At 66.3% G+C, this 53,776-nt stretch carries 63 protein-coding genes (2 of these 63 running past the window's edge); 32 read left to right on the top strand and 31 right to left on the bottom strand.

All coding sequences use genetic code 11. The features are described from left to right. Positions 1–92, top strand: the final stretch of a protein-coding gene (locus tag KYN89_RS09825; protein ID WP_222824859.1) for an FMN-dependent NADH-azoreductase. It extends 502 nt beyond the left edge of the window; 92 of the gene's 594 nt are visible here — the last part of the coding sequence; its start codon lies beyond the left edge, outside the window; its stop codon occupies positions 90–92. A gap of 58 nt (positions 93–150) precedes the next feature. Here the strand turns inward: KYN89_RS09825 and KYN89_RS09820 are convergent, their stop codons facing one another. From KYN89_RS09820 to KYN89_RS09800, 5 genes are all read right to left on the bottom strand, one after another. Next, the gene (locus tag KYN89_RS09820) at positions 151–840 is read right to left on the bottom strand and encodes a retropepsin-like aspartic protease family protein (RefSeq protein ID WP_222824937.1); all 690 of its coding nucleotides are present in this window, start codon (positions 838–840) and stop codon (positions 151–153) included. Positions 841–927: 87 nt separating this feature from the next. After that, positions 928–1,914 carry an L-histidine N(alpha)-methyltransferase gene (gene egtD, locus KYN89_RS09815; protein WP_222824858.1) on the bottom strand — a complete coding sequence of 329 codons (987 nt, stop codon included), beginning with the start codon at positions 1,912–1,914 and terminating at the stop codon, positions 928–930. Further along, positions 1,914–3,179, bottom strand: coding sequence for an ergothioneine biosynthesis protein EgtB (gene egtB / locus KYN89_RS09810; protein WP_222824857.1), 1,266 nt, complete (start codon positions 3,177–3,179; stop codon positions 1,914–1,916). The genes egtD and egtB overlap by 1 nt, the downstream gene beginning before the upstream one ends. A gap of 134 nt (positions 3,180–3,313) precedes the next feature. Next, positions 3,314–4,684: a class II 3-deoxy-7-phosphoheptulonate synthase gene (locus KYN89_RS09805; RefSeq protein WP_222824856.1), complete on the bottom strand. Its 1,371-nt coding sequence runs from the start codon at positions 4,682–4,684 to the stop codon at positions 3,314–3,316. Positions 4,685–4,801: 117 nt separating this feature from the next. Beyond that, positions 4,802–7,852 carry a M16 family metallopeptidase gene (locus tag KYN89_RS09800; RefSeq protein ID WP_248285103.1) on the bottom strand — a complete coding sequence of 1,017 codons (3,051 nt, stop codon included), beginning with the start codon at positions 7,850–7,852 and terminating at the stop codon, positions 4,802–4,804. 139 nt (positions 7,853–7,991) lie between these two features. On the opposite strand from KYN89_RS09800, the gene KYN89_RS09795 reads away from it, so the two are divergent. From KYN89_RS09795 to miaB, 10 genes are all read left to right on the top strand, one after another. Next, the gene (locus KYN89_RS09795; RefSeq protein WP_222824855.1) at positions 7,992–8,570 is read left to right on the top strand and encodes a NifU family protein; all 579 of its coding nucleotides are present in this window, start codon (positions 7,992–7,994) and stop codon (positions 8,568–8,570) included. Between the two features lie 44 nt (positions 8,571–8,614). Further along, complete coding sequence (locus KYN89_RS09790; protein WP_222824854.1) at positions 8,615–9,223, top strand: malonic semialdehyde reductase; 609 nt, start codon at positions 8,615–8,617, stop codon at positions 9,221–9,223. A gap of 87 nt (positions 9,224–9,310) precedes the next feature. Then, positions 9,311–9,910, top strand: a complete 600-nt coding sequence (gene tsaB / locus KYN89_RS09785; protein WP_222824853.1) for a tRNA (adenosine(37)-N6)-threonylcarbamoyltransferase complex dimerization subunit type 1 TsaB — start codon at positions 9,311–9,313, stop codon at positions 9,908–9,910. Next, complete coding sequence (locus KYN89_RS09780) at positions 9,907–10,389, top strand: GNAT family N-acetyltransferase (RefSeq protein ID WP_222824852.1); 483 nt, start codon at positions 9,907–9,909, stop codon at positions 10,387–10,389. Before tsaB ends, KYN89_RS09780 begins: the two co-directional genes overlap by 4 nt. 131 nt (positions 10,390–10,520) lie before the next feature. Then, positions 10,521–10,964, top strand: a complete 444-nt coding sequence (locus KYN89_RS09775) for a Ros/MucR family transcriptional regulator (RefSeq protein WP_222824851.1) — start codon at positions 10,521–10,523, stop codon at positions 10,962–10,964. 114 nt (positions 10,965–11,078) lie between these two features. Next, positions 11,079–11,501 carry a Fur family transcriptional regulator gene (locus KYN89_RS09770; protein WP_010234482.1) on the top strand — a complete coding sequence of 141 codons (423 nt, stop codon included), beginning with the start codon at positions 11,079–11,081 and terminating at the stop codon, positions 11,499–11,501. Next, on the top strand, positions 11,473–12,411 hold the full coding sequence (locus KYN89_RS09765; protein ID WP_222824850.1) for a lysophospholipid acyltransferase family protein: 939 nt from the start codon (positions 11,473–11,475) through the stop codon (positions 12,409–12,411). The genes KYN89_RS09770 and KYN89_RS09765 overlap by 29 nt, the downstream gene beginning before the upstream one ends. Before the next feature lie 40 nt (positions 12,412–12,451). Next, positions 12,452–13,162: a guanitoxin biosynthesis heme-dependent pre-guanitoxin N-hydroxylase GntA gene (gntA, locus tag KYN89_RS09760; RefSeq protein ID WP_283248526.1), complete on the top strand. Its 711-nt coding sequence runs from the start codon at positions 12,452–12,454 to the stop codon at positions 13,160–13,162. Then, entirely contained in the window at positions 13,159–13,767 is a 609-nt protein-coding gene (locus KYN89_RS09755) for a DUF1989 domain-containing protein (RefSeq protein ID WP_222824848.1), read from the top strand. The genes gntA and KYN89_RS09755 overlap by 4 nt, the downstream gene beginning before the upstream one ends. Positions 13,768–13,802: 35 nt before the next feature. Then, positions 13,803–15,140: a tRNA (N6-isopentenyl adenosine(37)-C2)-methylthiotransferase MiaB gene (gene miaB / locus KYN89_RS09750; RefSeq protein WP_222824847.1), complete on the top strand. Its 1,338-nt coding sequence runs from the start codon at positions 13,803–13,805 to the stop codon at positions 15,138–15,140. On the opposite strand, the gene KYN89_RS09745 is transcribed toward miaB, so the two are convergent. The 3 genes from KYN89_RS09745 to KYN89_RS09735 all read right to left on the bottom strand — a co-directional run bounded on the left by KYN89_RS09745 (position 15,141) and on the right by KYN89_RS09735 (position 17,427). After that, on the bottom strand, positions 15,141–15,653 hold the full coding sequence (locus KYN89_RS09745; RefSeq protein WP_222824846.1) for a hypothetical protein: 513 nt from the start codon (positions 15,651–15,653) through the stop codon (positions 15,141–15,143). Between the two features lie 97 nt (positions 15,654–15,750). Beyond that, positions 15,751–16,665: a hypothetical protein gene (locus KYN89_RS09740; protein WP_222824845.1), complete on the bottom strand. Its 915-nt coding sequence runs from the start codon at positions 16,663–16,665 to the stop codon at positions 15,751–15,753. Positions 16,666–16,800: 135 nt separating this feature from the next. After that, on the bottom strand, positions 16,801–17,427 hold the full coding sequence (locus KYN89_RS09735) for an RcnB family protein (RefSeq protein WP_222824844.1): 627 nt from the start codon (positions 17,425–17,427) through the stop codon (positions 16,801–16,803). 238 nt (positions 17,428–17,665) lie between these two features. Here KYN89_RS09735 and KYN89_RS09730 point away from each other — a divergent pair, with 238 nt between their 5' ends. Both KYN89_RS09730 and KYN89_RS09725 read left to right on the top strand, forming a co-directional pair. Continuing rightward, entirely contained in the window at positions 17,666–18,709 is a 1,044-nt protein-coding gene (locus KYN89_RS09730) for a PhoH family protein (protein ID WP_222824843.1), read from the top strand. A 47-nt stretch (positions 18,710–18,756) separates the two neighbouring features. Continuing rightward, positions 18,757–19,044 carry a GIY-YIG nuclease family protein gene (locus tag KYN89_RS09725; protein ID WP_222824842.1) on the top strand — a complete coding sequence of 96 codons (288 nt, stop codon included), beginning with the start codon at positions 18,757–18,759 and terminating at the stop codon, positions 19,042–19,044. Positions 19,045–19,139: 95 nt separating this feature from the next. Here KYN89_RS09725 and KYN89_RS09720 read toward each other — a convergent pair whose 3' ends face one another. The 6 genes from KYN89_RS09720 to KYN89_RS09695 form a co-directional block, all read right to left on the bottom strand. Further along, on the bottom strand, positions 19,140–20,057 hold the full coding sequence (locus KYN89_RS09720; protein WP_222824841.1) for an OmpA family protein: 918 nt from the start codon (positions 20,055–20,057) through the stop codon (positions 19,140–19,142). Positions 20,058–20,301: 244 nt separating this feature from the next. Further along, positions 20,302–21,369, bottom strand: coding sequence for a serine hydrolase domain-containing protein (locus tag KYN89_RS09715; RefSeq protein ID WP_346727224.1), 1,068 nt, complete (start codon positions 21,367–21,369; stop codon positions 20,302–20,304). Between the two features lie 84 nt (positions 21,370–21,453). Then, positions 21,454–22,236: a helix-turn-helix domain-containing protein gene (locus KYN89_RS09710; protein ID WP_222824840.1), complete on the bottom strand. Its 783-nt coding sequence runs from the start codon at positions 22,234–22,236 to the stop codon at positions 21,454–21,456. A gap of 98 nt (positions 22,237–22,334) precedes the next feature. Next, positions 22,335–23,525, bottom strand: a complete 1,191-nt coding sequence (locus KYN89_RS09705; protein ID WP_222824839.1) for a GGDEF domain-containing protein — start codon at positions 23,523–23,525, stop codon at positions 22,335–22,337. Positions 23,526–23,700: 175 nt separating this feature from the next. Next, positions 23,701–25,191, bottom strand: coding sequence for a sensor histidine kinase (locus KYN89_RS09700; RefSeq protein WP_222824838.1), 1,491 nt, complete (start codon positions 25,189–25,191; stop codon positions 23,701–23,703). A gap of 76 nt (positions 25,192–25,267) precedes the next feature. Continuing rightward, positions 25,268–25,924 carry a DUF2239 family protein gene (locus KYN89_RS09695; RefSeq protein ID WP_222824837.1) on the bottom strand — a complete coding sequence of 219 codons (657 nt, stop codon included), beginning with the start codon at positions 25,922–25,924 and terminating at the stop codon, positions 25,268–25,270. Between the two features lie 77 nt (positions 25,925–26,001). Between KYN89_RS09695 and KYN89_RS09690 the strand changes: the two genes are divergently transcribed. The 4 genes from KYN89_RS09690 to KYN89_RS09675 all read left to right on the top strand — a co-directional run bounded on the left by KYN89_RS09690 (position 26,002) and on the right by KYN89_RS09675 (position 28,925). After that, the gene (locus tag KYN89_RS09690) at positions 26,002–26,343 is read left to right on the top strand and encodes a GIY-YIG nuclease family protein (RefSeq protein WP_222824836.1); all 342 of its coding nucleotides are present in this window, start codon (positions 26,002–26,004) and stop codon (positions 26,341–26,343) included. A 172-nt stretch (positions 26,344–26,515) separates the two neighbouring features. Continuing rightward, complete coding sequence (ybeY, locus tag KYN89_RS09685) at positions 26,516–26,998, top strand: rRNA maturation RNase YbeY (protein WP_222824835.1); 483 nt, start codon at positions 26,516–26,518, stop codon at positions 26,996–26,998. 24 nt (positions 26,999–27,022) lie between these two features. Next, on the top strand, positions 27,023–27,961 hold the full coding sequence (locus tag KYN89_RS09680; protein ID WP_222824834.1) for a hemolysin family protein: 939 nt from the start codon (positions 27,023–27,025) through the stop codon (positions 27,959–27,961). Between the two features lie 79 nt (positions 27,962–28,040). Then, the gene (locus KYN89_RS09675; protein WP_010234435.1) at positions 28,041–28,925 is read left to right on the top strand and encodes a LysR substrate-binding domain-containing protein; all 885 of its coding nucleotides are present in this window, start codon (positions 28,041–28,043) and stop codon (positions 28,923–28,925) included. 76 nt (positions 28,926–29,001) lie between these two features. Here the strand turns inward: KYN89_RS09675 and KYN89_RS09670 are convergent, their stop codons facing one another. Then, a complete protein-coding gene (locus KYN89_RS09670; protein WP_054526160.1) occupies positions 29,002–29,463 on the bottom strand; it encodes a peptidylprolyl isomerase in 462 nt (153 codons plus the stop codon). Between the two features lie 117 nt (positions 29,464–29,580). Between KYN89_RS09670 and mgtE the strand changes: the two genes are divergently transcribed. The 4 genes from mgtE (at position 29,581) to KYN89_RS09650 (ending at position 32,913) form a co-directional block, all read left to right on the top strand. Further along, the gene (mgtE, locus tag KYN89_RS09665; protein WP_222824833.1) at positions 29,581–31,041 is read left to right on the top strand and encodes a magnesium transporter; all 1,461 of its coding nucleotides are present in this window, start codon (positions 29,581–29,583) and stop codon (positions 31,039–31,041) included. 676 nt (positions 31,042–31,717) lie between these two features. Then, complete coding sequence (locus tag KYN89_RS09660) at positions 31,718–32,107, top strand: DUF1489 family protein (RefSeq protein WP_222824832.1); 390 nt, start codon at positions 31,718–31,720, stop codon at positions 32,105–32,107. 66 nt (positions 32,108–32,173) lie between these two features. Next, positions 32,174–32,419: a hypothetical protein gene (locus KYN89_RS09655; RefSeq protein WP_222824831.1), complete on the top strand. Its 246-nt coding sequence runs from the start codon at positions 32,174–32,176 to the stop codon at positions 32,417–32,419. 149 nt (positions 32,420–32,568) lie between these two features. Further along, entirely contained in the window at positions 32,569–32,913 is a 345-nt protein-coding gene (locus tag KYN89_RS09650; protein ID WP_054523685.1) for a DUF4168 domain-containing protein, read from the top strand. Here the strand turns inward: KYN89_RS09650 and KYN89_RS09645 are convergent, their stop codons facing one another. The 4 genes from KYN89_RS09645 to KYN89_RS09630 are packed head-to-tail and all read right to left on the bottom strand — an operon-like array spanning position 32,914 to position 36,802. Next, a complete protein-coding gene (locus KYN89_RS09645) occupies positions 32,914–33,921 on the bottom strand; it encodes a hypothetical protein (protein WP_248285102.1) in 1,008 nt (335 codons plus the stop codon). Further along, positions 33,911–34,594, bottom strand: a complete 684-nt coding sequence (locus KYN89_RS09640) for a DsbA family oxidoreductase (protein ID WP_222824830.1) — start codon at positions 34,592–34,594, stop codon at positions 33,911–33,913. The genes KYN89_RS09645 and KYN89_RS09640 overlap by 11 nt, the downstream gene beginning before the upstream one ends. Further along, the gene (nudC, locus tag KYN89_RS09635; RefSeq protein WP_222824829.1) at positions 34,591–35,496 is read right to left on the bottom strand and encodes an NAD(+) diphosphatase; all 906 of its coding nucleotides are present in this window, start codon (positions 35,494–35,496) and stop codon (positions 34,591–34,593) included. Before nudC ends, KYN89_RS09640 begins: the two co-directional genes overlap by 4 nt. Next, on the bottom strand, positions 35,489–36,802 hold the full coding sequence (locus tag KYN89_RS09630) for a serine hydrolase domain-containing protein (RefSeq protein ID WP_222824828.1): 1,314 nt from the start codon (positions 36,800–36,802) through the stop codon (positions 35,489–35,491). The genes nudC and KYN89_RS09630 overlap by 8 nt, the downstream gene beginning before the upstream one ends. Before the next feature lie 110 nt (positions 36,803–36,912). On the opposite strand from KYN89_RS09630, the gene KYN89_RS09625 reads away from it, so the two are divergent. Beyond that, on the top strand, positions 36,913–37,134 hold the full coding sequence (locus tag KYN89_RS09625) for a hypothetical protein (protein WP_222824827.1): 222 nt from the start codon (positions 36,913–36,915) through the stop codon (positions 37,132–37,134). Positions 37,135–37,141: 7 nt separating this feature from the next. On the opposite strand, the gene KYN89_RS09620 is transcribed toward KYN89_RS09625, so the two are convergent. Then, positions 37,142–38,194 (bottom strand): A/G-specific adenine glycosylase, encoded by a 1,053-nt coding sequence (locus KYN89_RS09620; protein ID WP_222824826.1) that lies wholly within the window; start codon positions 38,192–38,194, stop codon positions 37,142–37,144. Between the two features lie 29 nt (positions 38,195–38,223). Between KYN89_RS09620 and KYN89_RS09615 the strand changes: the two genes are divergently transcribed. From KYN89_RS09615 to KYN89_RS09600, 4 genes are all read left to right on the top strand, one after another. Then, the gene (locus tag KYN89_RS09615) at positions 38,224–38,802 is read left to right on the top strand and encodes a DUF721 domain-containing protein (RefSeq protein ID WP_222824825.1); all 579 of its coding nucleotides are present in this window, start codon (positions 38,224–38,226) and stop codon (positions 38,800–38,802) included. Beyond that, on the top strand, positions 38,802–39,503 hold the full coding sequence (locus KYN89_RS09610) for a thioredoxin domain-containing protein (protein ID WP_222824933.1): 702 nt from the start codon (positions 38,802–38,804) through the stop codon (positions 39,501–39,503). The genes KYN89_RS09615 and KYN89_RS09610 overlap by 1 nt, the downstream gene beginning before the upstream one ends. Positions 39,504–39,605: 102 nt before the next feature. After that, positions 39,606–40,379 (top strand): thioredoxin domain-containing protein, encoded by a 774-nt coding sequence (locus KYN89_RS09605; protein ID WP_222824824.1) that lies wholly within the window; start codon positions 39,606–39,608, stop codon positions 40,377–40,379. A gap of 22 nt (positions 40,380–40,401) precedes the next feature. Beyond that, entirely contained in the window at positions 40,402–43,824 is a 3,423-nt protein-coding gene (locus tag KYN89_RS09600) for a chromosome segregation SMC family protein (protein WP_222824823.1), read from the top strand. 30 nt (positions 43,825–43,854) lie between these two features. Here the strand turns inward: KYN89_RS09600 and KYN89_RS09595 are convergent, their stop codons facing one another. Genes KYN89_RS09595 through rpmF form a run of 5 tightly spaced genes read right to left on the bottom strand, consistent with a single transcriptional unit; the run spans position 43,855 to position 47,052 of the window. Continuing rightward, positions 43,855–44,325: a MerR family transcriptional regulator gene (locus KYN89_RS09595; RefSeq protein WP_197635501.1), complete on the bottom strand. Its 471-nt coding sequence runs from the start codon at positions 44,323–44,325 to the stop codon at positions 43,855–43,857. A gap of 1 nt (position 44,326) precedes the next feature. Beyond that, positions 44,327–44,731 carry an integration host factor subunit alpha gene (locus KYN89_RS09590; RefSeq protein WP_255351380.1) on the bottom strand — a complete coding sequence of 135 codons (405 nt, stop codon included), beginning with the start codon at positions 44,729–44,731 and terminating at the stop codon, positions 44,327–44,329. Positions 44,732–44,783: 52 nt separating this feature from the next. Beyond that, entirely contained in the window at positions 44,784–45,764 is a 981-nt protein-coding gene (locus tag KYN89_RS09585; protein WP_346727223.1) for a beta-ketoacyl-ACP synthase III, read from the bottom strand. Further along, positions 45,761–46,843 (bottom strand): phosphate acyltransferase PlsX, encoded by a 1,083-nt coding sequence (plsX, locus tag KYN89_RS09580; RefSeq protein ID WP_197635500.1) that lies wholly within the window; start codon positions 46,841–46,843, stop codon positions 45,761–45,763. Before plsX ends, KYN89_RS09585 begins: the two co-directional genes overlap by 4 nt. Positions 46,844–46,869: 26 nt before the next feature. Then, on the bottom strand, positions 46,870–47,052 hold the full coding sequence (gene rpmF, locus KYN89_RS09575; protein ID WP_010234375.1) for a 50S ribosomal protein L32: 183 nt from the start codon (positions 47,050–47,052) through the stop codon (positions 46,870–46,872). A 231-nt stretch (positions 47,053–47,283) separates the two neighbouring features. Here rpmF and KYN89_RS09570 point away from each other — a divergent pair, with 231 nt between their 5' ends. Continuing rightward, the gene (locus tag KYN89_RS09570; RefSeq protein WP_222824822.1) at positions 47,284–47,682 is read left to right on the top strand and encodes an MAPEG family protein; all 399 of its coding nucleotides are present in this window, start codon (positions 47,284–47,286) and stop codon (positions 47,680–47,682) included. A 34-nt stretch (positions 47,683–47,716) separates the two neighbouring features. On the opposite strand, the gene KYN89_RS09565 is transcribed toward KYN89_RS09570, so the two are convergent. Further along, on the bottom strand, positions 47,717–48,358 hold the full coding sequence (locus KYN89_RS09565) for an MBL fold metallo-hydrolase (protein ID WP_222824930.1): 642 nt from the start codon (positions 48,356–48,358) through the stop codon (positions 47,717–47,719). A gap of 45 nt (positions 48,359–48,403) precedes the next feature. Between KYN89_RS09565 and KYN89_RS09560 the strand changes: the two genes are divergently transcribed. Further along, on the top strand, positions 48,404–48,877 hold the full coding sequence (locus KYN89_RS09560) for a cytochrome c (protein ID WP_248285100.1): 474 nt from the start codon (positions 48,404–48,406) through the stop codon (positions 48,875–48,877). A 29-nt stretch (positions 48,878–48,906) separates the two neighbouring features. On the opposite strand, the gene KYN89_RS09555 is transcribed toward KYN89_RS09560, so the two are convergent. Both KYN89_RS09555 and KYN89_RS09550 read right to left on the bottom strand, forming a co-directional pair. Continuing rightward, the gene (locus tag KYN89_RS09555; protein ID WP_248285099.1) at positions 48,907–49,152 is read right to left on the bottom strand and encodes a Flp family type IVb pilin; all 246 of its coding nucleotides are present in this window, start codon (positions 49,150–49,152) and stop codon (positions 48,907–48,909) included. A gap of 105 nt (positions 49,153–49,257) precedes the next feature. After that, complete coding sequence (locus KYN89_RS09550; protein ID WP_222824820.1) at positions 49,258–49,473, bottom strand: hypothetical protein; 216 nt, start codon at positions 49,471–49,473, stop codon at positions 49,258–49,260. On the opposite strand from KYN89_RS09550, the gene KYN89_RS09545 reads away from it, so the two are divergent. After that, positions 49,472–49,951: a hypothetical protein gene (locus tag KYN89_RS09545; protein ID WP_222824819.1), complete on the top strand. Its 480-nt coding sequence runs from the start codon at positions 49,472–49,474 to the stop codon at positions 49,949–49,951. The two genes, KYN89_RS09550 and KYN89_RS09545, sit on opposite strands and share 2 nt — an antisense overlap. A 3-nt stretch (positions 49,952–49,954) precedes the next feature. On the opposite strand, the gene KYN89_RS09540 is transcribed toward KYN89_RS09545, so the two are convergent. Further along, complete coding sequence (locus KYN89_RS09540) at positions 49,955–50,650, bottom strand: LexA family transcriptional regulator (protein ID WP_222824818.1); 696 nt, start codon at positions 50,648–50,650, stop codon at positions 49,955–49,957. Between the two features lie 112 nt (positions 50,651–50,762). Here KYN89_RS09540 and KYN89_RS09535 point away from each other — a divergent pair, with 112 nt between their 5' ends. From KYN89_RS09535 to KYN89_RS09525, 3 genes are all read left to right on the top strand, one after another. Then, the gene (locus tag KYN89_RS09535) at positions 50,763–50,963 is read left to right on the top strand and encodes a hypothetical protein (RefSeq protein WP_029140243.1); all 201 of its coding nucleotides are present in this window, start codon (positions 50,763–50,765) and stop codon (positions 50,961–50,963) included. Then, positions 50,953–51,300 (top strand): hypothetical protein, encoded by a 348-nt coding sequence (locus KYN89_RS09530; RefSeq protein WP_222824817.1) that lies wholly within the window; start codon positions 50,953–50,955, stop codon positions 51,298–51,300. The genes KYN89_RS09535 and KYN89_RS09530 overlap by 11 nt, the downstream gene beginning before the upstream one ends. Positions 51,301–51,437: 137 nt before the next feature. Continuing rightward, positions 51,438–52,160, top strand: coding sequence for a TonB-dependent receptor (locus KYN89_RS09525; protein ID WP_248285098.1), 723 nt, complete (start codon positions 51,438–51,440; stop codon positions 52,158–52,160). A 15-nt stretch (positions 52,161–52,175) separates the two neighbouring features. On the opposite strand, the gene KYN89_RS09520 is transcribed toward KYN89_RS09525, so the two are convergent. After that, positions 52,176–53,606 carry an aldehyde dehydrogenase family protein gene (locus tag KYN89_RS09520; protein WP_222824816.1) on the bottom strand — a complete coding sequence of 477 codons (1,431 nt, stop codon included), beginning with the start codon at positions 53,604–53,606 and terminating at the stop codon, positions 52,176–52,178. A gap of 28 nt (positions 53,607–53,634) precedes the next feature. Continuing rightward, positions 53,635–53,776 carry the 3' portion of an acetolactate synthase large subunit gene (locus KYN89_RS09515; protein WP_222824815.1) on the bottom strand. It continues 1,520 nt past the right edge of the window, so the window shows 142 of its 1,662 coding nt (coding positions 1,521–1,662); its start codon lies beyond the right edge, outside the window — the gene reads right to left on this strand; the stop codon is at positions 53,635–53,637.

The following is a 53,776-nucleotide window of genomic DNA, read 5'->3' as shown; positions in this document are numbered from 1 at the left end:
TCGAGATCATCGCCGCCGACGGCATCATGGGGATCGATGGCGAGCAGAAGATCGAAGCCGCCGCACAGACCATCGAGACGCTCGCCGCCTGACGGCAAGTGCCTCAACGCCAACCTCCGCCGGGGTGCAGCAATGCGCTCCGGCGGAGGATTATGTCCGATCTGCCTGCGTGGTGCCGACTTGCTGTTCCTGAGGGACATTCGGCACAAGGATCAGCACGCCCTGCTCCACCCGCCACTGTGCCAGCCGGCTGAGCAGGTTCATCCCGATCACGTTGGTCTCGCCGATATTGGGCGCGAGCACCGCGTCGAGCCCGAAGGCGGCGACATTGCCGAAGCGCAATTCCTCGATCGTGGTCGTACCGACCGAGATCGTGCCATTGGCGGTGGTCATCATCACCGGCAGCCGATCGCGCCGCTCCTCCAACCCCGCCGCGCGTGCGGTCGGCTCCGAAATCGCGGTCAGCGTTGCGCCGGTATCCACCAGGAAACGCGCGGGCACGCCGTTGACCTCTGCATTGAGCCAGTAATGCCCGTCGGGCGACAGCTCCACGCGGGTTTCCCCGCCGACCACGCTCTGTTCGGGCAGGCCGACTTCCGACATCGCGACGTCGAACCGCGGGTCGAGCCGGGCGAGCTGGAGCACGATCAGCACCAGCACTCCGCACAGCACCAGCGTACTGCCGGTGCTGACGATCCGCCCGATCAGGAGATCGCGCCGGGCGAGCGCAGCGCCCAGCCAGCCGATCAGCATCGCGGCAACCGCGATGATCAGCAGGCCGCTTTGCGGAATGCTGCCGATACTGGCGGCCAGCCGGTCGAACACAGGGGCGAAGTCCATCATCGCAATATAGGCCACACTCGCGTGCTAATCCATGAACAGGATGGCGATTGCCGATTGCTTTCCCCCGCTGGCGAGGACTAGCGCTCAGGGCGCGCTGCGCGGGATGCTGGCTTCGGCGAGGACCACGCTGAAGCGCTCCTCGCGGTCGAGCCAGCGGCCCACCGGGGTCCACTCGCCCGCCAGCAGCTGTTTGTCCGCGCTGCGGCGGTCGAACTTGTGGCTGTTCTCGGTGTGGATCGTCTCGCCCGCCTTCATCGCAAACTCCTCGCCCGCGATCTCGAAGGCGATGTCGTCCTGCGCCACCAGATGCATCTCGATCCGCGCGAACTGGTCGTTCCAGCGTGCAGCATGTTCCAGCTTGTCGACCGGAATGGTCCCGTCCAGCTCGCGGTTGATCCGCCGCGCGAGGTTGAGGTTAAACTCCGCCGTCACCCGCCCCGCGTCGTCGTAAGCGGCTTCGAGCACGCGCGTGTCCTTGATCAGGTCCATCCCGACCAGCAGCATTGAGCCTTCTCCCAGCGTTTCGCGCATGGTGCGCAGCAGATCGGTCGCGGTGCGCGCAACCATGTTGCCGATGGTGCCTCCGGGGAAGAAGCCGAGCTTGGGCATCTCCGCCACTTCCTCGGGCAGTTCGACCCGGCGCATGAAATCGGCCTCCACCGGGAAGACCGGCAGGCCGGGGAACTTGGCCGACAGATCGGCGGCGGCGGCACGCAGGAAATCGCCGGCAATATCCAGCGGCACATAGGCCGCAGGGTCGATCGCGCTGAGCAGCGCAGGCGTCTTCACCGAAGACCCGCTGCCGAATTCGACCACGGCGCGCCCCGGCCCGATCGCCTCGGCGAAGTCCGCCCCGCGCTCCTGCAAGATCTGCGTCTCGGCACGGGCCGGGTAATATTCCGGCACTTGGGTGATGTCTTCGTAAAGCTGCGACCCCGCATCGTCGTAGAGCCAGCGTGCGGGGATCGCTTTCTGCTCCTCGCGCATGCCGGAGAGCACGTCTGCGCGGAAGGCACGGTCTACCCCCGCCTCGTCGAGATCGACGAGCTTGAGGCCGGTTTGATCGGTCATCAGATGTCCTTCGCGAGCCGGAGGCCGGTGAACTGCCAGCGCTGGTGCGGATAGAAGAAATTGCGGTAGGAGGCGCGAGAATGGCCGCGAGCGGTCGCGCAGCTCGCGCCCTTGAGCACGAACTGCCCGCTCATGAACTTGCCGTTATATTCGCCCACTGCCCCCTCTGCGGGCTGAAAGCGCGGGTATGGCAGATAGGCGCTGCGGGTGAACTGCCAGCAATCGCCGAACAGTCCCGGCGAGCCGACCGGGTGCACCGGGCCTGCGGTGTCGAGCTGGTTGCCCGCCGCAGGGTCGTGCGCGGGCGCTTGCTCTGCATGCTGGCCGCGCGCGACCGCTTCCCATTCGAACTCGGTCGGCAGGCGGTGCCCCGCCCACGAAGCGAAGGCATCGGCCTCGTAATAGGAGATGTGCGTGACCGGCGCATGCGGGTCGCGCGGCTGCCACCCGGCGAGCGTGAAGTGCTCCGCCCCGTTATCACCATCGCGCCAGTAGAGCGGTGCGGCGATGCGGTTCTCCTGCACCCAGGCCCACCCGTCGCTGAGCCACAGCGCGGCGTTTTCATAGCCGCCATCGGCGATGAAGGCGTCCCATTCGGCATTGGTGACGAGCGTGTCCGCCAGCGCGAAAGGCTCCAGCAGCACCCTGTGGCGCGGGCCCTCGCAGTCGAAGGCGAACCCCTCGCCCGTGTGGCCGATCGCGCCGATCCCGCCGGGATGCTCGGTCCAGCCGCGCTCGCGCGCTTCGGCCGCAGGCAGCTGCCCGTCGAACATCGCGGGGCCCAGCGGGTTCTGGAACAGCGCGTGCTTGATGTCGGTCAGCAGCAATTCCTGGTGCTGCTGTTCGTGCGCGACGCCCAGCTCGATCAGCGGGGCGAGCTCGGCATGGTCGAGAAGCTGGCCCATCGCCTGCGTGACGGCGGCCCGCCAGTCGAGCACTTCGTCGACACTCGGACGCGACAGCATGCCGCGTGAAAAACGCCCGATCCGCTCGCCCTCCGCTTCGTAATAGGAGTTGAACAGGAACGGCCAGCGTTCGTCGTGCAGGCTGTAGTCCGGCAGGTGGTCGCGCAGGAGGAAGGTTTCCCAGAACCACGTCGTGTGCGCGAGATGCCACTTGGCGGGCGAGGCGTCTTCCATCGACTGGATGGTCGCGTCGCTCTCGCTCAGCGGTTCGCACAGCGCCTCGGTCAGCGCGCGCGTCGCGTGAAAGCGCTCCGCGAGCGGGCTGTCCTCCGCCTGTGTCCGGAGTTTTGTCGAAGCCACGGATTCTCTCCCACTTGGCGAGCAATCCTGTCCCACCCTAGAGACAGGAATGCAGCAGGGGAAACCCGGTTTCCGAAATTATCCTTTGTGAGGTCGAGACGTTTGTCTTTGGTTCGCGCTAGCGAACTCTCAAGTCACGCCGCCGCAGCCGCGCGATCGACCTGCGGCTGGAGCATTTCGGCGATCGAGAACGCCAGCTCCAGCGCCTGCGCCGCGTTGAGGCGCGGGTCGCAATGCGTGTGGTAGCGGCTCGACAGCTCGTCGTCGGTGATCGCGACTGCGCCGCCGACGCACTCGGTCACGTTCTGGCCGGTCATCTCCAGATGGACCCCGCCCGGATAGCTGCCCTCGGCCCGGTGGACCGCAAAGACATCGGCCAGCTCGGCCTTGATCCGGTCGAAGGGCCGCGTCTTGTAGCCGCTTTCCGACTTGACCACGTTGCCGTGCATCGGGTCGCTCGACCACACCACCGGGTGCCCTTCGCGGCGCACCGCACGGATCAGCTGCGGCAGATGCGCCTCCACCTTGTCGTGCCCGAAGCGGGTGATCAGGACCATCCGCCCGCTCTCGCGGTTGGGGTTGAGCGTATCGAGCAGCCGCAGCAGCACATCGGGATCCAGGCTCGGCCCGCACTTCACCCCGATCGGGTTGCGGATGCCGCGCATGAATTCGACATGCGCACTGCCTTCGAACCGCGTGCGGTCGCCGATCCACAGCATGTGCGCGCTGGAATCGTACCACTGCCCGCTGTTCGAATCGCGCCGCGTCATCGCCTGTTCGTAAGGCAGCAGCAGCGCTTCATGGCTGGTGTAGAAATTGGTGCCCTGCAACTGCGGCAGCTCGCTCGGGTCGATCCCGCAGGCGGCCATGAAGTCGAGCGCTTCGGTAATCCGGTCGGCCATGGCGGAGAATTTCTCCGACCATTGCGAACGGCCCATGAAGTCGAGCGTCCAGTCGTGAACCTGCCGCAGGTTGGCATAGCCGCCCCCGGCATAGGCGCGCAGCAGGTTGAGCGTGGAGGATGCCTGGTAATAGGCGCGCACCATGCGCTGCGGATCATTGCGCCGCGATTCGGGCGTGAACTCGATCCCGTTGACGTTGTCGCCGAAATAGCTCGGCAGGGTGACATCGCCCTGAGTTTCCGTATCGCTGGAGCGGGGCTTGGCGAACTGGCCCGCCATCCGGCCGACCTTCACCACCGGCAGCGATCCGGCATAGGTCAGCACGACCGCCATCTGGAGGATTACGCGGAAGGTATCGCGGATCGTGTCGGGCGCGAATTCGGCGAAGCTTTCCGCGCAGTCGCCGCCCTGCAGGAGGAACGCCTGCCCTGCCTCGACCCGTGCCAGCTCGCCGCGAAGCGCATCGGATTCGCCGGCGAAGACCAGCGAGGGGCATGCGGCGAGTTCCGCCTCCGCACGCGCCAGCGCGTCTGCATCTTCATAGGCGGGCAGGTGCTTCGCCTCGAAATTCGTCCAGCTATCGGGGCTCCATTGGGAAGCCATGGCACTATGCTCTTTTTGGTTCGATCGGTTCGCGTATGCAAAACGACTGGCAATTACGTTGCGCGCACGCAAGCCTAATTGTTCTTTGTCGGCTGTCGATCTGCCTTTGCCAAAGCATCACTCGGGCAGATCGGCACCCTCCGGAATGATCGCGATCTCCAGCGGTTTGCGCGCTTCGAGGTATTTCGCGGCGAGCGCCTTCATCCGATCCGGCGTGGTCATCGAGTAATCGTCCAGCAGCGTGCGGATCACCCCGATGCGCGAGGGATCGCGGGTGGAGCCGCGCAGCTGCCACATCCAGAAACCGTTGCCGGTGGTCGCGCGCAGGATCGTCTGGCGCAGCGGCTCGGTCACGCGGGCAAGCTCGTCCGCGGTCGGGCCGGTGGTCGCCAGATCGCGCGCGATCTCGTCCGCCGCGGCGTAGAACGCGGGGATATCGTCCGGGCGCAGCTGGGCAAGCGCGATGATCGTGCCGCCGCCGACATCGTCGTTAGGCCAGTCGACCCGCACTTGCGGCGCGTAGCTGGCACCAGCACGCTCGCGCATCTCGTCGAACAGCCGGTTCATCATCAGCTGGCCGAGGATTTCGAGCTGCCGCCCCTCGCGCACCTGCGCAAGGCCGCTGCCCGCCGGCCAGGCGACCACTGCGGCGGCCTGGTTAGCATCGCCGCGATGGTACAGCACCTTGCGCGCGCCAGCCTCCGGCGCCTCGGGATTTGCAGCGAGGGTCGCGGGATCGATGGCCTCGCGCGGGGGCAGTGCGCCGAAGCTGGTCTTCAGCGCCTCGATCGCCTGATCACGTTCGAAATCGCCGAAGATCAGGACTTCGATCGGGCCCTTCTTCAGCAGCGGCTCCCACACCTTGCGGAAGCCTTCGGGCGTGGTGCCCTCGACCATCTCCGGGCTCGGCGTCGCGAAGCGCGGATCGCCGTTGCGGATCAGCGTTTCGAGATCGCGGTTGAGCAGGCCGGCAGGGCTGGTCGCATAGGTATCGTAGGAAATGCGCGCCGCCGCCTTGGCGCGGATCACCGGGCGCGCGTCCCACTCGGGCTGCGCCAGCTTGGCCGCGAACAGATAGAGCTGGTCGGCCAGATCCGCCGCGCGGGTATCGGCGGAGAAGGTGAAGTTGGCGAGATCGACGGTGAAATTGAACCCGAACTTGCGCCCCGTCGCCAGCCGATCAAGATCTTCCTGGTCGAGCCCGGCGAGGCCCGAACTGATCAGCGCGGTTTCGCCGAGCGGGATGTAGGCTGCGCTATCCTTGTCGAACGCGCGGATGCCCGCACCCCAATGGACATTGACCGCGACCCGACCGGGCTCTGCCTGGTTGGGCCACAGCAACGCGGTGACGCCGTTGGACAGCTCGACCCGCTCGATATCGAGCACGCCCAGCGGCCCCTCTTGCACGACTTCGCCGGGCGTACCGATCTTGGGCAGATCGTCGAAAGAGACCGTGCTGGCCGCGATGCGCGCGGACCCATCCGCCGCGACCGGCGCGGCCAGCGCCTTGCGCAGCTGCGCGGCAGTGGCTTCGCCTTCCTGCGGGGTCACATAGGTGCCGCGGATCACCTCCCCATCGAACAGCTTGCGCGTGCGCTCGAGGATCGCCTCCGGGGTCACCCGATCGCGCATCCCGCGGAAGATATCGAGCACGGTCTGCGGCGAGGCGACGGTTTCACGAATATCGACCGCGTTGACCAGCGTATCCGCGATCTGCGCGCCCGGTTCGACATCGGCTTCCTCCACCCCGGCCACGAAAGCGACCTCGAACTCGGAAATCTCGCGGGCGAGTTCTTCCTCGGTCGGGGGATTGGTGGTCGCATCGGCGATCACCGCGCGCACGTCTTCCAGCGCTGCCTGCCAGTCCTGCGTCAAAGGCGCGAAGCTGACGAAGGTCGCGTCGGCGCTGCGGCTGACGTCTTCCTGCTGGACCTGCGCGTAGAGGTAGTCGCCGCCGCCGCGCGCACGCGCTTCGAGCCGCCGGTTGATCAGCGACTGGGCGAGCGAATCCATCAGGATGCCTTCGTTATAGGCAATCGTATCCTGCACCGGACGCCACGGGCGCATCACGCCATAGGTGAGCGAGCGCGGCAGATCGGGCTCGACCATCACGGTCGTCTCGCCCACCGGGTTGGCCGGATCGGCCCCCGCAGGAGCCTTGGGATCGCCGAAATCGGGCGCGGACGCGTCCTTCCCGTCGACCTTCCAATCGCCGAAATACTTCTCGATCAGGCTGGCGAGCGCGACCGGGTCCGCATCGCCAGCAACCGCGATCACGGTCTTCTGCGGGCGATACCAGCGCTTGTAGAACGCCCCGACCGTATCGGCATTGGCGGCGAGCAGCGTCTCCTCGGTCCCGATCGGGGTCCGGTCGGCAAGGCGCTGGCCGTTGAAGAAGGTCTCGCGGCTGGTGGTCGCCACGCGTTCGCCCGCGCCGCCGCCACGCTCGCGCTTTTCGGCGAGCACGATCGGCACTTCGGTGCGCACGTTGACTTCGTTGATGACCGGGGCCTGGACCATGCCCGAGAGCAGGCGGAACGCCTCGTCCAGCTTGGCGGGAGAGGCTTCGGGCAGGTCGAGCTGGTAGACCGTCTGCGTCGGGCTGGTCACCGCATTGGTATCATTGCCGAAGGTCGCGCCCAGCCGCTGCCAGGTGGGGATCGTCTCGCCCACGCCGAGATAGCGCGACTGGCGGAACAGCAGGTGTTCGATCAGGTGGGCAAAGCCGCGCTCCTGCTCGGTCTCGTAGAGCGATCCCGCGTCGATCCGGATGCGGATCGAGACCTGATCGGGCGGCACGCCGTTCTTGCGGGTGGCATAGCGCAGGCCATTGTCGAGCACGCCGAAGCGCCACTGGCGATCGACCGGGACATTGCTGCCCTCGTACAGCCACGGGGTTTCGTCGGGCGACTGGAGCGTGACGGCGGTCGCCTGCGGCCCGTCGGCCGCCGGGGTCAGCGTGGCAGCGGCCTGTCCGGGTGCCTGCTTGTTCGTATGCGCGGTGTCGCGCAGCCCGGCATTCTTCTTCGGGGAGGCCTGCGCCTGTTCGGCCTGCGGCGTGCCCGCGGCCATATCCGGCGCGTCCGGCATTCCCGGGCTCGCGCATGCCGCCGCCAGAAGGGGAAGAAGCAGGGCGAGGCGGCTGAGGCCGGAGGAAACGGAGTGCATGTGCGTGCCTATAGGGAGGAAAGGCGTGAAGGCCTAATGAACAAAATGGCGGGACCGCGACAGAAATTGCCCATCGGCCAATGATCGGGACGCGCCATCGCTTGCCGCGTTCCCGCCCCGCCCCTACATCGGGGGCGATATGTATATTGAAACCGAAACCACGCCCAATCCCGCCACGCTCAAGTTCCTGCCCCAGCGGCAGGTCATGCCGCAGGGCACGCGCGACTTCGCCAATCCGGAAGATGCCGAGGCCAGCCCGCTGGCACAGGCGCTGTTCGACACCGGCGAGGTGACCGGCGTGTTCTTCGGCTCCGACTTCGTTTCCGTGACCAAGGGCGAAGGCGCGCAGTGGACCGAATTGAAGCCGCAGGTGGTCGCCGTGCTGCTCGATCATTTCGTATCCGAAGCGCCGCTGTTCCACGGCGGCACCGCCGCAGGCATCGCGGTCCCGGCAGAGGATACGCTGACGGTCGAAGAGGACCCGGCCGATGCCGACATCGTCGACCAGATCAAGGAACTGCTGGAAACGCGCATTCGCCCCGCGGTCGCGGGCGACGGCGGGGACATCGCCTATCGCGGCTACCGCGACGGGGTGGTCCATCTCCAGCTGCAGGGCGCATGCGACGGCTGCCCCTCCTCCACCGCCACGCTCAAGCACGGGATCGAGGGCCTGCTGAAACATTACGTGCCCGAAGTCGTTGAGGTGCGGGCGGCCTGATCGGCCCCTCCCCCTCCCCGGACCTCGAAAGAAAAGAAGATTCCATGACCAAGCAGTTCCACGGCCACGAATTGCCGCACGAAGCGCTCGAACAGCTGTTCCTCGAAGCGCGCAGCTATAATGGGTGGCTAGACAAGGACGTGTCCGAGGAACAGATTCGGCACATCTACGACCTGTTGAAGATGGGCCCGACCTCGGCCAACCAGCAGTCCGCCCGCTTCGTATGGTGCAAGTCGCAGGATGCGAAGGATCGTCTCGCCAAGCATGCAAGCGAGGGCAATGTCGAGAAGATCAAGACCGCGCCGGTCTGCGTCATCATCGGCTACGACATCGATTTCCACGAGCACCTGCCGGAACTGTTCCCGCATACCGACGCGAAGAGCTGGTTCGAAGGCGATGTCGAGGGCCGGATCACCCAGGCCAAGCGCAATTCCGCGCTACAGGGTGCCTATCTGATGCTGGCGGCGCGCGCGCTGGGCCTCGATTGCGGGCCGATGTCGGGCGTCGACCTGGACAAGGTGACCGAAGACTTCTTCGCCGATCAACCGCAATACCGGGCGGACTGGATCTGCTCGATCGGCTATGGCGACAAGGAATCGATTTTCGATCGCAGCCCGCGACCCGATTTTGAGAAGTTCAACCGCATCGACTAGGGTCTCTGACTTGAGGTCGGATGGTGCGCACCCTAGCACGGTCGCGCACGTTGCAGGGGGCAGACGATTACTGTTGCGCGTACACTGGTGATCGACTGCGCCACCCCGGCGTGTTCGGTTGCGCTGTTTGAAGATGAAGAGCTGATCTCGGGCACGTTCGAGGTGCTCGGCCGGGGCCATGCCGAAAGGCTGGTGCCGATGATCGCCGACCTGCCCGAACGCGGGCGGGCGTCCACCATCGCGGTCGCGCGCGGTCCGGGCAGTTTTACCGGCGTGCGGATCGGCCTCGCGGTGGCGCGTAGCCTCGCCTTTGCGTGGGGCGCGACGCTGCAGGGCTATTCCACGATGGCGCTGGTCGCGGCGATGGCGCGGCAGCAGGCGGGCGCGCAGGTGCTGACCGTCGCGATGGAAGGCGGGCACGGAGAATGGTTCGTGCAGGGCTTTGCAGAAGACGGCTCGCCACAGGCAGAGCCCGTCTCGATGCGGCCCGAAGATGCAGTCGCCAGCTTCCCTGCGTCGCTGGTTGCAGGCAGCGTGGCCGACCGCTTCGTGGAGCTGGCGGGTTCCGGCACCGCGATCCAGACCTACAGCGATGCCTACGCCTTTCCCGCGCTGGACCAGCACGCGCTCTCGTTCGAAACCGCACCGATCTATGGCCGCGCGCCCGATGCGCGGATGCCGTCATGAGCGCGGACGGTGTCAGCGAAGCCGCGATCGACGCGATCATGCGGATTATGGACGCCGCGTTCGACCCGCAGTGGGGCGAGGCGTGGAACCGATCGCAGGTCGCCTCCGCACTGATCCTTTCGCATACGCACGCCAGCTTGCTTGGCCTCGACGGCACCCTGCCCGCCGATCCTGCGGATGCGGTGGGCTTTGCGATCGTGCGCGCGGCACCGGGCGAAGAGGAAATCCTGCTGATCGCGGTTGAGCCCGGTGCGCGGCGCCGCGGCGTGGGCCGCGCGCTGATCGCGATGCTTGCCGCCAATGCACGGCTGCGCGGCGCGGAACGCCTGTTTCTTGAGATGCGGGAGAACAATCCGGCCCGTTCGCTTTACGAAAGCAATGGCTTCGCACCGATCGGCAGGCGCAAGAATTACTATCGGCTGGGCGACGGTGCGCGCATGGACGCGATTACCTTTGGGCTCGACCTTACCGCCGAGTAGTTAATACTGTCTGCACATGCTTGAGAAAAAGCAGTCGCGAGCATTGCATTTGGCAAGTGAATCGCACAAGGGGAAATGCGTATGCGAACCCCTCCCCTCCCCTCTCGCGTACGAAAACCCTAGAGGATTTAATGGACGAGCAAGAAATGGAAATGACGCAAACGCTTATCGCGTTTACGTCCAACATCGTGGAAGCCTACGTCAGCAACAATTCGGCTGAGCTCGACGACGTTCCGGTGCTGATCAACAATGTCTATTCCGCGCTGAGCGGTCTGGGCGGCGGCACCACCAAGGAAGAAGAGCGGCCCGAACCTGCGGTTTCGGTGCGCGCCTCGGTCAAGCCCGATTACCTCGTGTGTCTGGAAGACGGCAAAAAGCTCAAGATGCTCAAGCGCTACCTGCGCACGAACTACGACATGAGCCCCGAGGAATATCGCGAGCGCTGGAACCTGCCGAGCGATTACCCGATGGTTGCGCCGAATTACGCCGAAAAGCGCCGCGAGCTGGCGAAGAAGATCGGCCTCGGCCGCACGCCCGGCCAGAAGCGCGGTCGTCGCAAGAAAACCGCCGAATAAGGCAATCTGCCCGCCGGTCGATCTTGCACAAAGGTCGACTGGCGAGCTCTGAGCGGGGCTTGAGCGGGCCGCACACCCCGCCTATGCCTCCGGTGAAAGCCCGAGGAACCCCCAGTGCCCCACAAAATCGATCTCGAACAATTATGTGCCGACAAGGGCCTGCGCATTACCGAACAGCGCAAGGTCATCGCACGCGTGCTGTCTGACAGCGAAGACCACCCCGATGTCGAGCAGCTGCACGAGCGCGCCTCCAAGATCGACCCCGGCATCTCGATCGCGACCGTCTATCGCACGGTGCGCCTGTTTGAAGAGGCGGGCGTACTCGACCGGCACGATTTCGGCGATGGCCGCTCCCGCTACGAACCCGCGCCCGAATCGCACCACGACCACCTGATCGACGTCGAAAGCGGCAAGGTGGTCGAATTCGTCGACCCCGAGCTGGAGGCGCTGCAAAAGCAGATTGCCGAGAAGCTGGGCTATCGCCTCGTCGATCACCGGATGGAATTGTATGGCGTCCGCCTCGAACGCGACAACTGATACCCGGTCCGACTGGGAGACGCGGCAGGCCGCCGCGCGGGGCGAGAAGACGCCGATCTCCTTCATGGGCTGGGTCCGGCTGTGGACCCGCACCATTGCGCTGGTGCTGGTGATGATGCTGTTCGTCATCCCGCTCTACGTCACCCGGATCTTCACCTACGGATCGCCCTGGCCCAAGTGGTATCTGGCGATTGCGGCGTGGATCGTCGGCGCGCGGGTCGAACGCCGCGGCACACCGCTGCGCCGGGACGTGTTCTTCATCGCTAACCACGTCAGCTGGGTCGATATTCTCGCGCTCGCAGGCGCCAGCGGCACCGCTTTCGTCGCCAAGGCTGAACTGGCCAAGGCGCCGCTGGTGGGCTGGCTGTGTTCCCTGAACCGCACGGTCTTCGTCCAGCGCGAAGACCGGCTGCGCGTCGCCGAGCAGATCAACGCACTGCGCGAGGCGCTGATGGACAACTGGTCGGTCACCGTCTTCCCCGAAGGCACCACGACCGACGGCCACTCGCTGCTGCCGTTCAAATCCTCGATGCTGAGCGTGCTGGAGCCGCCGCCACCCGGCGTGCTGGTCCAGCCGGTGGTGCTCGATTACGGCGCGATGGCCGAATGGATCGGCTGGATCGGTGAGGAAGGCGGCCTCAACAATTACAAGCGGGTGATGGCGCGCAAGGGCACCTTCCCGGTCAAGCTGTTCTTCCTCGAACCCTTCAGCCCGATCGAATACCGCGGCCGCAAGGCGATCGCCGCCGAAGCACGCGTGCGGATCGAGGAGTGCCTGCGTGAGACGATGGGCCACGAACTGCGCCCTTTCGACCACGACGTTGCCCCGATCCGCTACAGCAAGGCGAAGCTGTCGCCGGTGGAGCCCGCCGCCGACCACGCTTCAACGGACGACCTCCCGACAAACTAAGCCGCACGGCGTCAGAACGCGTTGTACTTATTAGCCAAAGTTGAGTTCGCACCCCGGCCCACGGGCGCAGCATTGTGCCGCTATGGATGCCAATACGATTACCGACCAGCGGGTCGAACAATTCGCGGATGTGATCAAGGGGCCGGATTTCCCGTGTGTCGGGGCCAAGTCGGCGCTGGCCACGGGGAACATGGAATTCGTGCTCGCCCGCGATCTCACCAGCGCGTGGAACGACCTCAAGATTCACGAGGCGCTGATGGCGTGGGCCAAGCGCGATCTGCCGGCGGACCAGTTGCGCAGCCTGGTGGTCATCTTCGACGGCCCGCTCGACCTGGACGAGGTTCAGTTCGAGCAGGCGATGTGGGAGCGGATACAATCGCTATCCGACAAGGACCAGTGGCTCTCGCAAAAGCCCGATCCGACGGTGAGCAGCAATCCGGCGGAGCCCGACTTCTCGCTCAGCTTCGGCGGGCGGGCGTTCTTCGTGGTCGGCCTGCACCCCAATGCATCGCGCCCCGCGCGCCGGTTCCCCAAGCCCTCGCTGGTATTCAACCTGCACAAGCAGTTCGAATGGCTGCGCGACAGCGGGGTGTACGAGAAGATGCGGCAGCGTATCCTCGATCGCGACAAGTCGCTCGCAGGCGACATCAACCCGATGCTCGCCCGGCACGGCGAGAGCAGCGAAGCACGACAATATAGCGGGCGCGCGGTCGAAGAGGACTGGGCCTGCCCGTTCAGGGGGCGCACATGAGCGAAACTATCGAAATCCCACCGCGCAGCGGCACCGCCTTCGTGGTGAAGGCCGGGCAGGCCTTCACCGTGATCGACCCGCAGGGCACGCAGGTCTCCGACATGGTCGCTTTTTCGCAAGACGACGTGCGCGAGGTCATGTCGAACGGGCGCACGTTCGATTACGAAGAAACGATCCACCTCACGCAGGGCAACCGGCTGTGGTCCAATCGGTCCAACGTGATGCTCACGATCGAGGAGGACAGCCTCGGCCAGCACGATTACCTGTTGACCCCGTGCAGCGAGGACACCTTCCGCCACTTCTACCCGGACAAGCCGGTCCATCGCGGCTGCATGGGCAATCTGGCCGAAGCGCTGGCGCCCTACGGGATCGAGCGCGATGCCATCCCGACCGCGTTCAACGTGTTCATGAACGTTCCGGTCGACGGCGGCACCGGCAAGCTGTCGGTCGATCCGCCGACCAGCCAGCCGGGCGAGGCGGTGCGCTTCCGCGCGCATGTGGATCTGGTGATCGGGCTCACCGCATGCTCTGCCTATGCGTCTAACGGGGGCAGCTTCAAGCCGATCCACTACCGGATCGAGGCCAAGGCATCTCCGGGCGATTGAACCGGGCGGCGCGATCGCGTAAATGCGCGCCTCCCATGAAACCTACGACTCCTCCCAAGACCTACCGCGTCAAGAGCTTCGGCTGCCAGATGAACGTCTATGATGGCGAGCGTATGGGCGAGCTGCTTGCCGCGCAGGGCATTACGCCCGCACCCGAGGGCGAGGAGGCGGAGCTGGTGGTGCTCAACACCTGCCATATCCGCGAGAAGGCGACCGAGAAGGTCTATTCGGACATCGGCCGGTTGCGGCGCGAAGACGGCACATCGCCGCTGATTGCGGTCGCGGGCTGCGTCGCACAGGCCGAGGGTGAGGAGATCATGGCCCGCGCGCCCGCCGTCTCCATGGTGGTGGGCCCGCAGGCCTACCAGAACCTGCCCGCGATGCTCGAACGCGCGGTCTCCGGCCAGCGCACGACCGAGATGGACCTCGCCGCCGAGGCGAAGTTCGCCGGCCTCCCGCAGCGGCGCACCGCGCCGCCTGCCGCCTTCCTCACCATTCAGGAAGGGTGCGACAAGTTCTGCACCTATTGCGTGGTTCCCTATACGCGCGGCGCGGAGATCAGCCGTCCGTTCGCAGAGCTGATCGCGGAAGCGCAGCGGCTGGTCGACGGCGGCGCGCGCGAGCTGACCTTGCTCGGCCAGAACGTCAGCGCGTGGTCGGGCGAGGACGCGAAGGGCCACCGCACCGGCCTGGCCGGGCTGGTCCGCGAGCTGGCCAAAATCGACGGCCTCGCGCGCATCCGCTACACCACCAGCCACCCGGCGGACATGGATGAAGAGATCATCGCCGCGCATGGCGAGCTCGACAAGCTGATGCCCTACCTCCATCTGCCGGTGCAGGCGGGCAACAACCGCGTGCTCAAGGCGATGAACCGCAGCCACACGGTCGAAAGCTACCTCAGGCTGATCGAACGCTTCCGCGCTGCGCGGCCCGATCTTGCGCTCAGCGGCGATTTCATCGTCGGCTTCCCGGGCGAGACCGAGGCTGAGTTCGAGGATACGCTGAAGGTGGTGGACGAAGTCCGCTACATGCACGCCTTCAGCTTCAAGTATTCGCCCCGTCCCGGCACGCCCGCTGCGGGGATGGACGGGCAGATTGCTCCGGACGTGATGAAGGACCGGCTAGCCCGGCTGCAGGACCGCCTCAACCGCGACCAGCACGCGTTCAATATCGCCAGCGTAGGCAAAACCTGCGCAGTGCTGGTGGAGAAGAAGGGCAAGTATCCCGGCCAGTGGCTGGGCAAGTCGCCCTGGCTGCAATCGGTGTTCTTCGAGCGCGAGGACACGAAGATCGGCGATCTGGTCGAGGTGGAGCTGGTCGAAGCCGGGCCGAACTCGCTCGCGGGCACGGTGCGAGAGCCTCCGCTGACCTGATCAGAACACAATCGGTCGCATATCGCCCTGCGAAATGACCGGCGTGCCGATCGTGTCGATCGGCTCGGCGGGCGCGACGGTTGGATTGCCCGGATAGGTCTGTCCGTCGAAGCGCAAGACGCGATGGCCGAAGGGCATTCCGCCGCCGCCCACGGAAACAACGATATCGCGCATTCCATGATGGCTTGTATCGAGGACGCCGATCGGCAGTTGCGTGACGCTGGTTCGTGCGATCACCGCGATACCATTGGCGGTATTGCGCAGCACGTAGAGGTCGCAGCCACCGCTCCCGCATCTGCCGGGGCCGCCGACGTAGAACAGCATTTCGTCGATCCCATCGCCATCGAGATCGACATTCCCGCTGCGGTAGAGCGCATCTGCGCCCACCTCGTTCTGCAACCAGACCAGTCCGGTACCGTCGACAGGCGCCGCCGGAGTTGACGCTGAGGATGGCGGCAGCGGGGTGCACGCCATGAGCGCGAGCGGGATCAGGGTGACGCGCGTGGGAAACATGCAAGACCTCTGCTGCGGCAATGCGTTGTCACCACATTAGCGAAGATCGACGCGCTCTCAACTGCCCTTTAGCGGTCCCCGCGCGCCGCTCCGCTCCCTAGTCGTCGTCGCCGTCAATGTCGGGCAGACCTTCCAGCTTGCGATACATGGTCCAGGTCGCGTCGTGGATCTGGCTGTCATTGGCGGTGGCCGGAAGGCGGTAGACCGTTTCCAGATAGGCGCGGTCGAAGGTCGTCATCCCGTCGGGAGCGTCGGTCCCCTCTTCGAACAGCGAGAGGATCGTCGGGATTCCGCTGGCCCCGCCGGTCGAGGTGTCGTCGATCGAGACGAAGGCGCGCATCGATGCGTAGTCGGCCAGCTGCTGCAGCGTCTTGCCCGGCACCCGGTTGCTGTCGATGATGACGATCGCGCCGGTCATGTCCACGCGCACCTGCTTGGACAGGCGCGAGGAGGAGTACTGGTTGTTGAGCGGCGCGTCGCCCATCCCGCTATCGGAAAAATCGCGCCCGTCCTTGCCCTTCAGCTGCGTGCCGTGCCACGCGCGCACCGCGCCGTTGCCGCGCTTGATCCGATCGTATTCGTAGTCGAGCAGCGTCGCGAACAGCTTGGGCTCGGCCTTGCGCAGTTCGTCCAGCTCCTGCTCGCCGTCCTTCACGAAGGCGATCAGGATATTGGGCTGGCATCCCTCGCCGCCCACGGGCAGATCGACGCTGCGCGCGTTCTCTTCCATCCGCGCGATCAGGGTCCGGGCGTAGTCCGGGGTCATCCCGATCACGCCGATGCAGACCTGCGAGTAGAATTTGGAAACCGGCTTGTCGACCCGCGCCCGGCGCGTGATCTGGCGGGTCATCGCTTGGACCTGCTCTTCCTTCTCGCGGATACCCTCGACGATGATTTCCACCCCCTGGGCGGACGCGTCGGGCTCGGCCTGTTGCGCAGGCTCCTGCGCGGCAACCGGCGAAACGAGAGCAACAGCCAGACCGAAGGCTGCGAGCGGGAAGAGGCGGCGCATGTTCAGGACTCCAAGCGGGGGTGCCGCTCGGTAGCAGTCACTCCTCTGGTAACAAAGACTTAGCGCGCGTTCTTTCGACGAACGACGCCCGGCGCTCCGCAAAGGGAGTGCCGGGCGCGCTTACTGGCTCTCACATCACCAGAAAAAGCGGTCGTACACCACCAGCACGCGGCCGTTGCGGGTGTCGATCAGCAGCACATCATTGCCGTAGCGGATGTAGCGCTGGTAGCCGTAGCGCGGCTGCGGCAGGTAGTAGTCGTAAGGGTCGACCCAATAGCGCGAGCCCCAGAACAGGTTCGAGTTGAGCCGCGCACCGACCCGCACCGGGCGATAGGCCAGCCCGCGCGGGGCGTAATAGGCACCCCGACGGAAGGCGTTACGCTCGGCCTGCCGGTACGCGCGCCAGTCGCGGTAATCGCGGCGCGCCTGACGATAGTCGCGGCGGTCGTCACGGCGGTCTTCCCGCCAGTCGCGGCGGTCCTCGCGCTGGTCCCGACGCCATTCGCGGCGGTCGTCGCGGCGATCCTGACGCGCATCGCGACGATCGTCGCGCCATTCTTCACGGCGGTCTTCACGCCGGTCCTCGCGCGCCTCGCGGCGGTCGTCACGCCGGTCGTCGCGGCGCTGCTGCGCGGCATAGGCTTCGCGCGATTCGAGCCGCGCATTCCACGCCGCCTGTTCGGCGGGGCTACGCTGCTGGGCACTTGCAGCGGTGGGCAGGACCAGTCCTGCGGCAACCGCCATGATCACAAGATTTCGCATTCCGGTCACTCCTGAACAATGCCCACCACCGGGCATGCATTCATATTTATGTCGCTCAATATGAACGCAAGGCGCATTAGGCCGTTCAGGATCGCATTTTTTGTGTCGCGCAATGTATCGCGCCTGCACGCACGTGACACTCGGGTGACTTTCCACCGGCGCGAGATGCTGCCGCTTGCCTCGCCCGCCGCGCGCCTTACATTCGGGACTCGCAATGCCTCGAGCCTGAAAGGAGCGCATGGGCCGCAGACCAACCCGCGCCGGAGAGCCCCGGCTCTCCCCGCCACCGCACCCCCAGCGCGAAATACGCCGCGCACGGGCCGAAATGAATTTCGAGAACCAGTCGCTGCTGGTCCCGCTGTTCGGCCAGTTCGACGCCAACCTCGTGCAGGTGGAAAACCGCCTGTCGGTGTTCATCTCCGCCCGCGGCGACAAGGTGATGATCGAGGGGCCCGAGGATTCGGTCGCCCGCGCGCGCGATGTCCTCCAGGCGATGTACGACAAGCTGGCGCTGGGGCAGGATCTCGACGAAGGCGCGATCGAGGCGATCATCGCCATGACCAACGAACCCACGCTCGACGGGATCATCAAGGGGCGCAAGGCGGGCGAAGACGGCGCACCGCCGATCATGATCCGCACCCGGCGAAAGACCATCGTCCCGCGCAGTGCGGTGCAGGCGCATTACATGCGCTCGCTCAGCCGCGACGACATCATCTTTGCGCTGGGCCCGGCAGGAACCGGCAAGACCTACCTCGCGGTCGCACAGGCGGTCGCGCAGCTGACCAGCGGCAGCGTGCAGCGCCTGATCCTCAGCCGCCCGGCCGTGGAAGCGGGCGAGAAGATCGGCTTCCTGCCCGGCGACATGAAGGAGAAGGTCGATCCCTTCCTGCGCCCGCTCTACGACGCGCTGTACGACTGCATGCCGCCCGAGCAGGTGGAACGGCACATCGCCAGCGGCGTGATCGAGATCGCGCCTATCGCCTTCATGCGCGGACGCACGCTGGCGGATGCCTTCGTGATCCTCGACGAAGCGCAGAACACCACTCGCGAACAGATGAAGATGTTCCTCACCCGCTTCGGCCAGAACAGCCGGATGGTGATCGCGGGCGACCCGCGCCAGGTCGACATCCCCGGCGGCGACCGCATGAGCGGCCTCGCCGACGCGGTCGAAAAGCTGGAGGGCATCGAAGGCTTGGGCACGATCCGCTTCACCAGCGCCGACGTTGTGCGCCACCCGATCGTGGGGCGCATCGTCGATGCGTATGAGGGGACGGGTGCCTAATCTCTCACATCGTCGCCCCCGCGAAGGCGGGGGTCCCGCTTAATTGAATGAAGGGCGGCTGGGTCTACATCATGGCCGACCGCTATCGCGGGACGATTTACATCGGCGTGACGGCGGATTTGGCTGTGCGAATTCGCCAACACCGGACCGGGGATGGCTCCGACTTCGTCAAGCGTTACGGCCTCAACCGCATCGTCTACGCCGAGCAGCATGACCGGATCGAGGATGCTATCGCGCGCGAGAAGGCGATGAAGAAATGGCGCCGCGAATGGAAAATCCGCTTGGTCGAGGAGCAGAACCCGGACTGGCTGGACCGGTACGGGGATATTCTGTGAGACTTAAGGAAAGCGGGATCCCCGCCTTCGCGGGGATGACGTAGAGGCAAAGGGAAAGGGGCGAACCTTTCAGCCCGCCCCTTCGATCATCGGGCTCAGCCGCCCATTCCGTCGACAGCCTTGCTGACGAGGATGTTCACCGCCACGCGGCGGTTCTGCTGCTTGCCGTAGTCGGTGGAGTTGTCCGCCACGGGATCGGCCTGCGCCATCCCGGTCGGCGTCAGCATGCGGTACGGCTTCCAGCCGCACTGCTGCTGCAGGTAGTTGACCACCCGCTCGGCGCGCTTCTCGCTCAGCTCCTGGTTGATCTCGTAGCTGCCGGTCGAGTCGGTGTAGCCGACCACCAGGAGCAGCGCGTTGTCCATCTGGTCCGCCTGCGCGGCAGCGCTGCACAGCTCGGCCTGCGCCTGGCCCGACAGCTTGTATTCGCCGGTGTCGAAATAGACGTTGGTCGTGCCCTTGACGTTGTAGTTGTCGATATCGGCCACGCGCCCGCGCAGCGCCTCGGTCGCGGCGGTCTGTTCGGCAAAGCCCTGCTCGGTCCCGCGCTGGATCATCGCGGCGGTCTTCAGATCGCTGTCCTTCATGCTGATCCGCTGGGCGATCAGGCCGTCTTCCCACTGCACGGTCCGCACGGTGACGGGCACGCCGTTATACAGCTGCTCATCCTCGAGCGAGGTCCGCGCCAGGCCGAGGAAGCCGCCGCGCGCCTTGATCTCGGTCTCCGGCGAAACGAATACGACGGTCTTCGCACCGTCTTCGGTCGTCACCTGGATGCGGTTGTCGCTGCGCGCGGAGATGAACCCGTCGATCTCGGGCCCCTCGGGCAGGTTGGAAATCTCGTCGGGAAGCATGCCGGTGACGGTCAGCGTGGTGTCGGCGGTGGTCTGCGCAGAGGTGTCCGCCCACTGCTGCTGCGCCGAAACGCTCGCCGGCATGGCCAGAACGGCGATCCCGCAGACCAGCGCGGCCTTGGTGGAGGTGAAGGTGGAGGTAGAATTGCTCTTCATCATTGCGACTCCATCGAATTGGTCGCGCGAGCCTGTGCTGGCCCGCGAGAATGGAACCGGTCGCCCGTTGCTGGCAGACCGGCGTGTGAAGCCCCCGTCAGAAAATGTGACGAACGTCGTCTGACGAGGAACCCCAATGCCACCCCCCTCGCCCGGTTCCGGAGCGATGGGAGGCAACAGACCGATTCACGATGGCTTGAGGCAGAAGAGGGACGGCCCGTGCGCTTTCGCAAACGCGATACGGGCCCTATTTCCGCGCGCTCAAACGGCGCAAAAGCTCGGGCAGGATATAATCCTGATACAGCCGCTCGCTCTTCGCGTGCGCGTCGCGCTGGCCGTAATTGGTTGCGGTGATGACCGTGACCGAGCGCGTTTCGGGCTGGATGATCACCTTGTTGCCGCCATTGCCGTTCATCAGCCGCGCGTGGACCGTGCGATCGCCGAGGGTGAACGGCTGGATCCACAGCAGGTAGCCGTATTCGTAGCCGCGCCCGTCATCGATTGCGACCTGCGGCGTCATCGAGGATTCGATCCAGTCTCGCGGCATGATCTGCCGCTCGCCGACGCGCCCCTGATCGAGGAACAGCTGGCCCAGCTTGCCCAGCGTGCGGCTGGTCAGCTCCAGCCCGCCGCCGCCCATCGCGAGGCCCAGCGGGCTGAACTGCCACGCGGCGCTCTCGACACCCAGCGGGCCGAACAGGCGCTCCTGCGCGAAATCCTCCAGCTGCTGCCCGGTCGCATTCTCGACCACCGCGCCCAATGTAACCGTGCCAGCGGTGCAGTAGGAGAAGGCGCGGCCATAAAGGCTGTCTTCGGGCCGGGTTTCCCACGCGGCAAAGCCCTTCACCGGCAGGTCGAGATAGAAGCCGACCCAGTCCTCGATCAGATACATCCGCTCCTCATTGCCGCGCGAATAGGGGTTCGAATCGTTGCATTCGGCGATCGAGCTCATGGTCAGCAGGTCTTCCACGGTGACCTGTTCCTTGCGCGGATCGGGGTTGGCGGGCGCATAGTCTGGCAACAGGCTGCGGATGCGCGTGTCGCGGGCCAGCCTGCCGTCGCCCGCCGCGATCCCCGCGAGCATGCCGGTGACCGTCTTGGTGGCAGAGCGCGTGTTGCGCAGCGCGTCGGCACCGCCATCGTCGAAATAGCGCTCGGCGACGATCTCTCCATCCTGCATCACCACCACGCTGGTGATTCCGGCGAAGTCGTCGGTCCGCGCGGCATCGAAGGCTGCGGAGAAATCGGGCGCCGGCTGGGCGAGCAGCGCGCCGGGGGTGAGAAAACACAGCAAGGCGGCAATCGGGAATTTCACAGGGTCGGCTCCTTGTTCGGGTATCCCGACGGCGCTGCCCGCATGGCGCGCGCATTTCTTGTATGTTTCAAACATCGTGCAGGCTTATGCCACCCCGCTCGCCCGGCGGAACCTGAGCGGCGGCAGGCCAGCCCGGCGGCGAAAGAAGCGGGTGAAATGGGCCTGGTCGCAAAAGCCCAGCTCCAGCGCGATCTGCGCGATGGGCTGCTCGCTGCGGGCAAGCAGGTCGCACGCACGCTCGAACTGGCGCTCGCGGATCAATTCGCCCGCGGTGCGCCCCCAGGCGGCACGGAAAGAGCGGGCGATGTGAACCGGGTGCATGTCCGCCTCGCGCGCGAGTGCATCGAGCGTGACGCCTCGCGCATCCTCCTCCATCACCATCTCGTAGGCGCGGCCTAGCCAGCCGGGGCCGGGCGCTTCGTCCGCCGGCCGGGCGTTCGACCGCACGGTCTCGGCGACTTCCTCGAGCAGCAGCGTGGGCGCGTCGAACTCCAGTTCAGCGACCACGCTGAGCATCCGGGCGATGTCGCGCGGGTTGCGAGAGGCGCGCGCGTGGCCTTCGTGAGAGGCTTCGGGGGCAAGGTTCAGTGTGAGAAACCGCCCCTCTGGCCGCAGAAAACGGTCGCGATGCGCGGTGCCTGCGGGATTGTCGACCAGGATCGGCGCGCTGGTGACCGGCGGCGCGCCTTGCGCCGAAGTGATGTAATTGCCGCCGAACACGAACACGAGGTGGCGGTCTTCGTGGACATGCGGCTCGATCTCTATGCCGAGCGGCTGGTACACGCCAAATTGCACGTCGCGCACCGTGCGATTGCGGGCCATGTCGCCCCAGATCTGGCCCGGTCTGCGCTGGAGGGGTTGCTGCATGCGATCATCCTTTCGGCAGGATCGACACTGGCAGACTTACCCTGGGAGGCTCCCCCGTCAATCGACCACGGACATTGATTGCCCGCCCGGTGGCGCGATCAGGTCTTCGCCACAAGCTTGAGGTCCGGCGTGCCGGATGGCGGCCGCCGTTCGGGGCGCGGTGCGACCTGGCAGCGGTTTCGGCCCAGTCCCTTCGCGCGGTAGAGCGCCTGGTCGGCACGCCGCAACGGCCCGCCCATGGCCTCTCCGGGCAGCGCGCTGGCCAGCCCGATGCTCACGGTCACCGGGTCGGTCTCTGCGAAGGTGAGCCGGGAGATCGCCAGCCGCATGCTCTCGCAGGTCAGCAGCGCCTCCGCCTCGTCCTTCAGCAGCAGCAGGACGAACTCCTCCCCGCCGAGCCGCGCCAGCCGTGCGGCGGAGGGGCGATGCCGGTCAAGGCAGGTCGCCACCGCGCGCAGCACCTTGTCGCCGACATGGTGGCCGAAGCGGTCGTTGAAGGTCTTGAAATGATCGATGTCGATCACCGCGACCACCGCCGGCTCGTCCGCCTCTGCGTCGGCCAGTTCGTCGAACCAGCGGTCCATCGCGCGGCGGTTGGGCAGCCCGGTCAGCGGATCGGACAGTGCCTGCGCCTGCGTGTTCTGCACCACCGACTGGAGGAAGTTGATGATGATCAGCAGCCCCGCCGCGACCATCAGCACGCCGCTGGTGGTCTGCGAGATCACCGCATACAGCGTGTTGGCATACTCGCCCTCGCTCCGGCCATTTCCCAGATGCGCGGCAAATAATGCCTTGATCGGGAAGTGGACCGTGAGAACCAGAAACAGCACGAAGAGCATGGTGTTGATCGGCGACGGGCGCGCATGACGCCTGACCGCGTAAGCACACAGCGCGGCGGCCATCGCATACCAGCTCTGGAACGCCAGCAGGTTCCACGTCGCATCGCGCGGCGCATCGAGCGTGAAGAGCCGGTACAGGAACCCGCCCGCCAGAATGGCGATCGCGATCTTCCAGAAGGGTTTGCGGTCGTGAAAATGGGACAGCGCCAGCGCGAGGCCCAGCATCGCGGCCAGAAACAGGGTGAACCCCAGCAACCGCGTTGCGTCCGGGTTGACACCGAACCACACCGCGAGATTTGCCAGCGGATCCGCTAGCCCGAGCAGGAAGCACAGCGCGAACCAGCGCGCCTTGCTGACCACCGGATGGGCATGGGCCACAGCCATGAAACCCGCGACAAACATGATCGCGATCAGCAGGTTCATCAGCAATGGCAGGATGGCCTGGGGCATTGGTCTGGCAGTTACCTCTTGCGAGCAATGCCCCCCTGTGCGCGACGGGCCGCGCGGGTGCTACCCCGGCAAGCTTGCGATTGGGTAAAAGTCATGTGTCGCGACGAGCATGTTATCCGGCCGTCGGCGCATGCCGTGCGGGCACAACGGCCATCAGCCGCCCCAGCGGGTCGGATCAGTCCGGAATGACGGATGATCTGATCGGGCCCTCTGCGCTCGGCGCGCGATGGGCACCGCATTCGAGCATCACCTCCAGCGCGCAGACCACGCCTTCGGGCTCGAACCGCAGATCGACCGAGGTTCCGCGCCTGGAGGTTATCCCGGTGCGGATCAGCCGGGTGCCGAAGCCTTCGCGCGGAGCGTGCGCAACGGGCGGCCCGCCCCGCTCGCGCCAGGTCAGCGACAGCACGTCGCAATCCTCGCCTGCGTTCACCGACCACTCGATGTGCACCTGGCCGTCGTCGCCAGAGAGCGCGCCATACTTGATCGCATTGGTGGTCAGCTCGTGCACGATCATGGTCAGCGCCAGCGCGACCTCGGGGTTGAGCAGGAAATCGGGCCCGTCGAGTAGCACGCGATCGTCGAGCGAACCGAAGGTTGCTCCCACCGTGAGCTCGACGATCTCGCGCACGCTCGCCGGGCTCCAGCTCGATTCGGTGAGCAAGCCGTGCGCCGCCGCCAGCGCGTGCAGCCGCGCCTTGAAGGTGGCCATCGCGGGCGCGGAATCCGGCACGGTGCGGAAGGTCTGCTGGGCGATGCTCTGCACCACCGCCAGCGTGTTCTTGACCCGGTGGTTGAGCTCCTGAATCAGCAGTTCCTGCCGTTCCTCGTACTCGACCTCTTCGGTCACGTCGGCACCCTGCACGATGATGCCGGTAATCGCACCGTCACCATCCGAAATCGGCTGGAAGATAAAGTTGAGCACCCGCCTGGCGTGGGCAGGTTCGCGGTCTCCGTCGAGCAGCACCGGCTCGCGCCGCCCGATATAGGCTTCGCCCGTGCGGTACACCTCGTCGAGCGTGTCGATAAAGCCCTGCGCGGCGACTTCGGGCAAGGCCTCTGCCACCGTCCTGCCGACAAGATCGTCGCGGCCGACCAGCCGGAGGTAGGCTGCGTTGGCCATCTGGAACACATGGGTCGGCCCGCCCAGAACCGCGACGAATCCGGGAGCCTGCTGGAAGAATTCGAGCAGCCGCTGGCTCTCGCGTTCGAGGCTGCGGTTGCGCGCCTGCACCGCGTCCGCGCGGCGCAACACGCCCATCTCGTCACGCAGGCGGCGCAGTTCCTGCAGTTCGGTTACGTCGACGGTGTGCTGGAGGATGTAATCGGGCTTGCCATCCGCCCCGTGAAGCGGCGTGTGCGTTGCGCTCCAGTAGCGGCTTTCCATCCCGCCATCGGGGCGCGCAATGTCGTAGCGGATCAGCGCGATCTCGTCCGGCTCGCCCGTTTCGAGCACGTGGTCGAGCGACTCCCGAAGCAGGCGATAGCTTTCCGAATCCGGATCGGCGGGGAAGGCATCGAACATCTTGCGATCGATGATGTCCTCACGCGCACGCATCGTGACCGCGCAATACGCCCGGTTCATCCACACCAGCCGCAAGTCCCGATCCATCAGGACGTACGGGTTGGGCGAGGCTTCGGCCAGTTCGAGAAAATCGATATTCAAGGCGGCCCTTCGCGTTGCGCGGTGTTTCCTAACTCGCCGTAAAACCAAATGTTCCCGGCGGGGTCTCCCGCTACCGCTATCCGTCTGCCTCCTCCAGTCCTGCAAGCCGATGCACATAGGCGGCCACATCGCCAGGCCAGTCGGCGATGTTTGCGGCGAGGGCGGCGTCATCGCCAACGAACAGCGCGCGCAGCGCTTCCTCGTAGCCCGGTTGGTCGCCCGCCAGGTCCGTCATCACGCGATAAGTCCGTTCGGCACGGACCCTGCGCGGCACGGGCCGCGTCGCGCGAACTGGGTGAACAGGGTCAGCGGGGCCAGCGGCGACAGCATCACCGCCCTCCTCCCGCCGCGCGGCGTCGATCAGCCGGCGGATCACCTGAGACGCGCTGGCCGGCTGCTGCTCCAGCCAGTCCCAGTGGCGCGGCAGCAGGGTCACCTCGCGCCCGACCACGCCGAGCTTGGGCCGCCCGCGCCCGCGCGGCTTTTCCTGGGCTTGCGCCGGGCCGGGCTTCGCCGCTCCGCGATCCGCAAGCCGGGCCAGCACGTCCGCCTCGCTGCCCCGCAGATCCAGATCGATCACCCTGCCGCTGGCATCGTCGAACACCAGCAGCGGGCCGTCGGCCCCCTCCCGTTCCGCCTTGCGCACCGCAAGCGCCACCAGGTCGAGCGGGCCGGAGGCGAGCAGGTTGTGGCCCGCAAAGGCAGTTGCGGCGATGTCGGCAAAATCGGTCATGCACGATTATTGCCCGGATAAAATCCTTGCGTCAATATAACCCGGGTAATAATAGACCGGGCCGAAAGGAACGAGTCATGAAGGGCGAAGCCCGCAAGGCCGCGATCGCGGCATACAAGGACCGCACGATCGCAACCGGAGTATACGCGCTGCGCTTCGCCGGGGAGGACCGCGTCTGGGTCGGCGGCGCGAAGGATCTTTCGGGGATCGAAAACCGCCAGCGCTTCACCATGCGCACCGGCGGCCACCCGCGCCGCGAGCTTCAGGCTGCGTGGAAGGAGCACGGCGAGGCAGCTTTCAGCTTCGAGATCCTCGAAACGCTCGACCTCCCCGACGATGTGACCGATTTCATCCGCACCTCCCGCCTAGAAGACCGGGTCGCGCACTGGCGCGAAGCACTGTCGGCCACTCCGGTCTAGGCGTGCCATCAGCACACTTTCCTACCCAGACCCGGATTCGCTAGGGGAGCATCGATGATCACGCGCGCGCCCTCCCTTGAGCCCTCCTCACCCGGACTTCGCAGGCGGGCCGTTTTTTCAGTCCCTGGACTGTGTGTCAGGTGTGTCAGGCGCTCTCCTTGCGGAGGGCGTCATGGAGCTTGAGATCGACGTGGAGCACTGGCCGGATGGCGAATGGGATGCGCTGGCGAGCCGCGCGGCGGATGCTGCCGCTCAGGTCGAGCCCGCGCTGGCGAATGCGCGGCTGGAGGTGAGCATCCTGTTCACCTCCGATGCGCAGGTCCACGAATTGAACCGCGACTGGCGCGAGAAGGACAAGCCCACGAACGTGCTCAGCTTCCCGATGCTGGAGCGCGACGAACTGCTCGATCTCGCCCCCGATGGCCCGCCCGCACTGCTGGGCGACATCGCGCTCGCGCATGAGACCTGCGCACGCGAAGCGGCCGAGAAAGGCATCGCGCTGGAGGCACATGCAAGCCATCTGGTGGTCCACGGCCTGCTCCATCTCGCGGGGCTCGATCATGAAATCTCGCCTACGGACGCACAGGAAATGGAGGCGCTGGAGGTGAAGGCGCTTGCACTGCTGGGCCTGCCCGACCCATATGGTGACGCTTGAGAAACAGGAGAGCATTCCAGGGCCATGCCCGAAAACGATAGCGACAAGTCTGCTGGCGCGGGAGACGCGGACAGTAGAGGCGGGCTCTGGCTCGCCATGCGCAAGTTCTTGAACGGCCAGGGCAGCGAACGCAGCCTGCGGCGCGAGATCGAGGACGCAATCAACGAACGCGATCGCGAGGAGGGCGAGGAAGAAGCCCAGGGCGGCGATTCGCACGACGACGGCGATCTGTCGCGCGAAGAGCGCGAGATGCTGCGCAATCTCCTCCATTTCAGCGAACACGATGCGGACGACGTGGCGATCCCGCGCGGCGAGATCGTCGCGGTGGAAGCCGGTGCCTCATGGGAGGAGCTGCTCGAGGTGTTCACCGAACACGGCCATTCGCGCCTGCCGGTCTATCGCGAGCAGCTCGACGATGTGATCGGGATGATCCACATCAAGGACGTGTTCCCCTTCCTCACCGGCGGCAAGCCGGCCCCTGCGGAATGGACGACGCTGATGCGCCAACCGCTCTACGTGCCGCAGAGCCGCGGTGCGCTCGACGTGCTGGCCGACATGCGCGCGAAACGCATGCACCTCGCGATCGTGGTCGATGAGTTCTCCGGCACCGACGGGATCATCACGATCGAGGATCTGGTCGAGGAGATCGTCGGCGAGATCGAGGACGAGCATGACGACGAACGGGAGGACTGGATCACCCCGATCGGCGACGGCGTGTGGGAAATCGATGCCCGCGCCGAGCTGGAGGATATTGCCAAGCGGATCGACCCGGCGCTGGCCGAGGTGGAGGAATCGGTCGACACTATGGGCGGCCTGACCTTCATCCTCGCCGAACAGGTGCCGCAGGTCGGCACCAGTGTGGAGCATCCCAATGGCTGGACGATCGAGGTGATCGAGGGCGACGAAACCCACGTGAAGAAAGTCCGCCTGCACGCACACGAGGATGCCAGCGAGGAGGAGTAGGCTCGCGCGCCGCCATGCCCCGGCAACTTGCCAAAAATAGGGCTTTTGCGCGCCCGGCCATCCTGCCAAGGTCGCCCTGATGGTCAACCGCCGCCTCCCCCCGTTGCGCTCGCTCGAAGCGTTCATGCACACCGTCCGTCTGGGCTCCGCCCGTGCGGCGGCTAACCAGCTCGGGCTCAGCCCCTCGGCGCTCAGCCGGCGGATCGCCACGCTGGAAGAGTTCATCGGCAAGAAGCTGTTCACCCGCGCCCGCCAGGCAATGCAGCTGACCGACGAAGGCGCGGCGTTTCACGAGGCGGTGCTGCCGCATTTCGAAGCGCTCGCCCGCGCGGTGGAAGGCCAGTCGGAAAGCACCAGCCTGCTTCGCCTGCACCTGGGCGTCCTGCCGCTGTTCGGCACCCAGCGGCTGTTCCCGCGCCTTGCCGAGTTGCGGCGGCTGCACCCGATCCTGCATATCGACATCGACACCGGCCCCCATCTGGAAGACCGGGTGGGCGATACGCTGGACGCGGCGATCATCCTCTCCAACCGGCCCAGCGCTGGCTTGCACGCGGTGCGGCTGGACGAGAACAAGGTTCATGCGATCACCAATGCCGAACTGGCGGCGACGCTGGGCGACACGCCCGATGCGGGCCTGCTCGCGCGACAGACCTTCCTGATCCACAACGGGCTGCCCGAGAGCTTCACCGCGTGGAAGGCCGCGCTCGATCTCACCGATCTGGAGCCCGCCGCGATCGATCACTATGATTCGGGCCAGCTGATGCTCGCCGCCGCGGCGCAGGGTCTGGGCATCGCGATCATGCACGACGACCACCGCCGCCGCGCGGCCGACAACCGGCTGGTCAACCTCTACGACGCGGAGGTCGAAAGCCCCTATTCCTACTGGTTCGTGTGCAAGCCCGGCGCGCTGGAAGAGCGCCCCGTGCGCATGTTCCACGACTGGCTGGTCAAGGCTGGGCTCTAGGCACGAAAAAGGGCCCGCCTCGCACGGAGGGGGCCCTTCTTGTCATTGCGCTGCTCTGGCGCTGATCAAGGCGGAGTTACGAAACGCTCGCCTTCACGATCTTGCCCGGCTGTGCGGGCGGCTCACCCTTGGGCAGCGCGTCGACGTGGTCCATGCCGCTCTCGACCTGGCCCCACACGGTGTACTGGCCGTCGAGGAATTCCGCGTCGTTGAAGCAGATGAAGAACTGGCTGTTCGCGCTGTCGGGCACCTGGGTGCGCGCCATCGAGCAGGTGCCGCGGGTGTGCGGTTCGGAATTGAACTCGGCCTTCAGGTCGGGCTTGTCGCTGCCGCCCATCCCGGTGCCGGTCGGGTCGCCGCCCTGCGCCATGAAGCCGGGGATCACGCGGTGGAACACCACGCCATCATAGAACCCGTCCTTGGCCAGTTCGGTAATCCGCTCGACATGGCCGGGCGCCAGATCGGGGCGCAGCTTGATGACGACGTCCTTGTTTTCGCCGTCGCCGGTGTCGAGCGTGAGGGTCAGTTTCTCGGCCATGGGGAATCTCCTTGCAAATTTGCCTTGCCGCCCGGCTAGCGGCAGCGCGCGCGCCTGTCACCCTGCGCTGCGTCTGCGACTTGCTTTTGCCCCGCATCCGCTTAGGGGCGCAAAGCCATGAGCGCCGATCCTCTCCTCGACGAAACGATCGACCCTGCCGATCTGGCAGCCGAGGACGATACCCACGAAGGCGGCCGCCCCGACGACCGCGTCGATGACGAGCGGCACGACGAGGAAAACCGCCTCAAGCCCGAATATCTCCGCGCCGTGCGCACCGCGCTGGAGGAAGACCGGCGCGGCGAACTCTACGAACTGGTCGAGCCGCTCCACCCGGCCGACGTCGCCGACCTGCTCGAACTGCTCGACAATGACCAGCGTGCCGAGCTGACCATCGCGATCAGCGACCTGATGACCAGCGAGGTCGTCGCCGAGCTGAACGACTGGGTTCGCGAAGAAATGATGGAGGGCATGCCCGCCGAGGCAGTGGCCCTGATCGCGGAGCAGCTGGAAACCGACGACGCGGTCCAGATGATCGAGGACATGGGCGCGGACGAACGCGAAGCCGTCCTCGCCGAGATGGACGCGGAGGACCGCGCCGCGATCGAAAGCGCGCTGTCCTACCCGGAAGAGACCGCCGGCCGCCTGATGAGCCGCGAATTCGTCGCGGTGCCCGAGCATTTCACCGTCGGCGACCTGATCGACTACCTGCGCGTCCACGGCACGCTGCTGGGCGATTTCTTCGAAGTCTTCGTGGTCGACGAGGCGCACCACCCGGTGGGCACCTGTGCGCTCAGCTGGATTCTGACCACCCCGCGTGCAGTCGCACTGACCGATGTGATGAAGCGCGACCAGACCGTCATTCCGGTCCTGATGGATCAGGAAGAGGTCGCGCTGATGTTCCAGAAATACGCGCTGATCTCCGCCGCGGTGATCGATTCGACCGGGCGGCTGGTCGGCCAGATGACGGTCGACGACGTGGTCCACATCATCTCCGAAGAAGCGGGCGAGGACGCCCTGCTGCTCTCGGGTGCGGGCGACGGCGACATCAACGAGCCGATTCGCGAAGCTTTCTCCAGCCGCGTGCGCTGGCTGGTCGCGAACCTGGGCACCGCGCTGGTCGCCAGCCTCATCATCGCGGCGTTCGGCGCCGCGATCGAGCAGCTGGTGGCGCTCGCGATCCTGATGCCGATCGTCGCGAGCATCGGCGGCAATGCGGGCACGCAGACCATGGCGGTGACTGTCCGCGCGATCGCCACCAACCAGCTGACCCGCGCCAATACGGGCAGGATATTATGGCGCGAAATGCGCGTCGCGATCCTCAACGGCGTAACCATCGCGGTGCTGGTCGGCCTCGCGACCGCGCTGGTGTTCGACTGGAAGCTGGGCGGCGTGATCGCGCTGGCGATGGTCATCAACGTGGTGACCGCGGGGCTGGCAGGCGTGCTGGTCCCCGTGCTGTTCGAACGCGCCAAGCAGGACCCGGCGGTCGCTTCGTCTGTGTTCGTGACGATGGTGACCGACTCGATGGGCTTCTTCGCGTTCCTCGGGCTGGCGGTGGCGAGCGGGTTGGTGGGTTAGTTCTGCCAGCCGGTCAGCTAAAGACCCAATTCCAGACTTCGCATCAGCAAGGATCTTGTGAACGTCGTTCATAGCGCCATAGCGTTCCATCCGGGTTGGCCGCCACCCGTATGACGGGTCCTTCATTGGTCCTTAGAACTCTGTATAGGTGTGTGTCTCCTGACCGTATCTCCAACTTGCCTCTGTCCACTGAGGCAATCATCGGTATCTCGAGAACCATCCCTACTTTGTGCTGTTCGTAGCGAAGCGGGAGGATTTCCGAGCTTTGTCCGACCCGAACGCCATTGGACTGAACGCTAAGAGAAGGCCCCTCTGCAGCGAGGTAGCACCCCAAGACGGGAGAAGGATCGAGTACGTCCGGCTCAGTGAAATCGGTGCATCCCCATACGAGCAGCCCAAATGGCAGAATGGCGATAAGTTTGCGCATGGGGCGCGCAGCGTAGTCGCCCGAACATAGCGGTCAACGGCGGCGGTTCATCGGAATGCCGTCGTAAGCGGGTTGGTGAGCGTGAGTCATTAATTCATCACCCCCCCGTCACCCCGGACTTGATCCGGGGTCCAGCTTCCTTTCAGCAACACTGCAAAGGTAGCCTTGCCCCGGATCAAGTCCGGGGCGACGGGTCGGTTGATTGTCGGGCAAGTTGATGCGCGACCACACAGCCCCTACCTCACCCTCATGCCGCTCAACCTGACCAAGATCGCGTTCGGCGCGCAGAGCTTTGCCGACCTCGAAAGCTGGTACGCCAACCGGCGCAGCCCCAATCTCACCACCCGCTATCGCCCGACGCGGTGGGAGGAATGCATCGGCGGGTCGCTGTTCTGGATCCACCAGCACAACCTTGTCGCGCGCAGCGGAATCCTCGGCTTCAGCGAGACCGACAACGGCCGCTGGTCGATCGACCTCGAGCCGCGGCTGATCCCGGTCTATCCGCAGCCCAAACGCGCGCACCAGGGCTGGCGCTACCTCAAGGGCGAGCCCCCGCGCGATCTGGCGGAAGGCGAGGAGGTCGGCGACGTGCTCCCCGGCGCGCTGGCGACCAAGCTGCAACGGCTCGGCCTGATCTAGTCGCGAGTTGCGGAAAATCGGAACGCTCCCCTGCCTCTAACCATTGAAGGGGAAAGGAGAATTTTTATGCCCGAACGCCAATCGCGTCACCCAGACAATGAGCTGATCGACCGCATCACCGAAGAAGCCACGCCTTCGCAGCAGGGCCGCGCCGAGGGCGACGTCAATCGCCGCGTCGGCGCGCGCGACGAGCTCAACCGCGCGACCGATCCCGACAACCGCGAGCCCACCGTCGGCTCGGACAATCCCGAACAGGATGCGCGCAAGGGTGAGAAGACCATGCGCGCGATCAAGAACGGCAATCAGGCCTGATCGCTTTTCCGGGTGGGGCGGCGCTTTTCCCTCTGGCGCGCCCCACTCGTCCAAACTCATTCACGGCCCGGCGCGGTATGGTTGAGCCACGCGCCGGTCGTCACGAGGTGCGCACCCGTATCGATTTTCCACGAACGGGAGACACTTTCATGAAGCTTCTACTCAGCACGATCGCCACCGCATCCCTCGCCATCGCCGCGCAGCCCGCGCTGGCCCAGCAGGCAGAGGCACCCGCCGCCACGGAAATGGCGCCGGTTTCGGACTCCGAACTGGAGAACTTCATCATCGCCGCGTCGATGATCGGCAATCTTCAGCAGAATGCCGAGATGGAGAAGGCGGAGAAGGATCAGAAGGCGATCCAGATCCTCTCGCAGGCCCAGCTGACGCCGACACGCTTCAACAGTATTGGTGCCGCACTCCAGACCGACAAGAACCTGCAAGCGCGGGCAGAGCAGGCCGTCACCAAGCTGCGCGCACAGCAAGCCGAAGGCTGATTATCCGCCTACAGAAAGCCCCGCCCGCGATGGCGGGGTTTTTTGTGTCCGGTCGCCAGCCAGCCACGGCGCTTCCACGCTCCAGAAGATCACGTCGACGCGCAGATAGTCGCGCGCGAAGGCGACGAATTCTTCGCGGGCGAATTTCTTGCCCGTTTCGGGGTTGGTGTAGCTCAGCGTCGGCTCCTGGATTGCCATCGCGATCAGCGGCAGATCGTCCTTGTGGCGATTGAAGAAGGGGTAGCTGTTCTTCATCTGCGCGCGCCTGTGCGGCACGATGTCCGGCCCGCCCGTGCCGATCCCCTGCTCCACCGCGAGCGCGAATGCACGCTCCATATAGCGGTGGTCGTTGTTCCACTCGCAGGGCCAGAAATTGATGTACTGGACCACCTGCGTTTCCTCGAAAGCCGCGCGGGCTGCACGCATATTGTCGAGCGTGCCGGCGAAATAGGCATCGCAGGTAAAGCCGTCCTCTCCGCCCTCTTCGGATAGCGGATCGAAGGAGGTTTCGGGCAGGTTCACCCCATAGAGGCGCCCATCGAACCGCTCCGCCAGCGCCTGCAACAGCGCCTGAAAGCGCGCGCGGACGGCGGGGTTCCACTGCATCGCGGTCCAGCCCTGCCCCTCCGGCTCGCCCTCGCCCGGGTTATCGTACTGCCGCGCGAGCCCCCCGCCATATTCGGGATCGTCGAGCAGATATTGCGGCACGTTGCGCGCGGTCGGCAGGAAGAAGCGGTCCTGAATCTGCGCGAACAGCTGCTTGCCCCGCGCATCGGTGCGCGCAAGGTCCGCCTCGATCGCGCTGAAATCGTATTCGCCCTTCTCGGGTTCGAGCATCCGCCACGGATAGACGACCTGCGCACCCTCGATATCGGGGCGATCGAGCAGGTCGAGATGCTCCGCCAGTTCGCCGGTGTAGATGAAATTGCGAGGTTCGTCGGCGGCAGCGGGGCTGGCGGCAAGAATGCCGAGCCAGCACAGCAGCGCCAGTGCGAACCTAGCCAGCATCCGCCACCTTCTCCGCCACCCGGCGCAGCGTATCGGCATAGGCTTCGGCAGGCTGGGCGCCGGGGATCAGAAACTTGCCCGCGACCACCATTGCGGGCACGCCGGTGATGTTCATCTCGTACGCCGCGCGTTCCTCTGCGCGGACTTTCGCGGTGTACTCCTCGCTTTCGAGCGCGGCCTGTGCGGCCTCCCGGTCCAGCCCGACCTCTTCTGCAATATCGAGCAGCACAGCGTGCTCGCCGATCCGGCGGCGCTGGTTGAAATGCGCGTGGAACAGCGCAAGCTTGAGCTCGGTCTGCTTCTCAGGCCCATGCTCTTCCAGCGTCCATGTCAGCAGCTTGTGCGCGGCGAGCGTGTTCCACATCATCGCATCGGGAGCAGGCTCGCCGCCCTCATAATCGAGCGAGACGCTCGCGCGCTGCGCCGCCTCGCGCATCTGGTCCTGCACGCCGCGCGACTGTTCCATTGTGCGGCCATACTTGCGCGCGATATGCGCGGTGCGCTCCTCGCCCTCTTCCGGCATATCGGGATTGAGCTCGAACGCGTGCCAGCGGAGCTGCGCGTCGATCTCGCCATCGAGCTGGTCCAGCGCCTGCCGCAAGCCACCCCAGCCGACGAGGCACCACGGGCACATGACATCGGACCAGATGTCGATCGTAAGCGTCTGCGTCATTGGGCGATCCACCAGCGGAAGAGTTGATGCGCGATCGTGTGCGGCGGGGGCGCGACGATGGGTGCGTCGTCGCGCCCTGCCAGTGCCGCCTCCACCTCCTCGCGGGTGAACCAGCCGGCCTCGGCCAGCTCCGTCTCGTCCAGCGTGATCGCGTCGTCGTCCGCATAGGCCATGCAGCCGAGCATCAGCTGGCTGGGGAAAGGCCACGGCTGGCTGAGGATGTAGGATACATCGCGCACCACCACGCCGGTCTCTTCCAGAACCTCGCGCGCGACGCCTTCTTCGATTGTTTCGCCCGGCTCGACGAACCCGGCGAGCGCGGAATAACGCCCCTCCGGCCAGCCGAGCCCGCGCCCCAGCAGCAGTCTGCCGTCATATTCGACCAGCATGATCGTGACCGGGTCGGTGCGCGGGAAGTGCTGCGCGCCGCAGCCTTGATCGGTGTCGCAATTGCGCTGCCAGCCGCCCTTGGCGACATGCGTCGGGTGGCCGCATTGCGCGCAGAAGCGGTGCCGCGCGTGCCAGTCGATGATGCTGCGCGCGCCGCCGTACAGCGCCAGCTGGTCGGGCGCGAGGCTGGTCATCAGCGACCACAGCTGCGGGTTGGCCATGCGCGGGCGGGCATCGCCCTGCGGCGGAACCGCGGCGAAGCACGCCTTCTCGCCTCCATCCGCCCGGTCGATGCCGAGGAACACCAGCTCGGCATCCTGCGGCGCATCGGCCAGCGTGCCCCACGCCAGCCGTCCGCCGTCATCCATAGAAGGCATCAGCCCGTCGAGCAGCAGCAGCCGCGCCTTCCAGTTCATCATCCCGGCCAGCGCATCGGGATCGGCGCGCATGTTGTCCGCCCGGTCGAGCGGGGAGCCCGAGAATGCGATCGGGTACGTGGTACGATCAGCCATTGGTTGCGGCGGCCAGATCCTTGCGCACCAAATCGGGGAATTCGCCCTGGATGGGGTAGGCCTCGCTCGGCATGTACTGGGCGAAGAACCCGGCGCGCAGGCCCGATGCGAAATCGACGAAGGCCGCCGTGCCCGCAGCGCCGCCCCAGCCGAACGCCTTGTCGACCACGCGCCCGCCTGCGCCGAAGCCCTGCCCTTCGACCCACGATCCGGTGAGATCGACCGTGCCGGGCAGGATGTTCGAGGTGCCGATATTGACCGCAGCCTCGCTCAGCACGCGGGTGCCGTCGATCATGCCCTTGCCCAGCAGCATCCGCAGGAAGCGGTCGTAATCGTGCGGACTGCTGACGAGGCCCGCGCCGCCGAAGGGGAAGGCAGGCTTGTCGAGGTAGATCGAGGATGCCGCCGGGTCGATTGGGAAGATCTGCCCGTTGAGGATTCCGTAATTGGTGGTCAGCCGCCCGACTTCGCTTTCCGGCACGGTGAAGAAGGTGCTGGTCATCCCGGTCGGGCCGAGGATCACGTCCTGCATCACCCGATCGAACGGCTTGCCTTCGACCACTTCGATCACCCGGCCCATCAGGTCGAGCCCGACCGAGTAGGACCACTTGGTGCCCGGCTGATAGACCAGCGGCACGGTGGCAAGCCGGTCGGCGAAGAGCTCGAGGCTTTCGGCAGGTTCGATCGTCGGGATGCCGGGAATCGGCATCCGGCTCACCTGACCCGGGGCGAGGCCCAGCCGGTAATATTCGTCCTTGAGCGCGCCCTGCTGGATGATCTGATAGCCAAGGCCGGAGGTGTGCGTCAGCAGCTGGCGGATCGTGATCGGGCTCTTCGCCGGTTCGAGATTATCCTCGCTGATCGCGCCGTCATATTCCTTCTGCACCTGCATCTGCGCAAAGGCGGGGAGGATGTCGGACAGCGGCTGGTCGAGCGCCATCTTGCCTTCGGAGATCAGCTGCATCGCGACCATCCCGGTAATCGGCTTGGTCATCGAATAGATGCGGTAGAGCGAGTTGAGGTCGGCCTTGGTGCTGCCTCCCAGCGCCAGCGTGCCACCGCCGACCGAGTGGGCGTGCGGGTCCTGCTTCCAGCCCAGCGCGGCGATCGCGTTGGCGAGCTTCTTTTCGGACAGGTATTTCTCGATCTCGGCGGAGAGGTGCGGCCATGCCTCGCCGACATCGTGGGCGAACAGCGCGCTGCCAAAAGGCAGGCTCGCGAGCATCGATCCGCCCGCGAGATAGGCCCCGCCTCGCAGCAGGCCGCGACGCGACAGACCGCTGTCCGTGAATTCCCGATAGGCCATCTCTTGTCTCCGCTAATCCGTTTCGCGGCGAAACTTAAAGCCCGCCCGTCTGCCGTCAATCGCGCATTTTCTGTCTTGCCAGCACTAGGTGCGTTAACCATATAAGACACATGCTCAACATCCTTTCCTGGCTGTTCGGAATCGTCGGCCTCATCATCGTCATCCCCGCAACCATCCCGTTTCTGGGCTGGGCGAACTATTTCGCCATGCCGTTCCTGATCCTCGGGATTATCCTCGGCTTTCTGTCGTCGAGCACCAGCGGGCGGACCTTCTGCATCATCGTGACCATCCTTGCGGTGATCCGGCTGTTCCTGGGCGGCGGCCTCCTCTAGCGGCGGACTAGAGCAGGCGTTCGCGCGCCGCGATCGCGAGCCGGGCGGCCTTGGCGAACAGGGTCGGCAGGCCCGCCTCGTCGATCCGCTCGACCGGCCACCATTCGCCCTGCGCCAGCCCGCTCTCCTGCGCGCTTTCCAGCCGCAGCACGGTCAGTTCGATTACGAAGTGCGTGAAGGTGTGGCGTACCACGCCCGCCTCTTCCCACGCGCCGTCCACCGGCGGATCGCCCGATCCATCGCCTGCGGCCGACCAGCCATCGTCGGGCAGCGCGCGCATTCCGCCGAGCATTCCCTGCGGCGCTCGCCGGACCAGCCACACCGCCCCCTCGCGCTCGATCCAATAAGCCCTGCCCTGCCGCACGGGCTTGGTCTTCTTCGCAGCCTTGACCGGCAACCGCTCGGGATCGTGTTCGCGCGCCGCGCAATCGCCCGCGAGCGGGCAGGCGTCGCAGTTCGGAGCGCGCGGAGTGCAGATGCGGCTGCCCAGATCCATCATTGCCTGCGCAAAATCGCCGCTGCGCTCGTCCGGGGTGATGAGATCCGCCCCTTCGCGGATCGCCGCCCTCGCACCCGGCAACGGAGTATCGATCGCGAACAGACGCGCGACCACCCGCTCGACATTGGCATCGACCACCACCGCGCGCCGTCCGAAGGCGATCGCGGCGATTGCGGCTGCGGTGTACGCACCCACGCCGGGCAGCGCGCGCAGCCCCTCCTCGGTATCGGGAAAACCGCCCCGCTCGGCGACCACGCCCGCCGCCTTCACAAGATTGCGCGCGCGCGAGTAATAGCCCAGCCCCGCCCACGCGGCCATCACGTCTTCCTGCGGCGCGGCAGCGAGTGCTTCGACAGTGGGCCAGCGGGTCGTGAACGCATCAAAATAGGGCTTCACCGCCGCTACGGTGGTCTGCTGCAGCATGATCTCGGACAGCCACACGCGATAGGGATCGGCAGGCGGCTCGCCCGGAGCGCTGCGCCACGGCAGCGCGCGGGCGTGCTCGTCGTACCAGGCCAGCAGCCGGGCCGGGATTTGCGCACAGGTCTCTCTGGTGGTCACGCGCCGCCTATGGCATCGGTGGCCGCGCGATGGAACGCAAGCCTCCCCCCAAATCCGCGACCGGCAGGAAAAGCGCGAAGAAGACCGGCCCAAAAACCGGAAACGTGCGCCCGTTCGAGCGCTCGCGCGGCAGCGGGGTTAAGCCGGTCGGCGATCTGATGCCCCAGGTCGGGCGCACCGCGTTCCGCCGTTACGGCTTCGTGCAGAGCTCGGTCGTGACCCGCTGGCCGGAGATCGTCGGGCCGGACCACGCCAAGGTCTGCGCGCCCGAATCGATCCGCTTCCCGCCGGGAGAGCGCGCCGACGGCATCCTCCAGCTGGTGGTCGCGCCCGCCCACGCGCCGCTGATCCAGCATGTGATCCCCGAAATCATCGAGCGGACCAACCGCTTCTTCGGCTATCGCGCGGTCGCGCGGGTCAAGCTGCGGCAAGGTGCGGTTCAGCCGCGCGCGGTAGAGCCGCAACGCAGCACGAGGCCGCCCGAACTCAAGCCGATTCCGATGGAACTGGGCGAGTCTTTGCGCGATATCGGCGATCCCGAACTGCGCGCCGTGCTTGAAGGACTCGCGCGCACGCTGGGCGACGACACGAACGGAGAAACGCATTGATGACGCGTATCATGGGTGCCTTGCTGCTGATGCTGGCCGGTCTGGCGAGCCCGGCTGCGGCACAGGACTGGCTGCAGACGGTCGAGCGCACGCCGGTTTCGCACATCGTCGGCAATCCCGACGCGCCTGTCACGCTGACCGAATATATCAGCTACACCTGCCCCCATTGCCGCGAATTCGCGATGCAGGGGGAGGAAGTGCTAAAGCTCGGCTATGTCTCGAAGGGCGATCTGCGCTACGAATACCGCGATGTCTCGGCCAACCCGGTCGATCTCACCGCGGCGATGATGGCCCGCTGCGGCGCGCCCGAGAAATTCCCCGGCAACCATTCCGCGCTGATGATGGCGCAGCCGCAATACAATGCGCTGATGCGGCTGGCGACCAAGGCGCAAACCGACCGCTGGTTCAACGGCGACAAGGCCACGCGCCGCCGCGCGGTGGCGAGCGACCTCAACCTCTACGCGATTTTCGAGCGGCGCGGGTATACCCGGGTGGAGCTGGACCGGTGCCTCGCCGACCAGGCGCTGGCCGACAGGATCGAGGGCGCGATCGAGGCTGATGTCGAGACGTATGGCCCGATCCCGACCCCCAGCTTCGTCGTCAACGGCACCATGCTGGAAGGCGTGCACACCTGGGACCAGCTGCAACAAGCGCTGGCCGACGCGGGCGCGCCGGGTGCATCCGCGCCGCCCGCCGACTAGCGTTGCCCGGAAGCGGTGCCGGTGGAGAACCCGCATCCCGCACCTTCCGAATCGCCAGACCTTCCGCCTAAGCTTTCCAATCGGCACGAAAAGGACCGCCCGATGAATGCCCCGATCAAATCCGTGATCCGCTCCAAAACCTTCGCCCTTACCGCGCTGGCCCTGCCGCTCACGCTCGGCCTGGCCGCCTGCGGCTCGGGCGATGACGCCGAAGCCTCCATCAGTGGCGAGCCGGTGGCCGAAGTCTCCGCGCCCGACGGCCAGGTATGGTCCGAAATCGCGCAGAAGACCGATCGCGGCGGCTATCTCGTCGGCAACCCGGATGCGCCGATCAAGCTGGTCGAATACGGCTCGCTCACCTGCCCCGCCTGCGCCGCCTTCTCGATGCAGGCAAGCGAGCCGCTGATGAACGACTATGTCGACACCGGCCGGGTCAGCTTCGAATTCCGCAGCTTCGTGATCCACGGCCCGCTCGATCTCGCGCTGACCCGCCTGGTCGATTGCGGCACGCCCGAACAGGCGGTGCCGCTGGCCGACCAGGTCTGGGCCAACCTGCCCACGATCATGCAACCGCTGCAGGAGCGCGGCCCGCAACTCGAATCCGCGCTCAACCTGCCGGAAGACCAGCGCTTCGTCGCGTTCGGCGAAACCGCCGGCCTGCTCGATTTCTTCGCCTCGCGCGGAATCAGCCGCGATCAGGCGCGCACCTGCCTCGCCGATGCGGGTCAGCTGACCAGGACGGCCGAACTCTCGCAGACCTACGGCACGCAGGACGATATCACCCAGACGCCGACCTTCGTGCTCAACGGCAAGAAGCTCGACGAATCGAGCTGGGCAGCGGTCGAAGCGGCCCTCCAGCGCGCGGGCGCGCGCTAGGCGCGGGTAGCGGGCACGGCGGATGGAGATCCGGCAGCTTCGCCTGTCTGGCTTCAAGAGCTTCGTCGAGCCCGCAACCCTGCGCATCGAACCCGGGCTGACCGGGGTCGTCGGCCCCAACGGCTGCGGCAAATCCAACCTGCTCGAAGCGATCCGCTGGGTGATGGGGGAAACCTCCGCCAAGTCGATGCGCTCGGGCGGGATGGAGGACGTGATCTTTGCCGGCACGGCCGAGCGCCCGCCGCGCCAGTTCGCCGAAGTGGTGCTGACCGGCGCGGACGACTCCGGCGACGAGCTGGAGGTCATCCGCCGGATCGAGCGGGGTGCGGGCAGCGCCTACCGCGTCAACGGCAATGACGTTCGGGCGAAGGACGTCGCGCTCGCCTTCGCCGATGCCGCTACCGGCGCGCACTCCCCCGCACTCGTCAGCCAGGGCAAGATCGCCCACATGATCGCGGCCAAGCCGGTCGAGCGGCGCGCGATGCTGGAAGAAGCGGCGGGGATCGCCGGGCTGCACGTGCGGCGCAAGGATGCCGAGAGCAAGCTGCGCCAGACCGAGAGCAACCTCGCCCGGCTGGAAGACCTGCTCGCCGGGCTCGACACCCAGATTACCTCGCTCAGGCGGCAGGCCAAGCAGGCGGAACGCTATGCAGAGCTGACCGACGAGATCGGCGTCGCCGAGGCCCGGCTGGTATTCGCCCGCTGGCGCGATGCGGCAGCCAGCGCGCAGGCCGCGCGCAAGGCGGCGGGCGAGGCGGAGGCAGCGGTCGAGGCGGCCAAGACGCGCGCGGGCGAGACCGAGACGGCGCAGCGCGATGCGGCCGAGAAACTCGCCGATGCACGCGATGCACTGGTCGCCGCGCGAACCGATGCGGGCGCGCAGGAGCAGCGGCTCGCCAGTCTGGAAAAAGAGCGTGACGCCGCGCTCGCCCGGCTCGCCGATCTCGACCGGCAGGCCGCGCGGCTGGAAGAGGATCGCGAGGATTACGGGCGCACCGGGCGCGATGCGGCGGATGCGCTACAGCGGCTCGAAGCCGAACTGGCGGCGAGCGAGAAGGCGCGTGGGGAAGCCGAGGCTGCGCTGCCGCAGGTGATCGCGGATGCCGAGCGGGCCGAGCAGGCCGAACGTTCGGCAGAGCTGGAGCTCGCGCGCGCCAATGCGGACTACGCCGCGCTCGATGCCGAATGGCGGGTTGCGCGCGCCGCGCTCGACGCGGCGGAGCGGCGGATCGCCAAGCTTGCGAGCGAGGCCGAACGGCTGGAGGAGAGCGCGCGCCAGCAGGCGGGCGCGCAGGACCCCGCGCAGGCGCTCGCCGAGGCGCAGGCTGCAGCAACGCAAGCTGGCGAAGCGCAGGAGGCGCTGGCCGGGAGGATCGAAGGCCGCCGCGAGGCGCGCGATGCCGCGCGCACCGCGCTGGAGCAGGCGCAGGAAGCGCTCGCCGAGGCACGCGCCGAACTCGCCGGGGTGGAGCGTGAACACGCTGCGCTGGAGAAGGACCAGCGCACCCGTGACAGGGCGCGCGCGGCCAAGGCGGGCAAGCCGGTCGCGCTCGATCGCGTGCGTGCCGCGCCCGGATACGAGGCGGCGCTGGCCGCAGTGCTGGGGCGCGATGGCCGCAGCCCGCTGGGCGCAATGCCCGAGGCGGAGGATGGACGCTTCTGGACCGGCGCGCCGCAGCCCGAGCCGGTCGCCGATTCGCTGCTGCATCATCTCGGCGACTGCCCCGAGGAACTACGCGCGCGCCTTGCGCGGGTGCAGGTGGTCGAGGCGGATGATGGCCGGGCTCTGGAGCCGGGCACTTGGCTGGTGACGCTGACAGGCGCGCTGCGCCGGTGGGACGGGCTGGTCGTGCGCGGCGAGGGCGGCGCGGAGGCGGCGCGGCTCGAAGCGGCCAACCGCCTCGCCGCGCTGGCCGAGCGCCTGCCCGAATTGCAGCAGTCCGCCGCCAGTGCCGAGGCCCGCGTGGGCGAAGCGCGCGCCGCGCTCGATGCGGCACAGGCGGACTTCTCCCGCGCCGAAAGCGAGCGCGAAGCCGCTGCGCAGGCCGAGCGCGAGGCGTTGCGTGCGCTCGACCGCGCGGAGGCGGCGCTTGCCAGCCACGCCGAACGCGCGCGCCAGCTCGAACAGGCGCGCACCGACCTCGCCGACCAGCGCGCCACCGCGACGCGCGAGCTGGAGGCAGCGCAGGCGACGCTGGCCGGGCTGACCGATCCCGAAGCGCTCGCCGCACGGCGCGATGCGGCCCGCTCCGCCCATGAAACCGCACGTGCGCAGCTCTCCGCCGCCACCGCCGCGCGCGCGGCGCAGGAACAGGCGCTCGCGGTCGCAAAGGAGCGGGTCTCCGCCCATCGCGCCGACCGCGCGCACTGGGATCGCCGGGCGGACGAGGCCGCGCGCCGACTGGCGGAGATGGACAGCCGCTTTGCCGAGATCGCCACCGCGCGCGAACAGGTCGGCGATCAGCCCGAGCGGTTGGCGCACGACATCGAAACTGCGCGGACCAGCCACCGCGAAACCGCCGCGCGGCTCGCCACCCTGCAGGACACGCTCGACACCGCACAGGCGGCAGCCGACGCCGCCGACTCCGCGCAGCGCGCCGCTAACGAAGCGCTCTCCGAAGCGCGCGAGCGCCGCGCCCAGCTGGCCAACCAGGCCGAGAACGAGGATGCGCGCCGCAGCGAGATGGCGCGCGTGTCGGGCGAGCGCTTCCACAAGCCCCCGCCGCTGCTGCCCGCCGCATACGAGTTCGACGAAGCAGATGTGGCCGACCGGGAGACCGAGTCCGAAGCGCTCGACAAGCTGACCCAATCGCGCGAACGGATCGGCCCGGTCAATCTGGTCGCCGCCGACGAACTCGCCAAGATCGAGGAAGAGCACGGCTCGACCACCGCCGAACGCGAGGAACTGACCGAAGCGGTGCATCGCCTGCGCGGTTCCATCGGACAGCTGAACCGCGAGGGGCGCGAACGGCTGCGCGCCGCGTTCGAGCAGGTCGATGCGCATTTCCAGAAACTGTTCGCGCGCCTGTTTGAAGGCGGCGTCGCGCATCTCGCGCTGATCGACAGCGACGATCCGCTGGAGGCGGGGCTGGAGATCTACGCCCAGCCACCGGGCAAGCGGCTGCAATCGCTCACGCTGCTATCGGGCGGGGAACAGGCGCTGACCGCGATCGCGCTCACCTTCGCGCTGTTCCTGACCAATCCTGCGCCGATCTGCGTGCTCGACGAGGTCGACGCTCCGCTCGACGACGCCAATATCGACCGCTTCTGCGACTTGCTGGAGGCGATGACGCAAGAGACCAGCACGCGCTACCTGATCGTGACGCACAATGCGGTCACGATGAGCCGGATGCACCGCCTGTTCGGGGTGACCATGATCGAGAAGGGCGTCAGCCGCCTCGTCAGCGTGGACCTGCAAGCCGCCGAACTGCTGGCAGCGGAGTAGGCCCAGCAGTCGGATCCACGCCCGCGGCGCCTAGTCGCCAATCGCTGCGGCCAGCCCCTCGCGGATCGCCTTCAACTCGTCGAGCAAGACCCGGTCGGCGGCGCGGCGCAGACGCGGGTGCGGCTGCTGTGCGGACGGTTCGTCGTGATCGGGCAGGTCGCGCGCGGTCAGGTAACGGCGCACGCCCTCGCGCGGTGCTTCTGGTTCCTCGTCGTCCCCGTCTGCAGGATTCATGCCTGCCCGCCCCTTCTCGATCGCCGCGCGTGCGCCCTTGAGAGTGTAGCCTTCGCCGTTCACCAGCCGGTCGATCGTTTCGACCAGCGCGACATCGTCGGCCCGGTAATACCGACGGCCTCCGCTCCGCTTCAGAGGCTGCAGCATCGGGAACTGCTCTTCCCAATAGCGCAGCACGTGGGCCTTTATGCCAAGCGCCTTGCCAAGCTCGCCGATGGTCCGAAGCGCGTCTGCGTCCTTGCCATCGTCGAAGCTGCGGCGGGCCATGTCAGCTTCCGTCTGCGATCCGGTCGCGCAGGGTCTGGCTGGCGCGGAAGGTCATCACCCGGCGCGGGGTGATCGGCACCTCGACCCCGGTCTTGGGGTTGCGGCCGACGCGTTCCTTCTTGTCGCGCAGCACGAAGCTGCCGAAGCCGGAAATCTTGACGTTCTCGCCGTCCTTCAGGGAATCGCACATATGCGCGAGGATCGATTCGACCAGCGCCAGCGATTCCGCGCGGCTGAAGCCGAGTTTGCGATTGATGGTTTCGGCCAGATCGGCCCTGGTCAGCGTACCCGCCGAGCGCGACATCGTGAGGAATCCCTTTTTCTGTTCTTGCCGGGTGTTCTCGAAAGAGCCTCGATAAACCGCCGAAAGCCTAGCAATGATTACGTGGTGCCGCAAATGCGACACAGCGTTTTTTGCACCATCGGCGATTCGCGGGCCCCACCCGGCTGCGCGGTGTTCAGAGCCGGACCAGGCTTGCGCCCCAGGTGAACCCGCCGCCCATCGCTTCGAACAGCACCAGATCGCCCGGCTTGATCCGCCCGTCGGCACGCGCGGCAGCGAAGGCGAGCGGCACGGATGCGGCAGATGTGTTGGCGTGCTGGTCGACCGTGACGATCACCTTTTCGGGCGCCAGGCCCAGCTTCTTGGCGGTCGCTTCCAGAATGCGGATATTGGCCTGGTGCGGCACCACCCAGTCGATCTGGTCGACGGTGATGCCTGCCTTGGCGACCACATCGCCCAGCACCTGCGCCAGATTGCCGACCGCGTGGCGGAACACCTCGCGCCCCTTCATCCGCAGATGACCCACGGTCTGCGTGGTCGAGGGCCCGCCATCGACATAGAGCAGGTCGTGCTGCGCGCCGTCGGCGTGAAGCTGCGAGGTCAGGATGCCCGGCCCCTCGCTCTTCGCGGTGCCCTCGGCGACGTCCTGCGCTTCCAGTACGATCGCGCCCGCCCCGTCGCCGAACAGCACGGCGGTAGTGCGGTCTTCCCAGTCGAGAATGCGGCTGAAGGTTTCCGCGCCAATCACCAGCGCGCAGGTCGCCTGCCCGCTGCGCAGCATCGCGTCGGCGGTGGTCATCGCGTACAGGAAGCCGGAGCATACCGCCTGCACGTCGAACGCGGGGCAGCCACTGCAGCCCAGCGCGGCCTGCACCTTGGTGGCGGTCGCGGGGAAGGTGTTGTCGGGCGTCGCGGTGGCGAGAACGATCAGGTCGATCTTCTTCGCGTCGATCCCCGCATCGGCGAGCGCGGCGCGCGCAGCCGCGATCGCCAGCGTGCCGGTGGTTTCCCCCTCGCCCGCGATATGGCGCTGGCGGATGCCGGTGCGCTCCACGATCCACTCGTCGCTGGTGTCGAGCCGGCCTGCCAGCTCTTCATTGGTCACGACGCGTTGGGGCATGGCAGAGCCAGCCCCGCGGATGAGGGAGCGGATCACTTGGCGCTGCTCTCGATCTTGCTGGAGTCGCTGGGGGTACGGTGGCCATTGGCCATCAGGCTGTCGCCCAGCTCGGCAAGGTCTTCGCCGATCCGCGCGGTGAGGTCTTCTTCCAGCAGCCGTGCTGCCACTGCGACCGCGTTGGCGACGCCATTGGCCGTGGCGCTGCCGTGGCTTTTCACGACCACGCCGTTGAGGCCGAGGAAGACCGCGCCGTTGTGGTTGTTGGGGTCGAGATGATGACGCAGCAGCTCGGTCGCGGGGCGCGAGACGAGGAAGCCGATCTTGGACCGCAGCGAGGAGCGGAACGCGGTCTTGAGCAGGTCGGTCACGAACCGGGCCGAGCCTTCGATCGCCTTCAAGGCAATATTGCCGGAGAAACCGTCGGTCACCACCACGTCGACATCGCCGCGGTTGATCTTGTCCGCCTCGACGAAGCCGTCGAAGTCGATCGCCAGCGTCTTGGCCGCGCGCAGGTGCTTTGCCGCTTCCTGCACTTCGCCGGTGCCCTTGATGTCTTCGGTGCCGATATTGAGCAGTCGCACGCGCGGGCGGGGGCGCCCGGTGACGATGCGGGAATAGGCCGCACCCATGATCGCGAACTGGACGAGATTGCGCGCGTCGCACTCGGTATTGGCACCGAGGTCGAGCATGATGACGTCCTGCTCTTCGAGCGTGGGGAGCAATGCGGCGAGCGCGGGCCGGTCGATCCCCGGCAGGGTGCGCAGCGCGACCTTGCTGATCGCCATCAGCGCACCGGTATTGCCCGCGCTGACCGCAGCGCCGGCTTCGCCGCGTTTCACCGCGGCGACAGCCTCGCCCATCGATGTGCCCTTGGCACGGCGGAGCGCCTGCGAAGGCTTGTCCTCGCCCTCGACCACCGATTCGCAATGGCGGATCTCGGCCGCACCGGCGAGCCCGGGGTGGCTCTCCAGCGCGCGCTCGATCTGCGCACGGTCGCCCATCAGTAAGAAGCTGAACTTCTCGTGCCGACGGCGGGCGAGGGCTGCACCCTCGACCATCACGCGCACGCCTTCGTCGCCGCCCATCGCGTCGACGGCGATACGCGGAAGACTCATGCGATTACGTCCTTACCGTGATGGGCTCAGAGGCCCTTGGGCTCGAGCACCAGGCGGCCATTATAATGACCGCAGTGGCCGCACATGTTGTGCGGGCGCTTCAATTCGCCGCAATTGTCGCATTCATGGAAGGCTTCGACCTTCAGCGAATCATGCGCGCGCCGATTGCCCCGGCGATGCGGCGATACTTTTCTCTTGGGGACGGCCATGGCGGCACCTGTTCTAAACGGTTAAAAATCAATACTTGAGAGCCGCCCTTAAGCGAGGGGAAGCACCTGCACAACGGCTATGTCGTGCGGCGCTCACGCTCCGTCAATGGCGGCAAGAGGCGCGCGCTATACCGATTCTGCCGCGCGATGCAAGCGCAGCTTGGCGCTTGGCCATCGTGAACACCGCGCTAAAGCCTGTCCCCCAGTACGATCTGCACGGGAGAGAATGCGATGGATATCATGCTGCCGGTGTCGCTGACCAGCGCCGCCATGTTCGGGCTGCTGGCGCTGTGGCTGGCGGTGCGCTGCGGCCGCGCGCGGCTGAAGGCCAAGGTCGGCCACGGCGATGGCGGCAATCCCCTGCTCGCCCGGCGGATGCGCGCCCAGCTCAATTTCGTCGAAACCGCGCCCTTCGTGCTCGCGCTGATCGTGCTGATCGAACTGACGGGGCGCGGCGGGATGTGGCTGCACCTCCTCTCGATCCTGTTCGTGTTCGGGCGAATCCTGCACGGCGTGGGAATGGACGCGGAGAAAGGCGGGCTGCCGAGGCAGATCGGTGTGATCGTCACCATGCTCACGCTGCTGGGGCTGAGCGTGTTCGCCGCGCTGATCGGATTCGGGGTGGTCTGAGCACCCCTCTCTCAAGGGAGCGGCGCTACCGCGCTCACGCCAGCGCCGCGTCGCCCACGAAGGGATTGGTCCGGCGTTCCTGACCGAAGGTGCTGGTCGGACCGTGGCCGGGGATGAAGGTGACATCGTCGCCGAGCGGCCACAGCTTTTTGGTGATCGCATCGATCAGGCTCTGGTGATCGCTCATCGGGAAATCGGTGCGCCCGATGCTGCCCTGGAACAGCACATCGCCCACGATCGCGAACTTGCGGTCTCGGTTGAAGAAGATCACGTGGCCCGGCGTGTGGCCGGGGCAGTGGATCACCTCCAGCGTCAGATTGCCCACGGTGACGGTGTCGCCATCCTCCAGCCACCGGTCGGGCTCGAAACTCGCGGCCTCCATCTGGAAGCGCGCGCCGTCTTCATCGAGCCGCGCAATCCAGAACCGGTCCGCCTCGTGCGGGCCTTCGATCGGCAGGCCCAGTTCCTGCGCCAGCATCCCAGCCTGCCCGCAATGGTCGAGATGGCCGTGGGTGATGAGGATCTTCTCCAGCTCCACCCCCGCCTTAGCGACGCCCGCCTTCAGCTTGTCGAGATCGCCGCCCGGATCGATCAGCGCGGCCTTGTTGGTCTGCGTACACCAGATCAGCGAGCAGTTCTGCTGCAGCGGCGTCACCGGCAGGATCGCGGCTTTCATGGGGGAGGCTTGGGAAGAGGCGTTGGGCTGGGTCATGCCCCCGAGATGGAACACCGATTGATCGGTGGCAAGGGCGGCGGTCCCCTCCCCCAGGGCCTGGAGAAGGGATCGCAGACCATGAAGCCGCAATTCGTCCTGCTCGCAGCCGTGGGCACTCTCGCACTGGCAGCCTGCCAGCCGGATACGCCCGTGCAGTCGGCCACCGCTGCCGAGCCGCAGCCGAGCCGCGCGGAGCTTGCCCAGACCGATGCGGACGGCGTGCCGATGCTGGTCGGCGCGGTGTGCGGCAGCTGCCACGCGGTGGCGCCGGGCGCGCTCTCGCCCCTGCCGCAGGCGCCGACCTTCCCCGAAATCGCCAACCGCGACGGGCTGACCCGCGAAACGCTGACCGCATATCTGCGCGATGCGCACAACTACCCGGACATCATGGATGTAGGGCTGACCGACGCGGATGTCGCGCTGGTCACCGATTACATGCTGTCGCTGAAAGATCCCGACTACCGCCGCCCCCCATCCTGAAAAACAAGCCGGAAGGCACGCAAATCGCCTTAGCGTGGGACGCGATTGCCCCCGCCCGGTCGACCGGGAACGCGCGGGGGCGTTGTCGTGGGCGCAGGCGCGGGTTCATCCGCAGCAGGCTCCAGCGCAACCGCCGCATTGGAATAGCTGTTCGCCGTCTCGGTGCCGAGCGCGTTGAGCGCCCCGACGAGGCCGACCCCGATCAGCGCCATGATGACCGCATATTCGATCGCCGATGTGCCCGTCTCGTCGCGCAGCAGATGTCTGGTAATCATCACGTCCCCCGGATTGCGCGGGAAGCATGGCGCTCGAAGGTGAAGAATCCTCTAAACGGCGCAGAAACGTTAGGGATACGTACTTCGGCACCGAGCCAAACTCCGTCACGGTCGAGACTGATCAGCGCTGCCTGGCTCGCCTGCGCGCTCCAGACCCGCAAGCATGATCGCCCCATTGATGTGGAGGTGATTGCAAGGATCATGCGCCGGATCGGTGGCCTCGCCCCCTTCGACCGACTGCTCCTCTCGCGCAGCTTGCCATTCCCAAGCAGCGCGCTCAAACAGTGACGCCATGAACCCTTGGCCTTCGTTATTCTGCATGCTCATCCTGGCCAGCTGCGGCTCGCCAAAGGAAGAGGGAAGGCCCGATGATAGCGAGCGGGGCGCCGCGCCGGAGCTAGCGGTCGACGAAGCAGCCAAGAGCTCGTCACTCGTCTTCCCGCTGTTCTATCGCGAAAACGACAATCCAAAGGGCTTCACCAAGGTCGTCGGGTCGATGGATTCAATGGGAGAGAATGCCCCTCCAGGCAGCGAACATCAGGCCTTTGTCTCCGCACTACTCAAATGCAGTCCGGGGGCAGCGTGGTACGAGGCAACTGGCAACTGGTACGCGATCGTCATGCCATCGGAGGACTCGGCAAGCTGGTCCTCTGTCGATCATGGTCCGCCAGCCGATGACGAAATCATAGAATGCGTCAGAGAGAACACATCGGTGACCTTTTTCTATCGAAAGGCGGACAGCGGCACGCAAACATGGAGACTCCGATCGGCCGATGATCCGTCTCGGGACGTAATTTAGCGCTCACAACCGCCCGCTCTTCCACACGACGCGGCCCAGCACCTCGACCTCGTCCAGCCCCACCTCCACCGGCGGGTAGGCGAGGTTCTGGCTGAGCAGGGCGATCCGCCCCGCCCCCGCGCTCGCCAGCCGCTTGACCATCAGCGTGTCGCCCATGCGCACGACATGGACCCCGTCCCGCTCGAACCGCGATCCGCGATCGATCAGTATCTCGTCGCCGTGGCGCAGCAGCGGCTCCATCGAATCGCCCTCCACGGTGAGCGCGGAGAGCATTTTCGGATCGAACCCGTTTTCGCGCAGCCAGCGGCCCGAAAAGCCGAAATTGTCGAACGGTGCCTCGCCATTGGCGAATTGCCCCGGCCCCGCCGCTGCGGCGAGCGAGAGGCGCGGGATCGCATGAAAATCCTCGTCGCCCGCAGAGTACCGAGACGCACCATAGGATTTTTCCTCCACGCCGCTCATCTCGGGGGCCAACTCACTTTCATCGACACCGAAGAACTGGGCCAGCGTTCGCCGGTCCTGCTCCCCCAGCTTGCGCGGGCTCCCCTTGCGGATGAACTGCTGCAGATAGCTGGAATTGCGGTCGATAAGCTTGGAAAGCGCAGCAAGGCTGGAGCCGCGCGCCTGCGCGAGTTCGAGCAGGCGTGCACGCGCCGGATCGCCTGGCAGGCTGCCCGCAGAGGGTCGATCATCGCTCATACACAATTTCCTATAGCGAAAGATTTTTCCTAGACAAGTAGGATTTCACAGGCGAGCAATCCTTCACCGCGGCGCCGAATCGACCTGTCAAAGCCATCTGTGAGGGAAATTTATGCTGATTCGAAGGATAGAGAGGTTTTTGCGCGAATTCGATATGCCCGCGACCAAATTCGGGCGGCTCGCGACGCATGATCCACGCTTCGTGCTCGACCTGCGCAACGGGCGCATGCCGCGCTCCGGCACGGAGCGGCGCGTGGACGGTTTCATGGCCGAATGGCGCGCCCGGATGGAGGAGCCTCGCCATGCAGGCTGAGGCCCTTCCCACCCTCGCCCCGCGCCGGGGAAACGCCGGGAGGCTCGAACGGGCGCTCATCGCGCTCGCCGGGGGCGAGGGCCGCGTGCTCGACCACCGCGAGCGTGGCTGGGCGAGCATCACCTTCGCCGGCACTCGCCACACGGTGCGGCTGGCATTCGACACGCCCGACGCAATCGCGGGCGGGGAAGTACTGATCGCCGAGCTGCCCGATCACGAATTCGCCCTGCCCGGCCAGCTGGTCGCCGATGCGACGGTAAGCGCGGTGGACCATGCCCTTGCGCCCTCGCCCCGACTCACCGTCACCTGCGAATTGCTGCTGCTGGAGGACGGTTGAGCGGGTGGCGTGGCGGGGGTGGTTTTTACCCCCCCCCCCCTGGACTGTGTGTCAGGTGTGTCAAGGGTGTTCCCGCTTCCGCTCGGACAGGGTTGGAGATAGCAATTGCGGCAAGGGTTGGAGGAGGAACAAGCACAATGAATGTCGGACCATTTCTGAAGCAGATCACACTGCTTCCCTGTATCCTTGCTCTTGCTGTGCCGGCCACCGCTCAGGATCTGGACACGCAGGAGATCATCGTCACCGGCTCGCGTATCGACCAGGACGATTATTCCGACGAAATGCCCGCCGTGGGCCTGCGCCGAGCGGCCGACTTCCTGGTCCAGCCTGTCGTCATCCGGGGCGACACGCGCGACCAGACGCAGCGACGTCGTGAAATCCGTGCGATGCTCTCCGACGCGGTGCGGCGGGCAAACGCCGCCGGGGTCGAACTGGCCTATGGCGACTATATCCTGACCACTCTCACCCCCGACAATGTCGAGGAGGTCGCGCTGCAAAGCGACAATCGCCCCGACAGCGAGCGGGTGATCGTCCTCGTCAAGGCACGGCTTGGGGACACCCAGTCTGGCGAGCAGGCCGAGGCGCAGATCGCGCGCTTCATCAAATCGGTGCCCGAGGTAGGACGCGCGCAGATAGACGAATGGGGCGATGCGACGCTCTCTATCGTCGGCCCTGACAGTTACCGTCCGCAGATCGCGGAACGGATCGCGCAGGATTCCGCCGCGATGGCGCGCAGCATGGGCGATGGCTACGCGGTCGAGGTGGAAGGCCTCAACATGCCGGTCCGCTGGGCACGGTCGGGACCGGGCGAAGTCCTGCTCTATATTCCGTATCGCCTGACGATTGTGCCGCGCCCCTGAAGGGGGCCCGGGCGGTCACCGCCGGATCACGAGGTTCCTGATCTCGGTCATGTCCTCCATCGCGAAGCGCACGCCTTCGCGGCCCAGGCCGGAGTTCTTGACCCCGCCATAGGGCATGTTGTCGACCCGGTAGCTGGGGATTTCGTTGATGCAGATGCCGCCGTAATCCAGCCGGTCCCACGCATCGAACATCTTGAACAGGTCGCGGGTGAAGATGCCCGCCTGCAGCCCGAATTCGGAGCGGTTGGTTTCCTCGATCGCCTCGTCGAAAGTGGAGAACTTCATGAGGACGGCGAGCGGCCCGAACACTTCCTCGTTCACCACCTTGGCGTCGCGGTCGACGTTTTCGAGCAGGGTTGCGGGGATCATCCGCCCCTCGCGTGTGCCGCCGCACAGCAGCTTTGCGCCATGGTCGAGAGCTTCCTTCGTCCATGCCTCGACCCGCTCGGCCTCGCCATCGTCGATCATCGGGCCGATGAAGGTGTCCTTGTCCTTGGGATCGCCCGCGACAAGGGCCTTGGCTTCCTCGACCAGCATGTCGCGAAACTCGTCGTAGACATCCTCGTGAATGAGGATGCGCTGGACCGAGATGCATGACTGGCCGGACTGGTAGAAGGCGCCCTTGATGACGCGCGGCAGGGCATCCTTCAGATCGGCATCATGGTCGATGATGACCGCAGCGTTGCCGCCCAGCTCCATCACGACCTTCTTCTTGCCTGCCCTTGCCTTCAGCGCCCAGCCGACCTCGTCCGACCCGGTGAAGCTGAGCAGCTTGAGCCGTTCGTCGGTGGTGAACAGGTCCGCGCCGTCGCGGCTGGCGGGCAGGATCGAGAACGCGCCCTTGGGCAGGTCGGTCTCGGCCAGCACCTCGCCGATGATGATCGCGCCCAGCGGCGTCTTGCTCGCAGGCTTGAGGATGAAGGGGCAGCCCACGGCAAGCGCCGGCGCGATCTTGTGCGCGGCAAGGTTGAGCGGGAAGTTGAAAGGAGAGATGAAACTGCACGGGCCGATGGGCACGCGCTTCCAGATCGACTGATAGCCCTTGGCGCGTTCGGAGATGTCGAGCGGCATGACCTCGCCGCCCAGCCGTACGCTTTCCTCGGCGGCGATGCGGAAGGTGTCGATCAGGCGGGTGACCTCGCCCTCGCTGTCGCCGATCGGCTTTCCGGCCTCGACGCACAACGCGTAGGCGAGTTCGTCGAAACGCTCCTCGAACCGCTTCACGCAGTGCATCAGCACGTCCTGCCGCTGATAGCTGGCGAGCCGCGCCATCGGCTCCGTCGCCTCGACCGTGCCGACGATCGCATCGTCGATGATCTCGGGCGTGGCGAGCGCGGTGCGGAAGGCGACCTCGCCGGTGTACTTGTCCGTCACCTCGAGATCGGTGTTGGGCTGCGCGGCCTCGTTGCGAAGGTAGAGGGGGTAAGTGTCCTTGAGCTGTGGCACGGGGGCAATCTCCTTTACCAAGGCAACCTCAAAGCTGCGCACTGCGTTCCTTGATCTCGTGGTTGAGCAGCGAATCGTTTTCCGAATAGTCGACCGGGCAGTCGATCACATGCACCCCGCCCGCATTGCGGCATTGGGCGAGCAGCTGTTCGAGGTGCTCCGCGCTTTCG

The organism is Alteriqipengyuania abyssalis (assembly GCF_019857185.1).
Lineage (GTDB): Bacteria > Pseudomonadota > Alphaproteobacteria > Sphingomonadales > Sphingomonadaceae > Alteriqipengyuania > Alteriqipengyuania abyssalis.
Note: the sequence above shows the minus strand (reverse complement) of the source record. Positions and strands in the feature narration are given on the sequence as shown.

Excerpts from the sequence above, each read along its gene's own strand:
- KYN89_RS09640 (WP_222824830.1), bottom strand. The coding sequence starts at position 34,594 with ATGACGCAGACGCTTACGATCGACATCTGGTCCGATGTCATGTGCCCG.
- KYN89_RS09745 (WP_222824846.1), bottom strand. The coding sequence starts at position 15,653 with ATGTTTCCCACGCGCGTCACCCTGATCCCGCTCGCGCTCATGGCGTGC.
- KYN89_RS09645 (WP_248285102.1), bottom strand. The coding sequence starts at position 33,921 with ATGCTGGCTAGGTTCGCACTGGCGCTGCTGTGCTGGCTCGGCATTCTT.
- KYN89_RS09735 (WP_222824844.1), bottom strand. The coding sequence starts at position 17,427 with ATGCGAAATCTTGTGATCATGGCGGTTGCCGCAGGACTGGTCCTGCCC.
- egtD (WP_222824858.1), bottom strand. The coding sequence starts at position 1,914 with ATGACCGATCAAACCGGCCTCAAGCTCGTCGATCTCGACGAGGCGGGG.
- KYN89_RS09535 (WP_029140243.1), top strand. The coding sequence starts at position 50,763 with ATGCTGATTCGAAGGATAGAGAGGTTTTTGCGCGAATTCGATATGCCC.
- KYN89_RS09565 (WP_222824930.1), bottom strand. The coding sequence starts at position 48,358 with ATGAAAGCCGCGATCCTGCCGGTGACGCCGCTGCAGCAGAACTGCTCG.
- KYN89_RS09595 (WP_197635501.1), bottom strand. The coding sequence starts at position 44,325 with ATGGCCCGCCGCAGCTTCGACGATGGCAAGGACGCAGACGCGCTTCGG.
- KYN89_RS09615 (WP_222824825.1), top strand. The coding sequence starts at position 38,224 with ATGGAACGCAAGCCTCCCCCCAAATCCGCGACCGGCAGGAAAAGCGCG.
- KYN89_RS09690 (WP_222824836.1), top strand. The coding sequence starts at position 26,002 with ATGAAGGGCGAAGCCCGCAAGGCCGCGATCGCGGCATACAAGGACCGC.
- plsX (WP_197635500.1), bottom strand. The coding sequence starts at position 46,843 with ATGAGTCTTCCGCGTATCGCCGTCGACGCGATGGGCGGCGACGAAGGC.
- mgtE (WP_222824833.1), top strand. The coding sequence starts at position 29,581 with ATGAGCGCCGATCCTCTCCTCGACGAAACGATCGACCCTGCCGATCTG.
- nudC (WP_222824829.1), bottom strand. The coding sequence starts at position 35,496 with ATGGCTGATCGTACCACGTACCCGATCGCATTCTCGGGCTCCCCGCTC.
- KYN89_RS09755 (WP_222824848.1), top strand. The coding sequence starts at position 13,159 with ATGAGCGAAACTATCGAAATCCCACCGCGCAGCGGCACCGCCTTCGTG.
- KYN89_RS09650 (WP_054523685.1), top strand. The coding sequence starts at position 32,569 with ATGAAGCTTCTACTCAGCACGATCGCCACCGCATCCCTCGCCATCGCC.
- KYN89_RS09730 (WP_222824843.1), top strand. The coding sequence starts at position 17,666 with ATGGGCCGCAGACCAACCCGCGCCGGAGAGCCCCGGCTCTCCCCGCCA.
- ybeY (WP_222824835.1), top strand. The coding sequence starts at position 26,516 with ATGGAGCTTGAGATCGACGTGGAGCACTGGCCGGATGGCGAATGGGAT.
- KYN89_RS09765 (WP_222824850.1), top strand. The coding sequence starts at position 11,473 with ATGGCGTCCGCCTCGAACGCGACAACTGATACCCGGTCCGACTGGGAG.
- KYN89_RS09625 (WP_222824827.1), top strand. The coding sequence starts at position 36,913 with ATGCTCAACATCCTTTCCTGGCTGTTCGGAATCGTCGGCCTCATCATC.
- KYN89_RS09530 (WP_222824817.1), top strand. The coding sequence starts at position 50,953 with ATGCAGGCTGAGGCCCTTCCCACCCTCGCCCCGCGCCGGGGAAACGCC.
- KYN89_RS09805 (WP_222824856.1), bottom strand. The coding sequence starts at position 4,684 with ATGGCTTCCCAATGGAGCCCCGATAGCTGGACGAATTTCGAGGCGAAG.
- KYN89_RS09560 (WP_248285100.1), top strand. The coding sequence starts at position 48,404 with ATGGAACACCGATTGATCGGTGGCAAGGGCGGCGGTCCCCTCCCCCAG.
- KYN89_RS09675 (WP_010234435.1), top strand. The coding sequence starts at position 28,041 with ATGGTCAACCGCCGCCTCCCCCCGTTGCGCTCGCTCGAAGCGTTCATG.
- KYN89_RS09790 (WP_222824854.1), top strand. The coding sequence starts at position 8,615 with ATGACCAAGCAGTTCCACGGCCACGAATTGCCGCACGAAGCGCTCGAA.
- KYN89_RS09660 (WP_222824832.1), top strand. The coding sequence starts at position 31,718 with ATGCCGCTCAACCTGACCAAGATCGCGTTCGGCGCGCAGAGCTTTGCC.
- KYN89_RS09680 (WP_222824834.1), top strand. The coding sequence starts at position 27,023 with ATGCCCGAAAACGATAGCGACAAGTCTGCTGGCGCGGGAGACGCGGAC.
- KYN89_RS09725 (WP_222824842.1), top strand. The coding sequence starts at position 18,757 with ATGAAGGGCGGCTGGGTCTACATCATGGCCGACCGCTATCGCGGGACG.
- KYN89_RS09525 (WP_248285098.1), top strand. The coding sequence starts at position 51,438 with ATGAATGTCGGACCATTTCTGAAGCAGATCACACTGCTTCCCTGTATC.
- KYN89_RS09610 (WP_222824933.1), top strand. The coding sequence starts at position 38,802 with ATGACGCGTATCATGGGTGCCTTGCTGCTGATGCTGGCCGGTCTGGCG.
- KYN89_RS09695 (WP_222824837.1), bottom strand. The coding sequence starts at position 25,924 with ATGACCGATTTTGCCGACATCGCCGCAACTGCCTTTGCGGGCCACAAC.
- KYN89_RS09545 (WP_222824819.1), top strand. The coding sequence starts at position 49,472 with ATGCTCATCCTGGCCAGCTGCGGCTCGCCAAAGGAAGAGGGAAGGCCC.
- KYN89_RS09780 (WP_222824852.1), top strand. The coding sequence starts at position 9,907 with ATGAGCGCGGACGGTGTCAGCGAAGCCGCGATCGACGCGATCATGCGG.
- KYN89_RS09605 (WP_222824824.1), top strand. The coding sequence starts at position 39,606 with ATGAATGCCCCGATCAAATCCGTGATCCGCTCCAAAACCTTCGCCCTT.
- KYN89_RS09720 (WP_222824841.1), bottom strand. The coding sequence starts at position 20,057 with ATGATGAAGAGCAATTCTACCTCCACCTTCACCTCCACCAAGGCCGCG.
- KYN89_RS09795 (WP_222824855.1), top strand. The coding sequence starts at position 7,992 with ATGTATATTGAAACCGAAACCACGCCCAATCCCGCCACGCTCAAGTTC.
- KYN89_RS09670 (WP_054526160.1), bottom strand. The coding sequence starts at position 29,463 with ATGGCCGAGAAACTGACCCTCACGCTCGACACCGGCGACGGCGAAAAC.
- KYN89_RS09710 (WP_222824840.1), bottom strand. The coding sequence starts at position 22,236 with ATGCAGCAACCCCTCCAGCGCAGACCGGGCCAGATCTGGGGCGACATG.
- KYN89_RS09630 (WP_222824828.1), bottom strand. The coding sequence starts at position 36,802 with ATGGCCTATCGGGAATTCACGGACAGCGGTCTGTCGCGTCGCGGCCTG.
- rpmF (WP_010234375.1), bottom strand. The coding sequence starts at position 47,052 with ATGGCCGTCCCCAAGAGAAAAGTATCGCCGCATCGCCGGGGCAATCGG.
- KYN89_RS09775 (WP_222824851.1), top strand. The coding sequence starts at position 10,521 with ATGGACGAGCAAGAAATGGAAATGACGCAAACGCTTATCGCGTTTACG.
- KYN89_RS09740 (WP_222824845.1), bottom strand. The coding sequence starts at position 16,665 with ATGCGCCGCCTCTTCCCGCTCGCAGCCTTCGGTCTGGCTGTTGCTCTC.
- KYN89_RS09820 (WP_222824937.1), bottom strand. The coding sequence starts at position 840 with ATGGACTTCGCCCCTGTGTTCGACCGGCTGGCCGCCAGTATCGGCAGC.
- KYN89_RS09600 (WP_222824823.1), top strand. The coding sequence starts at position 40,402 with ATGGAGATCCGGCAGCTTCGCCTGTCTGGCTTCAAGAGCTTCGTCGAG.
- KYN89_RS09705 (WP_222824839.1), bottom strand. The coding sequence starts at position 23,525 with ATGCCCCAGGCCATCCTGCCATTGCTGATGAACCTGCTGATCGCGATC.
- KYN89_RS09555 (WP_248285099.1), bottom strand. The coding sequence starts at position 49,152 with ATGATTACCAGACATCTGCTGCGCGACGAGACGGGCACATCGGCGATC.
- KYN89_RS09655 (WP_222824831.1), top strand. The coding sequence starts at position 32,174 with ATGCCCGAACGCCAATCGCGTCACCCAGACAATGAGCTGATCGACCGC.
- KYN89_RS09540 (WP_222824818.1), bottom strand. The coding sequence starts at position 50,650 with ATGAGCGATGATCGACCCTCTGCGGGCAGCCTGCCAGGCGATCCGGCG.
- KYN89_RS09570 (WP_222824822.1), top strand. The coding sequence starts at position 47,284 with ATGGATATCATGCTGCCGGTGTCGCTGACCAGCGCCGCCATGTTCGGG.
- miaB (WP_222824847.1), top strand. The coding sequence starts at position 13,803 with ATGAAACCTACGACTCCTCCCAAGACCTACCGCGTCAAGAGCTTCGGC.
- KYN89_RS09800 (WP_248285103.1), bottom strand. The coding sequence starts at position 7,852 with ATGCACTCCGTTTCCTCCGGCCTCAGCCGCCTCGCCCTGCTTCTTCCC.
- KYN89_RS09550 (WP_222824820.1), bottom strand. The coding sequence starts at position 49,473 with ATGCAGAATAACGAAGGCCAAGGGTTCATGGCGTCACTGTTTGAGCGC.